A 49,425-nucleotide genomic window follows, 5' to 3' on the forward strand; every position below is an offset into this window, starting at 1 on the left:
CATCAGCGCGATTGATCGTGACTTCCGTGCAGCCACTGACCCCGTCCGGAGCAAGGTGCACCGAAGCCGTGCGACTGATCGAACCCGTACCGTTAGCGAAGGTTCCCCAGGCGGCATGCGTCAGGTCGTTGCTGCGCAACAGCGTATTGGTCGAAGCCGGCTCGATCAGCAGGCCCAGCCATTCCCCCGCGATCAGACTGTGATCATAGCGCGCGGAGTCGATCGCTGCTGTCTGAAGCAGACCGTCGTCGCCGATGAACGTGGCCGTGCTCGCGCGAGTGAAGGCGGAAAGCACGGGCTGGATGGCCGTCACCGGCCCGACCGCCGCACTCGTCGCGGTCCCGCCGATAGCAAGTCCGACTGAAACGCTTACCATCTTGTTCGCCTCGCTGTTGGTCAGGACATAGGTTGATGAAGTCGCGCCGCTGATCGGCGTGAAGGCGCTGGGATTGAGGGTGAAGAAGCCGAAGCCCGCGATGGCCGGTTCGGCCACCGCTGCCAGCGCGGCCATGCCCACGGTGTTGGGGTGGACGGCATCAAACCGCTTGGCCACGTCCATCTCGGTGCCGGTGCCGAGCAGCGCGGAATAGCCGTCGATCACGTTCCACCCGTCGCTGGTGACCTTGCCGGCCAGCCAGGTGTTCATCGTCGGCGCGTGGGCATTGTTCTGCGGCAGAGCGTTGACGAAGGCGAAGGGAACCCCCGCCGCATCGCACAGGCCCGCCAGCGTGATCAGGTTGGCCTGCATCGCTGCCGGCATCATCCCCGTGGCGAGGTCATTGGCCAGCACTTCGGGCAGGTTGTCGATCCACATGGCCGAAGTCGCGCTCGGTGCACCGCAGACCATCACACGGCTGGCGTGATCGGCGCGGATCAGTTGCGACCAGCCCTCGGTGTAATTGGTGGCCACGCGGCTCGCCGTGATCGACGTGCCGCAGACCGCGCCCCAGTTCTCGCCGGGGATGCCGACTGACACTTCCGCGCCGACCAGCTTGATATTGGCCTTCATGAATTCGATGATCGGCGTGGAGAACAGGCGCGGCAGTTCACGGTCGTCTTGAGGATTGGCGTGCAGCACCTTGGTCACCGTGCGGGTGCCGCTGGGATAGACCACGGTGGCGATCAGGTCTGCGCCAACGCGCTCGACCGACATCGTCACTTGCTGACCGGCGGAATAGGTGAAGCCGGTGTCGAAGCTGCTGTCGATGGTCGAATCGACGTTGATCACCTTGGCCAGCGACTGCGCCGCCGTGCCGCCATGCGCGGGAAGCTGGACGCCGTGGAAGTTGGGCGTGTCGGCAAGGAAGCCTGCCTGAACGCCCGGATCGCCCGCCGCCGCAAAGGTGCTGGCGGTGTATTCCCACGTTGTCTCGACCTTCCAGTTGCGCTCGAAGCACCCGGAATAGACCCCGCCCGCCTCGTCCTTGAGCTTCATCTTGAGCGCGACGACGCTGGCCGAATTGAACGCGACCTCGTCAGCGCTGGCGGTCAGCGAGGCATCAGCCGGGATGTCCCAGAAGTCGAGGAAGCTATCGCCGCGCGCGGTGCTGAACAGCACGCCGTCATGCGCTGGCAACACGACATCGCGCGACAGCCACTGGTAGCTTGTCCAGCCAGAGCCAGACACGCCCAGCGTCTCGCCCACGAGCAGGGTGCCGGTGATGTGCGGTAGGACAATCGGCCAACCCACGGATAGGACAATGGGCGTCCGCGTTTCAGTGACTTTGCCGGTTGAAATATCCAGCGTGTAGATGGCGGATGCGGCGTCACTATGCGGCACGGGTTGACCCCCCGCGCACGGTGAACTTGCCCCGGTAATAGACATGGCGCACACCGCCAGCCGGCGTGATGTGCAGATCCCACACAGCATCAAGATCGCCGTAAACCGGGCTTGCTGCCGGAACGGTATCCATCGTTGCCGCATCGATCACGACTTTGATCAGACTAGTGGGCACACCGCTGGTCGTGACCACTGATGCGACCGCGATACCCTCATCGCCCACGGTCGCAACGTCGGTAAGATCGATCAGGACAGCGCTGCCGTTCCATGCATCGCGCACCTGCAAATGCATTGCGGCCCCGGTCAGATCGATGCCCGCAATGGCAAGGTCATATTCGGCGGTGGCATAGCGTTCGGCGGTGATGTCTTGTTCACCGGCAAGGATCATGGGCATCGGATCAATACCCCGCAAAAATGCCGGTGGCAGTGCCGCCCGTGCGGATTTTCGATGCAACGATAGGGTGCCAGATACCGGCGGCGAGATGGATGCCGTCGCGGTCGGTGCCATTGTAAGTGGTGAGGTTGATCGTGCCTGCCGCCGTCACGAGGACGGCGCGGCATGGGCCATTGGCCAGCGCGGACGAGCCCGGCGTGATGGGGATATAGTCCTCAAGCGGCGAGGTATCGACGTTCAGATCGGGATTGATGTCTGGCATGAATATCGCCTCGGATCAGGGCAAAGCGCCTCTGATCCTTGGCTAACCCTCTGCCCCGCTTGCCGTTACCGCCGTCAACTCGGTGTCGCGCCGCAAAAACCGCTGATCGTGCGCGTCGTCGTGCCTGCCGCGTTCCGCATGTAGAGCCTGAACTTATAGGTGGACGACGGAGTGAGCCCGGTCACCGAGTGATAGCATGCACCATCGCCGACCTGACCGATATCAGGCTCGTTCGGCAGCGAATGGATTTCCTCGGTCCCCTGCGCGGTATATGTGCCGGCAACGTCCATATACCACTGGGCGTATTCGCCATAAGTGCCCGACAGCGGGACGACTGTGAACGAATAGGTGGCAGCGAGATCGACGATGCCGAGCGGGCCAGCATCGACGATCATTTCTGGGCCGACTGCAACCATGGACGTAGTCGTTGTCGTGCCACTGATTGTTCCATAGGCCGCGCCATTCGTGATGCCGACAACCTGCCCATTCAGATCGGCAACAGCACCGATGATCGGATTTAGCGCCGGATCGTAAGGCGTCGACGGAACCGCCTCAATCGGTGCCTCCAGCGTCGGTGCATCATAGATGTCCTCGCTTTCCTCGCGTAGCAGCAGCGGCACGGTGCCATCGACGCGTAGCTCCATCTCGGCCACGCGGAATAGCTTGTTCACGATTCCGGCCGGCGGGAAGGTGAGGCGGACAACGCTGTTCTTCTGCACCGCCCATGCCGTCGCCTGAAACTCGGCCTTGAACGTGCCCGCGCCGTATTGCTGGCGGCGCAGGCGCAGGCCGGCGAGGCGTTGTGCTTGGAATGGGCTTTCCACCATGGGCAAATCGAACGGGTTGATGCGGTCAATGCCGTCCGGGCTGGCGATGGCCACTTGGGGATAGTCGACCGGCTGATAAAGCGCATCGTTTGACGGGTCGGTATAGATGCCGCGCACGATGTTGAAGGTCTGATCAAGCGACGGGGTGCGCTGCCACTCGAACCCGCCAAGAACATCGTCGGCGGTGAATTCGGCGTCGATGCTGGCAAGGTCATTGTGAAAGATGGTGAGGCGCAGTTTGCCGTCCACGTCGTCAAGGTCGGCGTTCATGCAGGCCTTGAGCATGTCAATTACGGTTGTCGGTGCATCGCCCTCGCTCCACACGCCATCGCAGCGATAGCGCGGTTCGGACCCGGCATCGGTGGAGACGGTTTCGTCGCAGATGTTGGCGGCGATAGCGAAGCTTTCGAGATCGATGCGGTCGGCGGGGATGCCCTTGCCCACGGCTGGCAATCCGGCGATCTTGTAACCGAGCAGATAGAACAGCAGGGCCAGCGCCGGATTGCGGCAGGCATCATCATCCCAGATCCAAGTCGCCTGATCATCGGGACGATGCGAGCCAGAGCCGCCTACCACGGTGCTGTCCAGTCGCGGGTCATAAAGCGCCGCACCCTCGCCGCGAATGGTGATGCGCGTGGTGATGGACTGGGCAAACGGGCTGTCCGTTTTCGAGGTGTTGCCGGTCAGCTTGTATTTGATATGGACATAAGCGAGGCCGGTGTATCGCCGCGTCGCGCCCATGCGCGCGCTCAGGTTGATCGCATTGCCCGCCGACCCCTCAAGGATGGGTGTTATCCAGAGATAGCCGGAGAACTCGGAGGCAACCCCGCCGCCCACAGACCATGCCAGTTTGTCGTCAAACCAGATTTCATTGATCGCGTTGATCTTGTGACTGGCGACAACGATGAAGCGGTTGAAATAGGACTGGTCGCTGGTGAATTCCTCGTCGCGGATATCGGTGGCCAGCGCCGTGATGCCGACGACTGTTTTGCGCGGGGTGCGCGGATCAATGCTGGCGCGCAGCCGGTCAATGTTCTCCTGGCTGTTCTTCTGCGCTTTGGCCCCGGGCTTGAACAGCAGCGAGGAACCGACGCTGGCAGCGATGCCGATGATGCCAGCGACAAGCGTGGACGCGCCAAGTGCACCGGCGACTGCGGTAACGGCAAGGGCGATCAGTTGCGGCATCAGACCCTCCAACCGTGTGTGAATTCGGCGCGGGTCGCGCGCTCGAAACCGTCAAGGCCAAGGAATATGGCATCGCGGCCCATGCAGATGCCGACCGCCTGACGCACCATCACCATGTCGCCGCGCTGGGCAAATGCGGGGCGGACAGGCTCCCACAGCGCGTTCATGGTCTTGATCAGCGTTCCCTTGCCGAGATCACGAAGGGCGCGCGCAGAGCCTGCCCGCGTGGTATAGACGCCGCGAAAGTGGGCCACGCGATCCTCGCCGGTCATTGCCGCCGCGCCGCCGGTGGCGAACAGCGCGCAATCGCTCTCACCCCAGATGAAGCAATTACGGCCATCGTCGGCGAGATAGGCGCTCAGTCGGCGCTCCCAATCGGGCAGGCGGCTCATACCTGCGCCGTCCAGCTATCTTGCCAACTGCGCGCGCCGCCCAGAACAGCGCCGTTATAGGTGCTGCCCGATGGTGCGCCGGTGAAGTTTCCGTTGGCGATGGCGATTGCGGCCTTGGCAGACAGGTCGCCAGCATCGTAGCGGTCCTGATCCATGTAGGTGCGGTTGCTGGCTTCGCTGAAAACGGCGAGATAGCTTTCAATGGTGATGGACAGGACTTGGCCCTGATCGTCGCCCGAATGCAGCAGCGACACCATCTTGCCGGTGTAGAAGCCGTGATAGCCGCCTTGCTGCACATTGGCGGCATTGCGGATCACGCGCCACAGCCGCGCATCCCGCCCGCGCCAATTGGCCGCATCCTCGATCAGCGCGAGCGTGTCAGCGTCCACCTCGGCAATGCCGGATAGCTGCGCCGTGACGCTTTCCGAACCGCCTTGCGAATGCTTGACCGGCGTGATGTCAACGAAGTCGCCGCCAATGCCGATGAATTCGTGATCGTCGAGATCAGCGTCACCGGTGCCGGTCGGCGTGATGTTATGGCCGGAGGTGTTGCAACGGACTGGCCCGCCGTCGATGTCCAGCCAGACGAAAAAGACCGGCTTGATGACGCTGCCCGAAAGCGCGGCAATTGCGGTGATGTCGGGCAGGCTCATAGCGACTCCTCCACGTCGAAGGATGCCGTTGAAACGCCGCCGTCAAAGCCAAAGCCTTGCTCTGGATTGGTGAGGGCGAAGGCAATCCACGGTGCGCCGGTTTCAACTGTCGCGCCAAGCGTCGGGGCTTCGGGCAAGGCAGGCTCGAACGTGGCCACAGCCTCGCCGGTCCCGTCCGCCACAAGATCGGCCATCAGGCAGACCGCGCGATAGGTGCCGGATGGCATGGGCACGGTCATGAACTGGCCAGCGCGCAGGATTATGGCATTGGCCAGCATCCCGGCAAGCGGCACGGTGTAAGCGCCAGCCGTTGCCCCCGCTGCCACGGTCGGCATGGGGCCGATATGGCGATTGCAGGGGAGATACCAGCGGAACCAGTTGGCAGGGCCGCGCAGGCCGAACAGGAACGCGCGCCAAGGCCGTTCCTCTTGCTCGGTGGTAATGTCATCAAAGCGCAATTTGCCGCGCCACAGTTCGGTGCCGGCAAGGCCCACGACTTTGCGTCGCCCGGTCCAGATCGAGCGATTGACCTGCGCCGGGGCCAGCAAGGATAGCCCATCGATAATCAGGCCATCATAGTCGGGAACGGTGATCTCGCTCATAGTCGCGGCCTTCCTGCGCGGGCCATTGTCTCGCGCGCCGATGCATCGATCAGCGACGGCGCGGACGCGCGGACGACTTGCACGGCAACGGTGCTGGATCGCTGGTCAATGCGCGCGTCGATGTCGCCGGACAGTTCAAGCCGCACGGTCGTAACGCCGCCGCCCTGCGCTCCGCCCTGCGCCACGTTCATGCGGCCGAGCGGGATGATGGTGCCGGAGCCTTGGGGGATGAAGCCTTCCACCCGGCCCGGTGATGCGCCTTCGTTGACGCGATACATCTGACCGCCCCGAACTGGTCCGCCGGATGCGCGGCCTGACATGCCGAAAACTTGGCCGAGAAGGCTATTTCCCAAGCCTAGAAGCCCGCCCCCGATGCCACTGCTACTCCCGCCACCGCCCGACGACCCACCGCCGAACAACGCATCAGCCAGCGGTTCGATCAATGCCCGTTGAATGGCGATGCGGAGAAGGTCGGCGACGATCTGGTTGGCGACGTTCTTGAATACTTCGCCCAGCGATTTCGCGCCCATGATGGCATCGACGAGGCCGTCGTTTAGTGCGTTCAGGCCATCGATCTTGATTTGATCGATACTCTCGTTGACCGAATCCTTCGACTTCCTGAGTTCGCGCAGATAGCGTTCGGCAGGCGTCTCATTGCCACGCTTGGCCTGTTCACGGCGGTCGGCGGACGCCGCATTCAATCCGTCGATGGCAACCTGCGCGCGCTTCTTTTCCGCATCGGTCGCGGCCTCGCTGGCAAGGATCGCATCCAGCAATGACCGCTGATAGCGCTCCTCCAGATCGATCATCTCCAAGGCAATGCGCTTGCGCTCGGCCTGACTGTCGGCGAGTTCATATTGGCCTTGCAGGGCCTCGCTATCGACACGGTAACGCTCGCCTGACAGCGCCGCCGCCTCCTGCTCAAGCCGCGCCTTCTTTTCAAAATCGATGCGAGCGCGCTCATGGAAGGCGAGTTCTTCCACCTGAGCCGACAGGATTTTCTTTTGGCCGGCGTTGTAGTCTTTATCTGCCGCAATCCCCGCAATCGCGCTCCGACGCGACCATTCGACGTTGCGCAAGGCAAGTTCAGCCTGTTCCTCCGCCGATGTCGCAACTGATGCCTGCGCCGAGATCGTTTGCTGCGTCAGGCTGATCAATTCATCGTTGAACCGGCGCTCGATTTCTTTGGCAGATGGACCGGACGCGCCAGCCCCTGCGCCCTTCTTTTTCTTGGTGTCACTCGCCGCCCCAGAGCGTGACGACTGCCCGCCAGCAATCATCTTGTCGAGACGGGCAAGCTCCTGCTCAAAGCCTTTAACCGTCGCCTCTTGGGTAACGACGTTCTGTTCATCCTGCGCCGTATTTCCGGGCAAGATCAGGTTTTTCAGACCGCGCGTTGCCCGTCCGACAACGCCTTGGAATGAGCCGGATGGGGCGGCAGATGGGGCCTTGGCTTTGCGCTCTGCAACTTGGGCACGAGCGGCCACAAGCGCGGCTTTGGCCATCTCGTAATAGACGTTCGTGAGGGTGCGGACTGCGACTGTAGTTGCCACGGCTTCGGATCGGGCGCGTCCGGTAGCCGATGCGAGATTGTCAGTAGCATTAGCCGCCGACTCTTGAACCTTGCGCAATGTTTCCTGATTTTGAGCATATTCCTTGCTGGCACTCGCCGCATGGGCGCTTTCGGTTGCGGCATAGCCCAGCCCGAGAACAACAGCCGTAATCGCTAGCCCAACCGGCCCACCAAATGCGGATAGCAAGGCAGCGCCAGCCCCGCGCGCGGCAAGGGCGGTCCCGGCAAGGCTCGTGGTGGCAATCGACGCATAGGCGGACAGCGCGCGCAGTGACGCGCCGCCGACCAATGCGCCGGCTGCGAACCGCCCGAATGCGGCAACGGCGATCACGGAAAGCGCGGGGATGACCGTATCAAGGTTCTTGGCCAGAGCGCCCATTGCCTCGCCAAGCGCCGCCGACACGCCGTTAGCCTTGTCCGCCTCACCGAAATAGACCGTCAGCGCATTGGAGAGCGTGGTGAAGCCAGCAGAGAGGGTGAGCGCGGCCTTGGCAGCCTGCCCCTCCATCGTGCCCGCGCCCGCGAGGATGGCATTGAAAAACTCTTGGCTGGAAACCTTGCCGTCAACCACTGCCTGGCGAAGTTTGGCAATTGACCCGCCGAACCTTTCCGAGTTGGCAGCGGCCTGCAAAAGCGGCTGCAAACCGCCTTCCACAATCTGGTTGAATTCCTCAGCCTTGACCCTGCCAGATGCGAACGATTGGGTAAGGCCAAGCACCGCGCCAGCCGACTGCGCCGCCGATACGCCCGTGATCTTGAGTGCCGCCGCCGTCAGATCTGTGACGCGCAGAATTTGCTCCTGCGATGCCCCAAGTTCACGTTGAGACAGGATAGCCTTGCCGAACAGCCCGGATAGCCCCTCAAGTTCCACGCCATACTTCTGCGCCGACGCGAAAAGCCGGTCTTGAACCGCTTTCAGCTTGTCGCCTTCAAGGCCCGCCACCTTGAGGTTGTTCTGCAACCGCGTGAAGCTATCGAGCAGGCCGACCAATTCGCGGCCCGTGAATGCACCGGCCAGTGCAGCCCCTAGTCCGCGCAACTGGTTTTTGATTGCGCCGGACGACTGCGCCATCTGCTTTTCGAGCGACTTGGCGCGCTTTTCCTGCGCGCCCAGGAGTTTGTCCACGGTCGCCGTCGTTGAACGCAGATCGCTGACATACTTGCCAAGCTCTGCCTTCAATTGCAGGATTACGGGATCGATCTCGGCCAAGTCGGCGCTCCAATGGCAGGCTGCGTAAGGCTAGGGTTCGGGATGGATTGTCGTTACCGCCGTCAACTATCGTTGGCTTGGTGCGCGGCGATGAACCGCTTGAGCTGCGATGACGCCGCCGGGGTAGGCGACTTGGGCGCGTTCGGGTCGTTCATCTCGTTCGCGGCCTCTAGAGCTTCCAAGTAACCACTAAGGGACAGGCGTTCCCAGTTCAGGCCCATCGCGCCCGCGTTGGCGATCAACTGGCCTTTTCGGAAAGGTTCGGATCGCTCATCGGCGCGGCCTCGGCTTTTTTTTTGAGCCTGACGCCGAATATCGCGGATGACAGGATCAGCCATGCCAGCGCCGCGTTCTCGGCCAGCGGGCGGGCGGGGTAGCAATACATCTCGACAAGTTGCTTGGCGCGGATAGGGCCGATCTCGACTTCATCGCCATCGATCATGCCGCAGTTGCCGCCGATCAGGCCGAGCCGGATGGTTTCGCGGATTTCCTTGACCGATGCCGACCCGCCACCAATGAAAACGGTCTTGCCGTCATCATCCTGCCCGATGGAGATACGCAGCTTTTCCTCGATAGCGAGGATGGACGTATCGGCGCAGGAGCGCTCCAGCTCGAAAACCTGCGGCAACGGGAGCCAGAAACGATAGCTCCCATCGCCGAATTCAGTCGTTACGGCAGTGTCCACATGTCACCGTCAAGACGCAGCCGTCCAGGTCCATGAGCCGTCGCTTTCAAGCGTGATTTCGCCCGAGCTGTCGCCGTTGGGATCGAACGACATGTTGCTCGAAGTCATCATGTAAGCGCCGGCATAGGTGCCATAAAGCAGGCCAGTGTCGGTGCCGTCATACTTGTAAAGCTCGACCTTGTAATTCTTGACCAAGCCGAGCGCGGTATCGAACGAGGCGATATTGGCCTTGTCCACGCCGCCGCTGCCGGTGATCGTCTGGGTCTTGCCGGTGGCTTTGATCTTGCGAGTGCCGATCTTGCCGGGCTTGGCGCAGTCGCGGCGCGTCCGGTCGCTGGTCTGAACCGCATTGTTGATCGAGACGTTCTCGATGCCGCAGATGGCGGTGAAAACTTCGGTGCCGCCGCCATCGCCCATCTTGATCAGGGCAAAATCTGCTTCGTTAGGAGTGGACAATTTAGATCTCCAATCGCGTGAATTTGGAGTGACGCTAATCGCCTTAGTCTTGCATCGTTACCGCCGTCAGGCTATACGAAACGGGCCGAAACACTGCGTCAACAGTGCTCGGCCCTGACCACGAACGTGAGGTAACACGCTATGGCTGACCGATCCACTATCACGCCCGAACTGTGCCGCCAACTCCTGCGCTATGAGCCGGAGACTGGGCGGCTGTTTTGGTTACATCGCCCACGCGTGATGTTTAACAGTGACCGCATTTTCAACAGCTGGAATAGCAAGTGGGCTGGTGCCGAAGGCTTCACATCTATGCGCGGGTCTGGCGCTGACTACAAATGCTACATCGGCGGCATTCATGATATGAAATTCAAGGCGCACCGGGTTGCATGGGCCATCTATTACGGCGAATGGCCGAATGAGATCGATCATATCAATGGCAATCCGCTCGATAATCGAATTGCCAATCTACGAAGCGTATCGCACCGTGAAAATTCGAGAAACCGCCGGATGCCCACGAACAACAAATCGGGCCATATGGGCGTGAGGTGGGATGCTAAGTTCAGTAAATGGCTGGCCAGGATCAAGGTGGATAAGGGCTACAAGCACATTGGCCTTTTCGCCGACATCAATGATGCCATTGCCGCCCGGAAAGCCGCAGAGATTGAACTAGGTTACCACGATAACCACGGGCGGTGACTAACGTTCGCCGTCAGGCAAGACATGGATGGAAGCGCGCCGCATGGCGGGATCGTCGATCATGTCAGAGAGGATCACGCCCGCCAGCCCATCGGCCAGCGTCTCGTTGCCGCCTTCGATCAAGCGGCGCTGCATGTTGGCCACGTCGGCGCTATCCAGAGTGCCATTGCGATGAAGCTGCGCGATCAGGACCGCCAAGACGGGATCAATGCCCGTGCCTTCATCACTGTCCTGCATGGGCGAACCTTACGCGCGAACGGCTTAAGCGGCAAGCACCCGGAAATTGACCTGCGCGAAATAGTGCCACGCGCCGGGATCATCATCAGTCAAGAGCCGCATGTCGTCCACAGTGATACGCACCTCGCCGCCGCCTTCCAGCGCAAGCCTGTTGTCTGCCAGTGCCGCCTCGATAGCCCCGCCAATGCGGCCGGCATGATCCTCGCCGGTTTCGACCACGGATCCAGCCACTTCCCGGTCGCGCGCAAAGGCGTGAATGTCGAACGAGCCCACGCCGCCGTTAAGCCCGGTCGCCTTCAGCCGGCGCGTTACAGGCGCGTCGAGCCGAATGAACGGCCATGACGGTTCGCCCGCCGGATGGATCGATGCCGACGGAACGAGGGCGATCAGGCCGGCATCGCCCTTAAGCTTTGCGAGCAGCGCGCGGCGGACGAGGCGTTGAATTCCGGTCGCCATTGTCAGTCCCTTCGTCGGTTTCAGTCACGCCGGCATCGATCGCAGCGGTCTGCACAATGTCCGGCACTTCATGCGTCCCCGCGCCATAGTTGATCGTCACCATGGGGGTGCGATAGGTCCAAGCCTGCGCTAGTGTGATCGTGGCCATCAGTTGCCGCTCCTTTTGATCAGATTGCCGATTTCCTTGGCGAACAGCTTTTGAATGCGCGGCTCGGACTTGTCGCGCGATGGGCGCATGTAAGGCCGCGCACCCATCTTGCTTGTTCCGTATTCCAGCGCCCCAGCATAAGGCGCAGTGCTGGTCACACTGGCCTCAAGTGGGCCAGTCATGGCCGTGCGAATACCGTTCTTGAGCGTCCCGGTGTCGTTATTCGGGAACTGCCCCGGCTTGGACGCGACATGGCCCTTGCCTGAGACGCTGCCCGCCGTGATGCCGCGCTGCGCCTCGGCCTTGATCATGTCTGCGCCGACGAACAGGACGCGCCCAGCGGCCTTCACGACTTCCGGGCCGGATAGTCGCTTGAGACGCTGAACGTGCTTGTCCCTGCCTGTCATTGCCATAGTCAGGCCGCAACAGTCCGCCCGATGACGATGATGTCATAGGTGATGCCCGTGGTGCCGCCGCTATTGGCGATCTTGAGCAAGTCGCCGGTGGCAGCGGTCACTGCCCATCCCGATTGCGAAGTGGCCAGGAAGTATTCCCCCGGCTTCACGGCATAGACGCCGGTTGCGCCCATGGGTCCAACGAAGCCGTTGGACGAAGCATTGCCGACCACGACATTATTCGTGTTTGCCGCATCCGCCTTGACATAGATCGCCACGACTTCCGCCGCCGTGATCGTGGTGCCGAATGCATCGGTCAATGCGCCAGCAAGGTCGATGTTCTCAGTCGCCGATGCTGCGATGGTGCGCGTATCGGAGAACAGGACGTTGGCCTGCCCGACTGCCGCCGTGCCCTCGGTGAACTGGGTAAGGATAGAGATCGGCTCAATCCGCATCTTGGGCGAGCCAAGGTCATTCGTGCCCGTGATCGTGGCGGTGATGCCAAGGGCGATTTCAGCAGTAACTCCGGCCATTGTATTTCTCCTTAAATGCGCCGTCCCCGGCATTCCCAACCAATGCGCGCCGGGTCCAGGCTGGCGCTATGAAGCTCCCACGCGCCGATATTCGGCCCCGTGGTCACGATGATCTTGGCCCGCGTATCGAGCGGGGCGGTGATCGACGATGCCAGCACGATCAACCGCACATCCGTCTCAAGGAAACCGGCATCGGCTCGCATGGCCTGTGTCACGGCATCGAACTGCACCTTGCAGGCGAGCAACACCGGCGTTCCCGGCGTCGTGATCGAGCCGCCGGTGTCATATTCAGCATCGGACCCCGGCCACTTCGCCGTGGCGTCCTCATAGGGTCCGCCAAACACTGCGGAGAAGCTGGTAGCAAGATTGGCGAATACCGCGTCAAACATCGGTCGGAGCCGTCCACGCCATGATGGGGCCAGCAAAGGCAATCCGGCGCATGGCAAGGAACTCGCGGCCATAGGTAGTCGCGGCATAGCCGGTCATGCTCGCCAGTCCATCGGAGACGGTGGCCGAGAATGTGCCGGACTTGAACGATGTCAGGCCAGCCGGGATCGCGCCGCTGATTGCCCCATTGCTGGCCAGATTATGGGCCGTAAGCGTCAAGACGGCGCGCGGGCGGGTATCGTCAGCCCAGATCGCACAATCCGTCTCGGCCTCTTCCAGCCAATACTGCACCGTTGCATCGGCCACGGCATCGAACGCCGGATAGCGGCGCTTGAAGTCCTCTACGGTCTGCGCGGTATAGGCCATGGTGTCTTTTGTTCCTTGGGGATGATCGCCGTTACCGCCGTCACGGCGCGACGTAATACCCAGCCGTGACGCGCCAGATCGAACCCGTCGCAACAGGTGCAACCACGGTCACTGCTGTATTCTGTGCTGATGCGGCGAGCGGATAGGCGAAGTCCTCACGAATGAACTTGTCCTGTCCGATTGCCGCAGCATCAGCGCCGAACGTGAAGGCCAGTGCGCCTGGCAGGTTGGTAGTCGTCACAACCGTAGGCGTGGCGCTGGCGGTCAGCACCACCGTCGCGCTGCGAACCATGGCGATATAGGTGATATACTGGCGCAGACCGGCACCGGGGGCTGGCAGGGTGAGCGTTACAGCCGCACTAGCCGCGCCGGTATTGGTGACAACCAGCGGGGAGATAAGGCCTTGCAGCGTGTCGTCCAATGGGGCGTTGCCACCGACTAGAACGGTCGTTGCCGAACCAGACGTGTAAGCCGTGCAGCGGACGCGAACCGAGCGGAACGGCGCGCACTTGCCAACCCACGTTCCCGCCGTGGTGCCAGTGACAGCAGCGACATATTGCAAAGCCGCCTGATTGACCGGGCGCACCGGAATCAGCGTGTAATTCGTGCCGTCAACCGTGCCCGCGACTTCCAGCGTCATGGAGAACGTGCCGCGAATATCGAGCGCAACCGAAGCGCACCCGTCCACCGGGATGATCACTTCAGCATTGAGCGCGCCAATCGTGCCTGAGCCGATGATCGTTTCGCGCGGGTGAAGGACGGTAGAGCCGCCCGTAGGCGTTGCAAGATCGCGTGAGATTTTAGCCATTACATCGCACTCCAGTTCAGTTTGATCGCACCTTGCGCGGGAACGGCGAAGGCTATGGAAATTGTGATTTGATCGGTGCCGGGTGAGGCCGAGAGATTGACCACGGACAGCAATGCCGGGTCGTTTTCGTCGGCGTCCAACGCGGGCGCGAGACATGCCATGATGCGGCTTGCGGGGGTCACGCCGGTTGCGGTGACAGTCTCTTCCCATTCCAATTGCGCGGTCGGGATGGTGATCGTTGCGAGGCCACCAAGCCCAGAGCCGCCGCCACTGGGCAGCGCGGACACGGGTGCTTTGTAATGCGTCCCGCCCCGGTCAATTATCAGGTTGTCCGTCGCCAGAATGGCCATATCACGGGGCCGTGGTCAGGTTGGCGATGCTGAAGGTCAGAGCCTGCCCAGTCACAACGATGGGATTGGTCGAAGCCGAACCGCCCGTGGTCACCGCCGCATGGCTGGCCGATTCCATGGCATCAAGATCAACGCCCTGCGTCACTGCGATGAAGCCAAGCTTGCTGAACTGCGCCGGGACCATCAGGCCGGCATTCGTGCCGTCGGCAGCGGGCAGGGTTGCGTCGGTGCCATTCGAGCTGACGACGATGCCATTCGATGCGCCAGCGGTATAGGTCAGGTTGCATCCGCCGACGACAACGTCCAGCCCCTCCTCTTCGGCCACCTTCGTCCATGCAGCACCGCGCCAGACGTAGATTGCCCAGCCAGAAGACACAGTCGCATCGCCGGTGGCATCAACCACGAATACCCGGTCGCCGAGAGAAACGCCGGTCAGGGCGTTGCGCGCGGCAATGTTGGCCACCTCATATTCGCCCGTGCCGACATTGGCCTGAATGAGCGCGATGATGTCGGAGCCGGTGACCTTGTAAAGCGTCCCGGCGCGGCTGATCGGAAAATGATCGGAAGTCTGCAAACCCATGTTATCTCCCCTTCAAGGCAATGTTGGTAGTGATTCAATATCCAAGCGGAATTCGTGGCCAGTGCGGTTCAGCCCATCGCCAGCCGTTGCCGCCGCCATCGCAAATTCAGCCTGTAAATAGGCCAGCGCGGCCCCGGGCGAGGTGAACGGCGCATCGTCCATGCCCGCCAAGCGGTCAAACCTGTCCGCGACAATCGTTGTCTCACCGTCCGCCATGGCGATGGTGATCATGTCTGCCGCCGCAGTGGCGATGAGCGATTGCGCCGGGAAAACATTGCGCGTCCCCGTCACCGCGATCACGCCGCGCGCTTCGTCAAACCAGACCCGCTTCATTCCGGCACACTCATCGGCAGGTGCAGCAGCATCGGTGCCCATACCCATGCGTCCTGATCAGCCGTGGCAATCATCTGCGCCCCGTTGGCCAGAAAGGTATCGAGCGCATAGCCGGTGAACTTGAACGTCATCGCGCCGACCTCGCCAGCCGAATAGGGGAACTCATCCCAGTCGTGATCGATATTGCCGACCGCGCCGCCGATGTTCATCCGCACGATCAGCCGGTTGTTCATGACACTCGACTTGCCCTGCATCAGCAGGCGCAGCAGGAACGTCTCGCCCACGGCAAGGGACCGGAATTCCCCGCCCGATACCGCGTTCAGGCCCGCATAAGCCCCCTGATAATAGCTCGCCGGATCGCTGCCATCAGCAGCAAGCGGGATGGCCGTGGCCACGCCAGCGGGCAGCACGATGGGCGAAAGCTCGCTGTATGCCGCCGATGTGTAGCGACGGAAGCCCATGCCAGAGCGGCCAATGGGGCCAGTCGGACCTTGCGAGCCGGTGCGGGCAATGGTGACAAGCGAGGCAGGCCCGCCAGCCACGACAATGTTGCCGCCTTCAACGGTGACCGTGGAGCCATTGCCCTGCGTGATGGCAACGCTGCTCATCGCGGGGCCAGCCAGAACCATTCTTCGAGATAGGTATCGCCGCCAGACACCACGCGCTTGAACCGCACCCGCTCGCGCCGGGTGATCGCGGATGTAGTGTCAGTGTCAATCAGGACAGACACCGCGCCACCGATGGCATTGGTCACGGTGACAATGGCCGCAATCGCCGCGCCATCGCTCTTCAGCGAGACGGTCGAATTCGTCAGGTCAATCGCTGTGCCGTCGTCATTGGTGAACGTCGCGGTGAACCGTTCGGTCTGTCCCGGCGTGATCGGCAGTTCAGACAAGACCCTTCACTCCTATGAAAAGGGCCGCTCGCCGTTAAGCAAGCGGCCCGTAGTCCCCCAGTTGCGACCCTGCGGGTTATTCCTTGGCGTCGGCCTTCTCAGCTTTTGCCTTGGCCTTGGTCACCGTGACGCCGCCCAGCTCGCTGAACAGAACGGCTTCATCATCGGTTAGCTCGATGTCGGCGGTGGCCCCGGCGTCCACAAGGGGACCGCCGAGAACGCACCGTGCGCCGGCTGCGCTATTGGTGACCGTGTAGATCATCACGCAATGCCCGTGGTGATGGTGATGGCCTTGGGGATGCGGTTCTCATAGCCGCCGGTGGACATGATGCCCGGCGTTTCCCACGAGAACGGACCCTTCTGCCACATCGGGAAGAACTGATGCCCGCCGCCGGGAAGGTGGAAGCGGTGAACTTCCATCGTGTTGGCATAGGTCATCATCGTCGTGGTGAGGTGACGGGTCTTCTTGATCGTCAGGTTCGGCACAACCGAATTGGCCTGGATATAGGCCAGCATGGTCATGTTGGTATCGGTGACGCGGCGCGATGCCAGAGCATTGTAAACCGCAGTCGGCAGAACCAGCGTATCGGCCATGTAGGTTTCGCCGGTGTTGATCTCGACCGAAGTCAGCGCGGTGTTGATGATGGCGATTGCCGCATCCGGCGTCGAAGCCGCAAGCGTTGCACCGGCAGCGGCAGTGGTCGCCAGCGGATTGTTGAAAAAGCCAGTCGTGAACTTCACGCCATCGCCGAGCGTGGCAACCGTATGCAGGAAGCGTTCGGCAACCTTGGTAGCAGCGCCCGCCTTCTGCGAAAGCACGTCGATGCCAAGCTGCGAACCGCGCTCAAGATCGCCACGGTTCCACTTGTAACCGATGCCGGCCATGTGGTTTTCCTGCAGGAACTGCGTCCGGCTGAAATCGGCGTAGGGCATATCGTCTGCCGCCACATCGAACCATTCGGCCTTGCCTGCCACGTCGCCGCTGTAGAACAGCGAACCGGCAGTCCAGATCGATCCCTGCACGTCAACCGGCATGAATTCGGCGTAGTTGGCGGCAGGATACTTGGTCATATAGACCGCCTGCTCGACACGCAGAAGCTGCGGATTGAGGAACGAAAGGGTCTGCTGCGCGTCGTTCAGATCGACGCCGCGAATGGCATCGGCGAACCGCAGGCTGGGGTTTTCGGCATCAAGCGCGATACGTGCGCCTTCGATGCTGTCATAGAAATTGACCTTGCTCATTATCTTGCGCTCCCCTTAGCGACGAACGATGCGGCCAATGCCCGCAGCGGCCAGAGTGTCCTGAAATTCCCAGCCGGTGGCGAGGGTGTTGCTGGTCGAGACGTTGGTGATCACGCCGGCATTGGTCACGTAAACCAGATCGCCGTCGGCAACCGCGACCGAAACCGAAACCCAGATCGAGCCACGGTTCTTGATCGCAACATTGTCGCCGGTGATGAACGTGTCAGCCGCGCGGGTCGAAGTGACCGGCAGGCTTTTATCGGCCAGTGCGAAGCCCAGAAGGCGCGCGCTCGGCGTGGTGACAGCCTGATTGTCGGCGGTGCCAGCGTAAAGCGCCTTGCCGAATGCGACCGAAGCCGATTCGAGGGTGCGCGTGATGATGTTGGACAGTTCGCCGCTGGCGTCCATGCCCGCATAGCCCTTGTCGTAGGTTTCGCCGAAAGTGCTCTGAAGAACAGCCATTTGAATATCTCCCTGTTAGACCGAAGCGGCGCGATGTGCGCCAGCCTTGTCAGCCAGCCATGCGTCACGCGCCTTGGCCACGTCGCTACGAGCATCGACCACTGCGGCGGGCGCAATGTTCACCACAACGGCAGCCGGCTTGGCATCCTTGGCCAGAACGGCGAAGGCAGCGGCCATCTGGTCGGCGGTGAAGTCCTTGGCGGCATCGCCCAGCGAGGCCGTGACGATCTCGGCGCGAATGTCGGCATCGGCGCGGCCATCGGTGACGATATCGGCCTTGATGGCCTTGGCCTTGGTCACGAATGCAGCGCGGTCAGCAACGCGGGCTTCGATAGCCGCCGGCTCAAGAGCGAGCTTCGCATCGGCGAGCTGCTTTTCGAGCGTAGCCTTTTCGGCGGTCAGCGTGGCAACCTTGCCGTTCGCGTCGGTGAGGGCGGTGTCGCCAGTGGCGATCTTGTCCTGCAGCTTCGAGATCGCGGCGGCTACAGCATCCGCATCCCCGAGATCGACCTGCAGACCGTCGAGCACGATCTTTTTCACTACGTTTCCTTTCAGTGAGATTGGGGCGCGTTCATCGACCACGCGCAATTCCGGCCCGCCCCTAGCTGCCGGAACAAGTGCGATGTGGTTGATAGAAATTTCAGTCTGATAGGCATCGCATACCGTGCCATCGGGGTGTTTGCCGTCGGTTGGGAAGACCAACCGGGTGGCATAGCCCATGGAAAGCTGCTTATGTGTGGTTGTGGCGGCCTTCACGGCTGATGCATCGCGGATGATGATCGGAACGCGGACGCGCTCACCATCGCGGACAACATCACCGTGGATTTCGCCGACGCCAAGTTCGCGCCAGTTGTCGGCAGTTACCGCATCGGAAGGATGGTCAACCGTGATCGGTGCGCCGGCAAAGGTTGCGAGGCTGTCTGCCTTGAACACTTCGGACGCCGGACGATAAACGGAAAGCATAGTCTTGTCGGCAAGGTGCGCGGGGCGATCCGGCATTTCGAAGGATGCATAATCCTGCAAACCAGTCCGCGCGGCCAGCACTTCGGCCACAAGTGAACCGTCCGCGCAGATGCGGGCCGATTTGTCCAAGGTAAGGCGGTCAAAGAATTGCATTGACCGGGTGATATTTTGGAAAGCGGGATGCTGTTACCGCCGTCAAGAGCGATCAGAATTCGCTCTCAAGGTCCAGCACGGCGCGTTCGGTGCATCCGCAAAAAGGAAGCTCTCCGGGCCTATCCTCAGGCGGGGGAGCATTGTCAGCCGGATCATCGCTATACCGCTTACCATTGCGCGCCCTATGTTCTTCGCGCGGATGAAGCTTGCCAGAGTGAACCCACTCCCACGTATCCAGCCCAGCCTCGCGCCGCCGTTCCGCCGCAAGCGAGCTGTTCATCTTGGTCAATTGATCACTCGCAATCCCCAATGACCGCCGCCGCCCCATGGCCACCGCTGCCCGAATGTCCGCCGCAACATCCCGAGCCGCAGCCCGCTTGTTCAGTCCGGCGAATACCGCCTCACCAATGCGCTGCCTCGCCTGGTCGGAGACGGACTTGATCAGCCCGACGTTGCGTTCCACCACCATGGCAATGGGCTCCCGCATGTCACGCGGGCCAATCAGGTCGGAGATGTCGAGCCCGGTGGCAGTCTTGACCGCGCCGGCCCATCGCCCACGTTGCCAGCGTTCGATACGTGCAGCCCACGCCTCAAGCCGGATGCGAAGGGTGATCATCAGCCGCCCTGCCTCGTTCTCCACGGCGGACAGGATCACGCTGACTTGTGACGGGCTATCTGTCGTCATTTCGCGCAGGGATCGCTCATATTGCGCGATCAGGTCGGTCGCAGCTTGCTCCCATAGTTTGAGAATGGGGGCATAGGCTTGCGCGAACAGGTCGGATGCGTAGATCGCGGGCGGGGTGATCGTGCGGAAGGTGATGGACTTGCGGCGGGTGTTGCCCTTGCGGCGGACCATGGCCTTCAAATCGTAGCGCATCAGCTTTCTTCGATCTTGCCAGTCCAGTCCGCGTCAAGCTCTTCGAAGACCTCAGGCCCAAAGATCAGTTTGCCCCGGAAAGGCTCGACCTTGGACAAGTCCAGACCCTCGGGCGTTTTGTATGAAATGGTCACGTGCGGCTGATATTGATCGAAGTCATGGCTGGCCCCAGCGCGGATGATGTTCTCATGCCGCCACGAAAGCGTTGACGAGGTGAACAGCAGGACGACTGCGCCCTTGTCACCAAGAGGCTCGACAATGCGCGCGCCGCCCGGTGGAACGGTCAGGGTCCCATCCTCGCTATCCCAACCGCTCTCGACCTTCATCCAGTCGATGGCTTGGCGCGAATAGGCGATGGTGACGTGCAAATCGCCGGCATCAAGCGTCGTCTCGAAGCCCTGCGACTTGGCCCACGCGATGAATTCCTGCCCGTTGATCAGGTCACGCCGGACGTAGAGGCTGCGCGGGGCGGCGTCATTCGCGGCAACCTTGGCACGGATGGGCGGCGGTTCGGGGTCGCCGCCCATGCCGGTAGATGCTGGATCACCTCCCTCCTCAAGTTGCGGGTCGTTCGCAGGCTCAATGCCGAAACGCTCATCGTCTGGAATCTCTGCCAGCGCCGCCTCAAGTTCGGGCATATATCCTTCATCGATCAGCAGCGACTGAGCGCCCTTGGCGAGCGCGCGTTCCGGCATGATGCCCATGTTGGCGATCACGTTCAGCGCCTCAGCATGAAGCTTGAACCGTTCCGCCGTCTCTTTCTGATCGGGTGTGTCAAGCGGTGCCCAGTCAAACCACTGGCCATCCGGCGTCATGCCCAAGGCCGATGGCACAAGGTATTCGTCAAGGCGTTGAATGCATGGGCCGATGTCCAGTTCCTGCCTCGCGCGGACGAGCTTTTTCCAGTCCTTCTGCTGCGAGTCACCGCTCGAATTCATCCCCTCAGGCGCGCGGCCAAGCAGGCGGGTGGCGGGAATATCGCTGATCGCCGAGACGAACTCGGCATAGGCGTTGATCATGTCCTTGGCACCGGCGAACGAATAGGTGGCGTCGGTGATCGTCTCGCCGCCCTTGCCCGTCTCAGGGTCGCCAGCGTTGTAAATCGTCGCGTTATGGATCGACTCGGCAATCGCCACCGCCTGCATGCGCTTTTGCAGCGATGCCTCGCCGCCGGGGGTAGCAGCGATGCCCATCAGGTCTGGGATGCCGATGCGGGTCAGTCGGGCCTTGTGCAGCATGGCAGCAAAGGCGCTACGGGCCATGTCGCTGTCCTGCACCGCGTCAAGCACCTGCGCGACCGTGCTTTCGCCCCAGAAGGCGTCTGCGGGGCTTGTGGCAGGCATTGCGAGGCTGGCGCTGGTATCGGCGCGGAAGGGGATGACGCGCGACGGGTGGATTTTGACGGGGCCAGTGCCGGCCTGCATCGCCCACATGGCCGGCTCGCCATAGCCGGGCAGTCGCGCATCGTCCTGCAATGCGTCGAATGTCAGATGCCAGCGTGAGACGACATGGACGTAGGCGAGCGAGCCTTTGGCGGCAGCGGGGGCGGGCTGATCGGGATTGCCGGGCAGTCCAAGGATGAGCGCGCCGCCGCCAAGTCCGCGCAGCACTTCGGCCTGTCGCACCTTCTGGCGGATGGCAAGGCGCTTTTCCTCAGCTTCGATCAGGGTGATCTGGTCGGCTTCAAGCTTCCAGTCGCGCCACTCGCGCACCGCGTCCATGGCGGGGATCTGAATGATTTTCCGCATCAGGCCGGACCCGCGATAGGCCGCGTCGATCTGGTATTGCGTCAGGGCAACGGCTTGGTGCTGGTTATAGGACCGCGCATCCTTCGCCGTGCCGGTGCCGGACATGGCGTTGATAAGCCCGTCGAAGAGTTGCAGAACCTTGCCCATGGGGTGCTTGTCCTATTTGGCGGGGTCGTTCGTTACCGCCGTCAGAGGGCGTCGAGGGAGTAGCGGTAGGTCCGGCCAAGCGCCAACTCACTGAAAGCATCGGCGGCGGCGTCGACCTGGTCGTCATTTGCGCCAGCGGGGAACATACAAAGCTCGTCGAGGAACGGCTGCACCCATGCATCACGCGCCGGATCGCCGGTGACCAGTATCTTGATGTTGCCAGCCTCGGCCTGTGCGGCGAGCGGAGATGCGCGCGTAGCCTTGTCGCCGGTTGGTCTCTCGACCTTCACCGGATAACCCGCCAGCTTGCGGACAAGCATTTCAGCCTGCGCCTTTCCCGCTTGTCCGGGGTCTTGCGCGAGGCGGACAGTCACGCCTGTTCCGTCGATTGTCGTTTGCTGGATCAGTGATGTTTCGACTTCCATCGGCGATCCTTGGAAGCGGCGGCAACCGTGGATCAGGAACGTGCCATCGGTAAGTGCTGACATAATCACGCCAGCGGTCCAGTCGGGATTGTTACTCGTGCTTTTGGCAGTCGCGGCCAAATCCCATGCGCGGACAGTGCGCTTGATGTCGGATGGCATGGCAGCAACGGTGCAAAACCATGAAGACTTGAACAGGCCACCATCACGCGGGGCTGGACGCTGCTGAAGCTGGCCTGCGGTGGCATAAGCGCCCATGGTGCGCTCCAGTTCAGCCACCTGAGCATCCGGGAAGCGCTCAGGGAACATCAATTCACCATCGGTGGTGCGAGGGTCGCCTGCGCCTGTAACCCACTTGGAGCGCCCTTCCTCGTAGCGCATGGGTATGCACAGGTGATCATAACCGAGATCGATCGCAACCGCCGACACATCTGCCTCGTTCAGCCGCTGCATGATGATGATGATCGCGCTTTCGTCGTTGTTCACGCGGCTTGGCAGGGCCTCCCGGAACGTCAGGATATCCCCGTATAGCTTCACCGGGCTATTGGCATCGTCCACCGAATGCGGATCATCGAGAACAACCCGGTCACCACGCGAGCCGGTCATGCTGGTGAAGGCCATTGCCTCACGAAAGCCGGTCGCGCTGTTTTCGAACTTGGTCTTGGCGTTCTGGTCGCTGGTCAGCGCAATCGGCCATCGGGTTTGATACCATTCGGACTGGATCAGCCTGCGGCACTTCATGTTGTCGCGGACGGCGAGGTCTTGCTTGTGTGCCGTGCCAAGGAACCGCAGTTCAGGCCGTTCGATCCACTCCCATGCTGGCAGGATCACGCCGGTCAGCAGCGACTTCATCGAACCCGGCGGCACGTTCATCAACATCCGCTTGGATTGGCCCGCGCTTACCGCCTCAAGGTGATCGCAGATGCTATCCAGCGCCCACCCCCATTTCAATTCGGCGGCAGGCTCAAGTGTTGGCCATGCCATGCGGGCGAAGTCGGCGAGATTGCGGCGGCCAAGCTCGCGTTCACAGGCGAGGATATCAGCATGGGTGAGGTTGATCGCGTTCACGACTTGGCTTGCAGCGCCTTGGTCACCTCGCGCAGCGCCTCGGTCGAAAGCTGGCGAGCGTCAATCGAGATCGCCGGCGGGAGGGGATGAGCCGGATCAGAGCCGATCAGGCGCTTCTCGACGAACTTGTCGGGCCGGTGTGCCTTCAGCAGGATTTCCAGCATCCGGTCGGATTTGTCGACCGTTGCGCGCCTCCATGCCTCAGCCTCAAGCTTGTCGGCAGCTTCCTGCTCAGCATCATCCCATGCCTTGGCAAATTCAGGATCATCCGCGCGCCAGTCATAGGCGGTTGATCGGCCAATGCCTGCAACCCGCGCGGCATCGCTCACATTGCAGTTCTCGGCAAGCTGCATGAGGAATGTTTCGCGCGCGCGAGGTGTCCGAATTGTGGGTCTGCCACCCCCTCGTTTCACCTTGCCCGTCACGTCGTCGATCCCTTCAAAGTCCGGCCCATCACATACCGCCTAGCCCTACTTTCGGCCCTGAGCTTGTCTGCGCCGGTTATTTCGACCCATTTGCGAATGAGGTCTGTCCGCGCGCCATACAGCCTCTCGACGCGCCGCCAACCGCCCTTTGCAAACTCGCTGGCGAACTCGGGCGGGGGAGCGGGGATGGTGCGGACGATCATACGTCGATCACTTCGAGATGGCTTTCGGCGATCATGTCGGCGAATTCCTGTCGGACGGTGACGGGTGCGCGGTTCCATGCCCGCGACAGGGATAGCAGCGCATCATGGGCCGGATCATCGTCGCGTGGCAGGTTCTGCCCGATGTCCAGTTTGCGGAGCATGGCTTCGACCCGCATTTGCCGTGCGGTCCAGTGGGCATCGTGCGCGGCCTTGATCAGCGGCAGGGCCTCTTGCCGGGGCATGTCGGCGACATGGGCGTGGTGATCGAATGACAGGCTGGCATCGCGCATATGGGATGGGAACGCCCTGACCGTGGCCTCGATGCGTTTGACGCGCTTCGGGTCCTCGCCAAGCTCTGCCAGCGCCATTTCGATTTGCTCGGGGTAGTGTGCCCGTCCGAATGCGAGCCAATCGCCGATCAGCCAATCGATATTGCGTTTCTGGTTGGCAAGGCTGCGTCCCGTGGCCAGCCATTGGGGATAGGGGCAATCGTCGGGCAGGATCAACGCGAGGCTATCTGCCTGCGTGGCTGGCATGATTTCAGTGATGGCGTTCAAGAGATGATCCCCTTTTCCGGGATCGTCGCGTCGTGATCTTGTTACCGCCGTCAGGGCGCTGGGGCAAGTGGGCTGGGGAGAATTGGCAGCTATGTGCTAAACTCAATTCACTTCATCATTCTTCAAGCATTCTTCAAGTCTCAAAAATGGCTGATTAATGCGGGTTTGAGGGGATAACTCAATAATTCAATATATATATAGATATATCCTAAACCTACTCCCTCCCCCCTATATATTAGGGAAACGCTTGAAGTATTGAACTATGCCAAAAAGCCGCAGTTTCCTGCGGCTTTCGGGGCTTGAAGAATGGCTTGAATTATCGCTTGAGTTTGAAGTGTGCCGCCTATGCGATGTCGAAATAGACGAACTTGTCCGGCCCGCCGGTAGTCGGCTTTGGCATTTTCATCGCTCGGATCATGCCGGCTTCGATCAGGCCTGCAATGATGTCCCCGCGCTTTCGGCGATCAATGAACTGGGTTTTGCGGCTGAGTGATGTTCCGTCGATGCCGGCGCTTCCTGCGTCTGCGATGACTTTCATGACGCGTTTGACCATGGTTTCATGTTCGCTGTCCGCGACGGTTTCCCGTGCTGCCTTGATTAGGCTCTCCACGGATTTTCGTGCGATTTCCATGCCCCATTCCAGATCCGCGACGGAGATGGTTGGGGATTGCGGATTTTCGGTAATGGCTTTTACCAATGCGACCTTGGCGGTATTTTCAGCGAGGCGGGCAATCACACCGGAAACGATATCGTTTTCGTTTCTGCGGTTCATATCAACCTGCTCATTCCGCATCTCGATCAGCAATGCTGCCGCTTCGGCGTTAGCATATGGCACTGTGTATGGCTTGGGGACGATGGCTGATCCCTGGCCCATCGGAAAAGGGTTATGGCCATCGGCACCATCTGAGATGGCTTTCACCACTTCAATGAGATTGTCGGGAATTGGTTTTGGAATGAGATTGTGTTGCAGGTCGGGATAGTCGTTATCAGTTTCAAAAATTAGCATTCTGGCGAGCGATCCATCTTCCATATTGGCACTTGATAATGCTCCCCAGAATACGCGGGGCGTGGTGACGCCAAATAGGCATAGATTAGGTTGCTCGATGACCTCGCGTGGCCGCTCTTTGTCATTGGCATAGGCAGTGCCGAGAAACCGCCCATTTGATCTTGGGTAGAATTCGGTCAGGATTTCCATGATCTCGACGATGTGCTTGGGTGCCTTGTTTTTGTTGGCTGCAGCGGCGATCAGGAAACCGATTTCATCGATCGGGAAATATATGGATGGGTTGCGGGTGACTGCCGTGATCAGGCCGGACCCTGATGCGATTTTAGAGCTGCCAACATGATTGGCGAGACCGGCGGCTATCATAAGATCGATACTTGCGCTGAGTGGCCTGTCTTTGCCCCCTCCGCTGCGCGCGATGCCGATGGAGTAGATGTTGGTACGCAGGTTGGTTGGCCCGGCGTAGCGGCGTCCGGCGGCGGCACCGAACATGGGAAGTGCTGCGCCTAGGGTAAGCCATGGCTGGGGCGACGGGGCTGTTGAAGTCACATGATCGATGAATTGTGCCATCGCTCCATCACCTAGGTCGCGCCGCCAAGCAGGAACGCCGATGCGCGGCGTGGCAATTATATCCTCATCCGGATCCGGCTCCCGCAACTGGGCCGGGACCATGGCCCGGTTGACCTTGGCCTTGCAGTTGGCGACGAAGCGATCCCAGTCCTCTTGTGACATGGCGGGGGCGTGGAGCGTCTCGCCTTCGCCCGGCCCATCGGCGCGGACGAGCTGGATAGCGCGCGATGCGGCGCGGAGCGGACTGCGCTGGGCAAGGAAGTGGGCGGCGACGGGGTTGGCGGGGTTGAGTAGCGCGCCGATGATTTGCGCGTCTGCGTGGCCGGCATTGGCCATGATGCGGGCAGCAGCCAGTCCGTCGCCGCTGCGATCATGGCCGGGAGGCTGTTCAATGGCGATGCGGATGGGGTCGAGTGCGGATAGTCCCAGATCATCGCAGGTGATCAGCGTGATATTGGCTGGCACGTTGACGGCGGCGAGGGTAGGCGCGTTTGCGGCGCTGGGCTTGGCGGGCGGAAATGATGCCGCCAGTTCTTCGGGCGCATAGACCGTGCCGTCATCCTCGCTGATGAAGGTGGCGAGGCGGGGAACGCGCCCGCGCATCTGCTTTTTCTTGTCTGGCCAGTTGACCGAGCCGGGGACGCGCATGAGCCTGTCGATATTCTGGCATGCATCGGCTTCGAAATAGTCGCGCACCTGCATGTTGATGCCCTCGATCGCGGCAAGGTTCTCGGCCAGGCCGTCGAGCCGCCAGAAGGCCTGCAGTCCGCCCCCGCTATCGATGATGAAGCTGGGCGGGGCGTCGATATCGAGCATGGCAGCGGCGATGGCGGGTTTGTCGAATGCGCCGCCGGACTTGGGCGGGTCGATATCGACATGAATGAAGCGCGCGGCGCGCATGTTGTGCTTGGCCGGCTTGGCGTGGAGATGCTGGGCCACGCGGTTGACGGTCCAGTAGATGTTATAGCCATCGGCATTGGCTTTGGCGCATGCGGCCAGTGCCTCCTCGCAATCGGTGCCGAAGTCGCGCCCGTGGACACCGATGCCGTTGGGGTGGATATAGACGAGGTGGATCTGGTCGAGTGATTTGAACAGCGTGGCCGCGATGGCGGGATCGAAGGCAAGGGGCGATGCCATTGGGGTTACCTTGGGATGAATGAGAGGATTGATTGCAGGGCGTCGGCCATGGCGGGGTTCGGAACGGGCGCGTCCTGCCATTTACGATCGGCGGGGTGCATGCCGATGACTGACAGGACGAGATCATGATAGATGCGCTCGCATCCATTGGCGGGTCTGTCGCCCTTCACCGAATTGCACTTGGCATGCATCAGGATCATGTTGCCCATATGATTGCCGCCGCCCTTTGATCGAGGATCGACGTGATCGATCGACGGAACCAGATGCAGCAATGCGAGATCACCAAGCGGCGGCATCTTCTTGCCACAACTGGCGCAAATGCCGCGCTGCGCGTCATAGAGTTGCCGGACCATGGGGCGCGGCTTTGACCGAACAAGCGCAACCATAGGTCAGAACGGGCATTCGTCTTTGACGATCGCGCTCACTTCGCCGGCGATGCAGTTGAAGGCGTGGCCAAGGAAGCCGAGCCATTCGGCCTCGGTCATGTCGGCAAGATCGGTCTTGCCCATCGTTTCGAGATATTCGCCCACGGCGGGGCTGGCATTGTATACGGCTTTGGTTTCGGTCGGATTGAGGCGCATGGGTTGTCCTTTCATGCGGAAAGAGGTGTCGAGACAAGCCATGGAGCAGCACGGCACGGCTGGCGGTTCATGGGCTTCGGGATCGATGAAATAGAAGCCGCGCGGGGATCGCCCGCAAAAGCATGCCAGCGGCGATAGGGTGCCGGGCTTGTCGCTGCGGCGGCTCATATGGCTTGGGCGCGGTGCAGCGCATCGACGAATGCGATGTTGGCGGCGGCGATCTCGGCATGGAAGCGGTGCGCCTGATCTGGCTCGCCATCACGGCACCGGAAGTCATTGCGGGCGCGCTGGCGCGGCCTTTGCGATGCGACTTCGATAACCGGCGTTTGCTTGGCCCGGATGGTGACGGGGATCATGATCTGCGCGGGGCGGAAGCCGCTGGCGTAGTATTCGCTCGCCATCCGGTATTGCTCGGCCATGTCGGGGTCGCGATCAATCATGATATCGAATAGCCGAACTGCATTGATGATGGTCGAATGATCGCGCCCGCCAATCCGCCGGCCGATTTGCGGGTAACTCAGGTTCCCTTGATCGCGCAGGATTTTGGAGATGATGGCACGGGCGGAAACCAGATGCCGGAATCGGGCCTTGCCCGTCACGTCGCTGGGGCTGATCTCGCAAAGCACGGCGACATAGGCGATCAGTTGCCGGGTCGATATTCTTGGCGCGATCTCTTCTGGCGTAATTTCTTCGTGTTCTTCGGTCATGCGACTTGCCTTTCTGGCTCGAATTTGAATGCGATGATTTCGTCATATTTGCCGTTGCGGCGGACGCGGATATGCGAAGGGGCGGTGACCTCGCCCGCGCGGGCAATCGCTTCTTCCACGGTGCGCGGGACGGGCGCGGGTGCGCGGCGCAGCCACCAGCTTTCAGCTTTCGTGCGCGCGTAGCCGGTATGGTTGAAGCAGACCCATTCGCGCTGATAGGTCATGCCGATGCGGTAGAGTGCGACCATGCTATCGGGCGATCCGGCCTTGGAGTGGGCGCGGTAGGAGACATCGGCCACGTCCAGCCATTCGGGTTCGACAGAGAGGATGGGCTTTTCGGCAGGGCGGATATCGACGACGCGCTCGGGCGGCGGAAATTCATAGCCGCATGATGGGCATTGCCGGGTCATTGTGCCGCAGGCGCACTCGCACTCTGGGCATTCCTTGAACGGTGCCGCCCCTTCGCCCTTGCCTCTCTTTTCCGGGATGAACGGATCATCGAAGGGGCCGTGGCGCGCGATGTTGCCGCCAAAGTCGAGAATAAGGCAGTCGGCCTTGTCCGTTTCTGGAGATAGGCGGGTGCCTCGGCCCACCATTTGAATGTATAATCCGGTGGATTTGGTCGGCCTGGCGAGCGCGATCATATCGACGTGGCGGGCATTGAAGCCGGTTGTCAGGACGCCTTGCGAGACAAGGAAGCGGAGCCGCCCCGCCTTGAAGTCGGCAATCGTCCTGTCGCGCGTCCCCTTGCCCTCACTTTGATCTGTGTCGCCGAATACGCCGCGCCCGGCATGGCCGCGCGCATTGAGTGCCTCGGCCAATGCCTCGCAGTGCTTCACCGTGCATCCGAAGATCAGCCATCCCTTGCGGTCGCGTCCTGCCTCGCAAATGCGGTTGGCGATGGCGTCGATAACGTCCGGCTCCATCGCATTGGCTTCGATCTGGGCCGCGATGAATTCGCCGCCGCGCGACCCGATGCCGGTCGTATCGATCTGGGCAGATTGGCGGAAGCTGACAGGCGGGCAGAGATAGCCATCATCGATCAGGTCGCGCACGTTGCTGTCATGGGCGATGCCGTCAAACATCGCGCCTTGACCTTCGTCGAGCCGGCCACTGTCGAGCCGGAAGGGCGTGGCGGTGAGGCCGATGATCTTTAGTGAGGGGTTGATGACTTTGAGGTCGGCAAGGAACTTGCCATACATGGTATCGGATGTGCGCGGGATCAGGTGCGCTTCGTCCACCAGCACCATATCGATCCGGCGCGGGATTTTGAACGCCTTTTTATGGATCGACTGGATAGATGCGAACATCAGTGGCGCGGTGATGTCCCGCCGGTTCAGGCCAGCGGAATAGATGCCCCAAGGCGCTTCCGGCCATAGCCCTGCAAGCTCGGCGGCGTTTTGCGCCACAAGCTCGCGGACGTGGGTAAGGACAAGGATGCCAGCGCCGGGGTCTGTCTCGAAAACGAATTTGCACCACTCGGCAATGACCAGTGACTTGCCTGCGCCGGTCGGCAGGACGGCCAGCGGGTTGCCGGTCTTGTCGCAAAACCATTGCCAAAGGTCGGCGAGGCATTGCTCCTGATAGGGGCGAAGCTGGATTGCCATCTCACGCTGCCTCGCCCGTGAACATGGCCTCGGCTTCGGCAGATGCCTTTTCCATATTGCGCTTGGCTTGGGCGAAGTAGCTGGGCTTGAGTTCGCAGCCGATGCCCTTGCGGCCCATCTTGACCGCGCAATAGACCTCGCTGCCGATGCCGAGAAACGGGGTCAGGACGCTATCGCCGGGGTTGCTCCATAGATCGATGCACCGCTCGATCACGTCGAGCTGGAGCGGCGAGATATGCTGTTCATCCTTGGCATCGCGTCCACCGCGATATTGCAGAGTGCGGGTCTGGTTGATGTCGGTCCAGACTGGCGAAGCGTATCGCTGCCAGACTTCGATCGAATACCAGTTGCGCCCATCGGTCGGCGTCGTGAACTTGGCGGGGTCCGGCCCATCGCCCTCGCCGTGCCATTCATCGAAGCAACCGGAGACGGGTTCCGGGTTCTCGCCGGGCTTGCGGAAGGTGACGATGTAATCAGCGAGGCCCTGCCCGCTGATTGTGCTGTCCTTGACAATTTGCTTATGCAGGAGCCGGATCGACTTCGTGCGCTGCTGGGCAACGACGGGGTCTTTCCATATGCAGACCTCGCTATGGAAGATCCATCCGGCATCCTCATAGGCGCGGATAACCTCGCCGCGAAAGTCGCGCATACCGATATGCCCGTGCCGGATTTTGGACATGGGCAGTTGCATGACGTGAACAGAGTGACACCGGCCCGGCATGGTGACGCGCAGCAATTCGGAGATCAGGAACGAATAATGCTCCCAGAAACCGGGGCCTTCATTGTTCGAGATGTCGCGGTCATAGTTGCTGAACTTGTAAAGCCCTTCGAAGGGCGGCGAGTGGACGCCAAAGCCGATGCTGTCGCCGGGGATGGCCCGGATGACATCGCAGCTATCGCCTTGGTAGATGGCATAGTCATCGGTGATGACCTGATCGACGCATTTCACGTCGGGGACGAATGAATTGGGCATTATGCGGCCTCCAGAAACGAGGGGAGTTGAACGGGGAGAGTGGGATTATATGCGGGCGTGTCGCGCACCATGCCGCGCACGGCCTGGCTGGAGAGATCGGCCATGTGCATGACCATCGATGCGGCCATGCGGTCGGCATCCGCTTCCTTGCGGCGGATATTGGCGACGGTTGCACCTTCGAGTTCCGACGCGATGATATGGCAGTTGACGGGCTTGGTCTGGCCAAAGCGCCAGAAACGGCGGACGGCCTGATAGAATTGCTCGAAGCTGTCGTTCAGACCGACGAAGCCGGTATCGGCGCAGTGCTGGAAGTTCAGACCAAAGCCGCAGATGCCCGGCTTGCTGACCAGCACCCTGATCTCACCGGACAGGAAGTCTGCGATGATCCGTTCCTTCTCGGCGTCCTTCAATCCGCCATGCAGATTGGCCGCTCCGGGGATGCCCTTGGCGAGCATCTCGGCCTCGCTGTTCAAGTTCGTCCACCACACGAAGGGGCGGTCGGCTGGCGTCACGCTGATTGCCATCGCGCACCTGTCGGCAACGGTTGAACGGCGTGCAGCAATGCGCTCCTGCAACGTCTCGGCCTGCATGGGGAAAAGCATGCCCGTCTCGAAGTCGGGGCCATCCTCGGCTTTTACCGTGTGCTGGATGTAGTTCAGCGGTGGAAGGTCATAGCCATCGTTGGGATAGCCGAGATCGGACGGCTTGCGGAGCATGACTGCCCACGATGCCATCCACTTCCAGAATTCGTTTTCGGCATGGCCCTTCAATCGCCACTTCTGCGTGTCGCCGCCGTCGTGCGTAAAGAACGTGGCGAGCATGTCGGTATATTTCATAATGCCAAGGAACTCGGCATGGTTGCCCAGCTCCATGAAGTCATTCGGCGCGGGGGTGGCCGTGGCCGCAAGGCGGAACGGGATCGTGTGGCAGGCTTCGATCAGGCGGGAGCGGTAATGCCCGTCGACGTTCTTGAGGATGCTGCTTTCGTCGAGAATGACCCCGCCGAAGCTGGCGACATCGAAGTGATCGAGCTTCTGATAGTTCGTGATGTTGATGCCGGGGCCGCACTCATCGCCAGTGGCAACGATGCGCGCGTCAATTCCGAATTTCAGCGCCTCGCGCGCCATTTGTTGCGAGACGGCGAGCGGGGCAAGATGCAGGATGCGCTTGCCGGTTTCGCGCACGATGGCATCTGCCCACGCCAGTTCCATGAGCGACTTGCCAAGGCCGGTGCCAGCAAAGAGCGCGGCGCGTCCACGGCGGAGCGCCCATGCCGTGATGTCGCTCTGATGCGGGAACATGGCGGCAGGAAGGTCCGGCACGTTGGCCAGCCCGGTCATGGGGTCGGTTACTGCCTTGCGGGCGAGGAATGTCTGATAGGCGTCCATGGTCATGCCGCCTTCACTGGCTTGTGAGCGCGCTTGATCTTGACCGCGCCGAACCGCTGGCGTTCCTTGGGTCCGCCGAAAAGCGTATTCGGATCGGCACCCGGCTGCGGCAGGATGATTGGCTTGGACAGTTCGTTGTCGATCAGCCGCGGCAACACGGCGACACGGGCGCGCATGATGGCGGTGGAGTGCAAGCCGCATGCGCGCATCAATTCGAGTTGCGCTCGGGCCGCTTCGATATCGCTGGCGAATACCGCCTTGAAAAGATCGAACATCATATCGGCTTCTCGTTCATGAAGTGGCATTGGATTTCCCCTTGGGTTCGCGCTCAAACGCGCATCGGCATGACAATGGCCATTGCGCCGTCATCGACGACGCGGCGGAACAGGAACGGCGCTTTGGGATCGGCCTGGTGCATCTCGATGCTATCCCCGCCGATGGCAGCGAGCAGCGCGGCCAGATATTGCCCATTGATGCCGCTCGGCTCGCCTTCGGCGCAATCAGCCGGCAGTTCCTCGCTCGACGCACCGGCCCCGCCATCGGTGGCCGAAAGGGTGATGCAATCCCGCGCCCGTTCGATCTTGACGCAGCGGCTCTTGTCGTCCGCGATCACGCGCACCCGGCGCAGCGCTTCGGCCACGCTATCGGGTTCGATCACAGCGGGGATGCCGGGTTCGGGAATGACGCGGCGATAGTCGACGAATTGCGATTCGATCAGCTTGCCCGTCAGGGTCATGTCGCCAATCTCGGCCCTGATCTTGCGATCATCCCATGCCAGCTTGACCGGCAGTTCCTCGCCATCGATCAGACCGGCAAGCAAACTGGCAAACTTCGATGCGAGCATGGCGTCAACCGCGCCCTTGGGCATGTCCCGGTCAATCGTGGCGATGGCCAGCGCATTTCCGTTTGCCGTGGCCATGCGGACCTTGCCATCGTTGGCATGCAGGAAGATGCCGGCAAGGTGCATCTGCGCCGAACCATCATAGATCGACCATTCGACCCGGCGGATGGCGGCGGCCAGTTCCGCACCCGGCACTTCGAGCGGCTTGCCCAGCTTGTCGATTGGCAGGGTTGGGAAGTCCTGCGCCGGCAGGGTTGGCAAGACCCAGCGCGACCGGCCAGCGGTAACGGTCACGCGCCCATCCTTGAGAGATAGGTTCAGGACGGCATCGGCACCGGCAGCGCTGGCGAGTTGCGAGAGGCGCTTGGCGTCCACCGTGATCTCGCCTTCGCCCTTGGTGGCGAGGGTCAGCTTCTGGCGGAATTCGGTTTCAAGATCGCAAGTCGTGATCTCCAGTTCGGTGCCGCTGGCGACAAGCCGGACGTTGGCGCAGATGGGCAGGATTGCCGTGCCTTGCACCACGGCAGCGGCGCTTTTCATGGCCTTGGCCAGCACCTTTGCTTCAATCGAGAATTTCATCGGGTAGGTTCCTTTTCGTCAGTCAGGGATTCAGTTGGTTTGGGAGGGGCCAGCATCGATCCACGTCGAGCCGTCGGTCATTCGATAGGTCACGCCGTGCGGTGCAGCGTCGATCTGCTCACCGGGGACGAGATCAGGCAGGAAGCGGTGCGAGGGGCATCCGGCATCCTGATCGGCGCGGGAGAGTTCATGGCCGAAACTGGCGCAGCGCCACGACGCATCACCCTCGCGCAGCGGCTCGCTATGCAGGCATGTCCGGCAGTTGCGGTCGACGCCCGCGCCTTCTTGGCAGATGGCAAACCAGTCGCACCACTTGCAGGCGAAGCTTTCTGGCCCGCCGATGCGGTTCGGCGCGTGATCGGTGAAAATGATGCGCTCGGCCTTGCCGCGCAGCACAAGGGCATGGACGGGGTCGGCATCGGTGCGAACGGCAGTCCACCGCCGCGCGCCGGGTGAGACGCAGACCAGATAGTGCCGGTCGATACCGGCGTAATCCATGTAGAGGACGCCCTGCGCGTAATAGGTCGCATTCCACTCGGCCAGCGCATGCTTTTCGCCGACCTTGCGCCGTGCCTTGTCCAGGTCCTGCCACTTTTCGGAGGCCTTGATCTCGACAACGTGCCACGTCTTTGGCGCTTGGATCAGGCCAAGTGCGACCCCGTCCATATGGCCGGAGAAATGCCCACCGAGATCCTTGAAGCCGAATTGCTCGCCATCTTCGTCAAGATCGTGAAGATCGATGCCCGGGACGCCGCGCAGCCGGTCGATTGCGACTGCCTCGCTGGCATGGCCATCGGCGAAGCGCTTGAGCGTGGCGGCATCGAATGCGGGCTGTCCGGCCCAGCGGAAGCCATACCACAGCGCGCGCTCGCATGCCCCGCCGATGGCAGACATGCCGAGATAGGCACGCCGGCGGCGCTCCTGCCCATCCGCAAGCGCACGGTCAGCGGCATCTAGCGTTGGGCAACAGAAGTCTGGTAGCAGGGCCATGCCTACTCCTTTGATTCGTCAGTCAGGGAAGGTGGAGCGGCGGAAGGGTCCAACTGACCGCCGCTCCTTTACCTTGCGAGGTTGGGGCCTAGGCGGCTTGCCGCTTCCACGGGCTCGCCTTGCCCGCCGCCGGGGCATCCGCCGCAGGTGCCGGGTTGGACGCAGCGCCAGGCTTGAAACCGCCGCCCGTAGCCACCGCGCCATTGCCCAGTGCCTTATAGGTCTTGATGCCGTTCGATGGCCCATAGTCCTTGCCGTTGTGCGTCCGGCCCGGTTCAACCTTCACCACGGCGATCATCGGCAGCATGTGCAATTCCACGCTGTCAGCGACCGAGAGCTTGCCCACGGCGTGACAGATGGCCGAGAGGGTGCGCTGCGCGATCTCGACTGCCTTGTCGTTCGGGTTGTCGAGGTTCAGCCGGTCATAGACCTTGCGCCCGGCGCTTTCGCCTTCGATGATTTCCAGTTCCAGCTTGAGCATGGATCCGGTCTTGGCGCTGTTATCGACCATCTCCGAAGAGGTGATCTGCACCTTGTATTCGCCGGGTGCGATGGGCGTGAAGTCGCCCTGCGGCTCGACTGCGGTTGCGTCGAAAGTGCCTCCGAGAAATGCCATATCAAAAATCCTTTATGTCAGTCAGGGGTTATGCCGCTGCCTTGATGGCTTCGGCGCTTGCGCTGGTCACGGCATCGGAAAGTGCCTGCCATGACAGCGGAAGTTCGGGCGGGAGATTGTGCCGGTTCTTGGCAAGGAACGCGGGGCGCTCCTCGGTGTAGAGGGCGCGGGTGCCGGCCCCGACGCCGCGCGCCACCTTCTTCATGCCCACGTCCGTCTTGGTGACGCTGGTCTTGAAGTTGGCGAAAAGCACCATGTCGGCATGCTCCTGGATCAGGGCAGACGCGCGCTTGTCGAGCTTGATCTGGTAACGATCAAACGGCTCGGTTTCCGGGCTATCGAACCGCTTGACCTCGGCATGGGCGGTCTGAATGATCGCCATGCCCTTGTCATTGCGGAGCGCGTTGATCGCTTCGAGATAGTCGCGCCAGACATCGAGCGTGGCGACATAGCCCTTGCCGTAACCGGCATCTTCGATCGACTGCCACGGCTTCGAGGGGTTGGCCTCGTTATTACGGCGGATGGTTTCCGCCCAGACGAGCGGTTCAAGCCAATCGAGGCTGTCGATGATCAGCGTCTCGAAGTCGTGATCTTCGCTGTAGAGCGCTTCCATGGCGTCCATAATGTCCTTGAAGATCTCGGCCTTGGGGAAGGCATCGATCACCATGCCGGACGGGTGGCCATCCTCGATATTGATCAGCACGGGATTGGGCGCTGAACCGGCAAAGGTATTCTTGCCGATGCCATGCGGGCCATAGATCACGATGCGCGGGGGCTTGGGGGCGGACAGCCGGTTGAGGCTGGCGAGTGAGATTGCCATTATGCCGCCTCCCGCTTTTCGTCGCGCAGGGCGATTTCGATCTTCGGCTTGCCGGCCTTGACCGTGCGCGCCGGGGCGAACAGATCGCGGATGGGCGCGGGCCATGCGTCGAACTTGCGTTCCATGATGGACAGTTTCGTCTCGACATATTCCGCCGGATCGCCTTCCCATTCGTCGCGAATGGTGGCGATTGCGCTGGCAAGGCGCGGCTGATCCCATGAGACAGTCTTGGGGACCGTCACCTTGATATCGAAGTCGCCATCGGTGCGGTGATGGGTTCCGGTGTCGTTCAGGCCGGCGGCATAGCGCCGGACGAGAACGCCGTGCAGGATGGCCTGCATCTGCTGCGCGCTCGCCAGATGGCGGTCGGCTTCGTTCTGCAGGTTGGCAAGCACAGCAATGGGCAGCTTGTCGAGAACGCCGGGAGAGGCGTCGGCCAGTTCGTCAATAGTCATTTCAGAATCCTTTCGTCAGTCAGGGTTTCAGCTTTTCGTCAAAGGGAAGTCAGGGGGAGAGATGTTGACGCGGCGATCTGAATTCCGTGCGGCCCTCGCGGGTGACGCCATCTCTCCTGATCTCGTTATCCGGGCTCCCAGTCAGGAATTTCCCGGCGAACATCGAATTGGATTTCTTCGTAATCTCGTTTTTCGATCACGATCAGACGATGCTCTGGATAATATTTCCGAAAGCGGCTGATGGTTGTCCGACTTCGCTGATCCATCCATCCCTTCACTTCATGGAAGGTTGTTTCGCCGTCCATTTCTGTGACGCGAAAATCGGGAAGGTAGCTGCGGACACCTCGTTTGATGGCTTCAAACCAGAATGTTTGCGGCTCATGTTCCCAATCTTCGATCAGGCCCTTGTCCTTCACGAGCTGAAGGTATCGAGCGTAATTGGCTTCCCATCGGGACCGAAAAAAGCAGCGCCGTCCGCCTACTTCTCGCCATCCTGCCTTCCATGATCCGCGTGTGCGGACAGGTGCCAGGGTGCCGTATTTTTCGACCTTGGTTTTCATGCCGCTCATGGTGAGTGCGGACCTTTCATCGGCAGTCATGCCGGCCCACATCGCGCGGGATTTTTGGGAGATCGTAGCTTTCGTCTCGTCCGAATGACGCAGCCCGAGCGCGCCGCGATTATGGCCGCGAGTTGCAATGCGTTCCCGCATTCGAATTGAGCTGCTTTCAGAGAAATAGGGGCGCTTACGCGATTGATCTGTTAGGCCGAGACGCCTTGCAGCGCTGCATAGCGTTGTCTTGTGCCGCCCCATCAACTCGGCAAATTCGTCCAACTTTCCGATATCGGCATAACCGCAATATTCATCTCGAATTTGATTGAGTTCAGCATCGGTGAAAATCGGATTGGACTTGTTCAGCCCCAATTTCACCAATCGCCTATGGACAGTCGAATGTGCCACACCGACAATAATCGCCGCCTTGTGGACGTTGCCGGTCTGCTCATAGGCAGCGATAATGGATTCGTTTGACGCGCTCACGCGGCGATCCTCTCGGCACGGGCGATCAGAGCGTTGATCGCCGCGCTTGCCGTGCGAAGGTCCGGCAACATTTCGAGCAACTCGCTATGGTGCAAAGCAATGCCGCCGGTGCTTGATGGCGATTGCGCCACAGCGAGGCGGTGAACCGCACCGGACAGACTTGGCAGCGCATCGATATCGACTGTCTCAAGTGGCGAGTTGCGCGCACCATAAAGCGCCGCATAGGGGTTCAGATGGTCAAGACCGAACCGCGCGCCGATGCGGGCAATGGTGACGGCATTGAGATCGGTTTTCTTGTTTCGCGCATTGCGGACAGTGCCGACCGATATTCCCAGAGCATCGGCCATGGCCTCATCGCAGAGATCGCGGTCAAGCTGAATTGCGCGGATGATGTTGGCCACCGCATCGCGCAAAGCCTTTTGCGTCGGCATAGCCATAGGCAGCAAGACATTGATGGGGCGATCAGTCATTTTGGCCACCATGGAAAACACAGTCACAGGAGGCGGAAATGGAACCACCATAGCGAAGCGGCAGGGTCATCATGCCGCTCGGCCTTCATCGCGGTCAGCAACCGGCACCCAAGGCTCGACGCTTTCGAACACTTCGATCTGCGCGTCGGTCAGGTCGGCAATGATTTCATGCCGCCAGCCGGTCGTGCGGAATATGTGGATTGCCAGCGGACGCGGCGGCGTCCGCGAGCCTCCCAAGATCATGCTGGCATAGGAAGGGCTGATGTTAGCCTTAGATGCCACTTCGGATGCTTTGATTGGGTGTTCCATGCTTTGTAAGTCACAGATTGTGATATTACAGTCAAGCAGAAAACATCACAATCTGTGCGTCGAAGATGTTTCCGCATTGTCGCATACTGTGACTATGGCTGGAGACGACAAAAACGGTGGGCCGAACCATCTTAAGGCGTGGCGGGAATTCCGCGATTTGACGCAGGCCGATCTCGCGGATGCGGTCAACACCAACTCAAACATGATCGGCTATCTGGAAAGCGGAGAGCGCAGCTTATCGCTGAAATGGCTTCGCAGACTTGCGCCAGCGTTAGACACCAATGTCGGCATGCTCGCCCAATATGATCCGCGCGACCTTGACCGCGATTTGATCGAGATATGGGCTACAGTCAGTAACCGCGACAAAGCGAAGATTGTTGAGATCGCCAAGCTCCTGGCGGAACGTGATGGCACGACTGGATGACATCACCGAGTGATGCCGTCCGTCGCGACCTCGCCAATATGGCCGCTCTCGACCTTTGGGCGGAATTTCACGCCTCTAATATGGCGGCAGGCCCATGTCCTCGCGCCGCTGCCATAGATGGCCAGCGATTCAATGCCGCATTCGCGCCCGTTCCGCCGTTTCCAGAATGTCCCCATCCGGACCAATGCTCCTGCATGTATCAAGCCCGACTGGATAAAGATGGGGAATTTTAGAGATGGCTCATTTGTCCGCTCACGAAGTTGAGAACGACATCGCTGGGCGATTGGTAGCTATTCAGGATGTTCTGTCGTTTCTTCTGGCGCATCACCTAGCTGGCCTGCGTGAGGATGATGCCGATGCCGTTGTTGCCAGCTTTTTGGGTCAACAACGGTCCTTGAAGCAAGGCGTCATCGACGCGGAAGATTTGCAATCGATCGCCCAATCTGCCGAAAATACGCTCGCCATGATGCTGGGCTCGGCGCAGCATATGGCATCTGAATACCGCCGCCTAAGGGCCGGATAACACCATCGCCTATAAAGCCTTCGATTTTTGATGTCCGCCCTGCATCCGGGCGGTCAGTGATGCTGACTTGATCCATTTTTAGTTTCCTACACGATCCGGGCGCGCCAAACTGTGACGTGTCGATTCGTTCTCTTATCATATCAAATCACAAACTGTGATAAAAACCGCTTGACGTTCTATCACAGATTGTGAATACCTAGCTCCAGACAAACGATCTGGAGCCTGCAATGTCCACTCCCAAATCCTGCGCCACTTGCTCGCACTATCTGACCCCTGATCGGCTCTCCGGCCCTTGCGCGATGGGCGGCATTCCTGCCCTGCGCGGCCTCAAGAACCTCACCTATACCACGCCGAACGAGATCGTTTATTCGCGCAATAGCTGCGGCGACTGGGCATCGGCTCCGGCTTTGCAGGTGGCAGCATGAGCGCGCTCGACACCTCGCTCAACAACATCATTCAGGCCCACGCCCTGTGTGATGTTCGCGTATCGATGCATCAGGGAACGGGCTATGAAGTCCTCCTGCAATGGCATGACGATGAAGTGTGGCACGGCCCCGGCTATGCCTTTGGGGCAGGCCCGACGACTAAGGCCGCTATCCGCCTCGCCATCAACAATATGGGCAAAAAGCGGACTCCGGAAATCGCGGGAGAACTCGCATGAGCAGCGCCGCCCGCACCGAGGCCGCTTGCTTCAAAAACATTGCCGCCCATCCGTTCGATTGGGCCGCGCACAATCGCGCCATGGATGAACGCATGGCGGCGGTTAACCAGTCGATTGCCCACGATGCCGAGATTGGCCGGAAGATCGTCGCTGCAACGCATGACATGGTGAACGATGTTCGCGCGATGATCGGCGGTGCGAAGTGAAGGCCCGTTGGCTTATCGTCCCGCTGTTCGCCGTGGCCCTCTACATGGGCGATCGCGTCATGGCTGGCATCGTCCAGTGCGAGGCCGCGCAAACCTGCCCGAATTCGGGAGGTGCGAAGTGACCGCGCCGGCAATCATCCTGATCGCATGGCTGGCCATCAATGCCGCCTTCGTCGGCCTCATGATCCGCCGCGCCAATCTGCGCGAGCGTGAAATCCACAACAGGGAGGCCGGGGAACCTAACAAGACCCCGGCCGCAAACTCATGACCCACCAATCCGCCTACACGCAGCCGCTCGCCCCACCAGACACCGAGTTCATGCGGTTCCTGCACAAGCGCCGGGATGAGCAGTACATGGCCGGGGTTAGGGAGAAGTGGCGCAGGGTTAGGGAGGGGGGGAAGTGATGAAGCCCTACTCACCCGAGACGCTGGCAGACCGTTGGGGTTGCAGCTCCGAGAAGGTCCGGCTTATGTACCGCGCCGGCGAACTTGCAGGCTTTCGGCTTGGCAAACTGATTCGCATCCCAGCGGCAGAGGTTGAACGGTACGAGTGCCAGAATACACCCTCACCTTGCACCGAGGAAAACTCGCCCTCACCTTCCGAGACAATGGAAGGCCGCGCCGAATTTCGACTGGCACGGCAGATAGGGGGCGGGCCGAAGCTATCGCCCGTGAACTATGGCAACGGCTGACCAAGCCTGCCACGGAGCGCGTAGGGGACTTGTGGCCCCTGTACGTCAAGGACCGGCAGCGGGACGGCGTAGGGACCGAGTACAAGACGCACGAACTGGCGCTGAAGGATCATTTCTGGCACCGGCTTGGCACGGCGATAACCCGCGAGGATTGCAGGGCGTACAACACCGCCCGCAAGGCCCTTGGCTACTCACCCAGCACGATCAGGACGGACCTAGCCTTGCTGCGCGCATGTCTGCGTTGGCGGTACAAGGACGAAGCGCCCGCGATATGGCTCCCCCCGGCATCAGCGCCGCGCGAACGATGGCTGACCAAGCCCGAAGCGAACAAGCTGGTCGATGCCGCCAAGTCGCCGCACATCAAGCTGTTCCTGATCTTGGGGCTTGCGACCGGCGCGCGGGCCGCTGCGATTCTGGACCTGACATGGGACCGCGTGGACTTCCATCATGGCACGGTCAATTTCATGCCAGCAGGACGCGCACAGACGAACAAGCGCCGCGTGGTGGTGCCGATGAACAATCGCGCCAGAGCCGCCCTGGAGGAAGCCAAGGAAGGCGCTTTGTCGGATCATGTGATCGAGTACGGCGGGAAGCCGGTGGCATCGGTCAAGAAAGCAATCGAGCGGCTATCCAAGGCAACGGGCATTGCAGTCAGTCCGCACGTTCTGCGTCACACTTGCGCGGTATGGATGGCGCAGGCCGATGTGCCGATGCAGAAAATATCGCAGTATCTTGGACACACTTCGCTGGCCATGACCGCATCGGTCTATGCGAGGTATTCCCCCTCATTCATGCAGGACGCAGGGGTTGCCGTGGAGTTTTGATGTACACTGGTACATCGAGCCGTAGCGGCCAAGGTACGGAAAATGGCGGAAAAGGTGGTGCCGCTTACAGGATTCGAACCTGTGACCCCATCATTACGAATGATGTGCTCTACCGACTGAGCTAAAGCGGCATGTCACAATTCGGCCGAAACCGCTGCGGACAGGTGAGGCCCCTTAGCGGTCGTTTTCGGGTGTTGCAATCGGGATTGTGATGAAGCGGTGCTGCCGGGATGGCTGGGCAGTGGTGAGCGTGGCATAGGGGGGCGATGGATTGTTCAGCTGACCCGACGATAGCTGGCGCATTGGCGATGACCGCTTGCCGCAGCACCTATGACGGCGCCCTGGTGGCGGAGAAGCGGGCGATTCCGATTGAGACGCCGGTAGCGATCGAGGTGAACGGCGTGGCCTATGCGGTGATGATGACCAGCCCCTGCGATCTCGACGATTTCGTCACCGGATTCCTGCTGGCCGAGGGACTCGCCGAGGCGAGCGAGATAGAGGAGATCGTGCTGCACTCTGCGGACGGCGGCGCGGGTATTGTCGCGCGGACCAACCTGCCGGCGCATAGGATCGCGCCGGTCATGGAGCGCGCGCGGCGACGGCTGGGGGACAGTTCCTGCGGAATTTGCGGGCTGGAGAGCATCGACATGGCGCTGCGACCGCTAACGCCGCTTGAACCCAGCACCCTGCCCGAACCTCAGGCCATAGCGCAGGCGCTGCAATCGGTGCGCGATGCTCAGTTGCTCGGCCAAGCGACCGGTGCGACACACGCGGCGGCGTTCTGCGCGCGCAATGGCGCGCTGCTGGTGCTGCGCGAGGATGTTGGCCGGCACAACGCGCTCGACAAGGTGATCGGTGCCTTGGCGCGCAGTGGGCAGTCTGCCGCAGACGGGTTCCTCGTGGTCACCTCGCGTGCGTCCTATGAGCTGGTCGAGAAGGCGGTGCGGGCGCGCTGCCCGCTGCTGGTGGTGATTTCCGCGCCGACCTCGCTCGCGGTCGAGCGGGCGCGCGCGGCGGGGCTGGCGCTGGCGGTGATCGCACGCGACGATTCGATGCTGTGGGTCAGCGGGCCGGCGCTGCCACCTGAACAGAACAGCCTCTAATCCGGCAGGGCTTCGAAGCGGAAGTCGCGGAACACGGTCTCGCCCGGCCCGGCAGAATAGAGCCCCGGCCGCAACATCAGGAAACCGCCGCGCACGTTGTGGTGATAGCCTGACACTTCCATACCGCGATCGAACCTCACCCAGGTTTGGCCGCCGTCGCCGCTGGTATGGTAGGAGACGATGTGCTGGCGGTTGGTCACGCGAAGGCGCATTCGCCGCCCATGCGGATTGGCCGGGCGGCCGCGCTCGATGCCGTACTGGTGCGTGACGAAGCGCTTTTCGTCAAAGCCGAGGCCGGCGTAGAGCTTGTCGTCGTAGAACAGCACCAGCCCCGCCGTGCCGCCCGGCGCGATCTCGATATCGCATTCGAAGCGGTAGGAGGTGTCGCCAGCGATCAGCAGCAGGGGTGATCCGCTGGAGGGTGCGGTGCCCTTCCCCGCGAAGTGCAGCGCGCCGCCATCGACGCGCAGGCGCTTGGCTTCATCGGGAGCGGGGCGGAAGAACGACCATTTCGAGCCGAGCGCCAGCGGGGCGGAAAAATCGTCCGACAGTGGCATGCCGGGGCGCAGCGCGGTGCCGCCGCGCGGTTTGCGGATCGGGCGTGAGAGATCGCCGCCGGTCATGCGGAACCAGCCGTCCTTCGTCCATTCGACCGGATCGAGCAGACACTGGCGGCCCAGCGTCCAGTAACCGTTCTCGAACCCGTGGTAGAGCGACCACCATGAACCGTCTGGCGCCTCGACCAGGCTGGCATGGCCGCGCGACCACCACGCCTCGCCGATGCTTTTGGTGCGCACCAGGGGATTGCCGGGATGCTGCTGCCAAGGCCCGTGGATCGAGCGCGAGCGTGCGGCGATGACCATGTGGCCGGTGGGCGGGCCCGCCGTGCCGCCGACCGCGGTAATCATGTAAAACCAGTCGCCGCGGCGATGGATCTTGGGGCCTTCGGGGCTGAAGCCCTCGACGTCCCAGGTATCGGGATAGCGCCAGGGATCGTAGACATGCTCGGGGCTGCCGGCGAGGCTGAGGCCATCGTCCGACAGGCGCACCCGGTCTCCACCCGATAGGAACAGCCAGCGCGAACCGTCTTCACCCACGGCGTGACAGGGGTCGATGTGGGCGTGCAGGCCCAGCGGCACGGGATCGCTCCACGGGCCGTCGATGTGATCAGCCCAGATGACGAAGATGTCGTTCGGGCTGGCCTTGACCGGAATGTACAGGAAGTAGCGGCCCTTGTGCTTTTCCAGGCTGACTGCCCAGACCGAGCCGATGTTGCGGGTGAGCGCGGCCTTACGCGGCTGCCAGTTCACCAGATCGCGGCTGTGCCAGATCGTCAGCCCCGGATAGGAATCGAAGCTGGAAAAGGTCAGGTAATAGTCCGCACCGTCCTTCAGCACGGCTGGATCGGGGCGGTCGCCGGCGATCACCGGATTGCGGAAGGTGCCGTTGCCGAGATCGGGAATACGCTGGTTTTCGTAGCCCCGGCCCCACTTGTCGCGCGGGGCGGCGGCGATCGCAGCGGGGGCATTCAGGGCAAGGGCGCCAAGCCCGCCCAGCTTGAGGGCATCGCGTCTTTCCATCGTCATCCCAGCACCGTCGTTCGCGCCCAGGCGCGCCAAAGGTCGGGCCAGGCCTCGACCGGTTTGCCGATGGCCTTGCGCAGGCCAAAGCCGTGGCCGCCATGTGTGAACAGGTGCATTTCCACCGGCACCTTGCGCTCGCGCAGCGCGGCGTGGAAGCGCAGCGTGTTTTCCACCGGGACGGCGTCGTCATCCTCGGCGTGGAGCAGGAAGTGCGGCGGGGCATCGGCAGGGACGGTCTGGTCGGGCGACCATGCCATTTCCTGCCCCGGCGAAGGCTTTGACCCCAGCAGCAGCGCGCGTGATCCGGCGTGGGCAATGGCAGGGTCCATCGAGATCACCGGGTAGAGCGGCGCGGCGCAGGCGGGCCTCGCGGAGAGCTTGTCCGCTGCGTCAACCGGCGAATAGACCGGCACGGCAAAACGCGTCGACAGGCTGGCGCAGACGTGGCCGCCGGCGGAAAAGCCCATGGCGGCAACGCGTTCGGGATCGATGGCAAAGTCCTTCGCGCGGTGGCGGATCAGTCGCGTGGCGCGCTGGGCATCGATCAGAGGGGTATCGGGGCCGCTCGCCCAACCTTCGCCCGGCAGGCGATAAAACAACACGAAAGCGGTAAAGCCGCGCGCGGCCAGCCAGCGCGCCATTTCATAGCCTTCCTTGTCGACCACAACCCATTTGTACCCTCCGCCCGGCATGAGCAGGACCGCCGCGCCATTGGGCCGGTCGGGCCGGAACACCGCCATGCGCGGCCGGCTGATGCCAAAGACGGCCCGGTCAGTGACGAGAGCGTCGGTCGACCGTTCATTGACCGTTTCGACGAGCGGAACACGCGGTGCATCTGGCGCCCCTTTGGGCCAGAGGTCGATGGTTTCCACCGGCTGCGGCAGGCCGGATGCTTGCGGCTTGCCGGTCGTCGGTGGGGCCGTTTGGGCACGGGCAAGCGCCGGTAGCGCACTGACGGCAAGCCCCGCGCCCAGCAGATTGCGGCGATTGAGCCTCAGCGTTTCGTCAGGTCCGGCCATCCGCCCACCTCTTCCTGGCTGTCGATAATCCTGCCGCTGCGAGCCCGAACCGAGGCCACCACCCGCGCGTCCACAGTATCGCGCGGTCCCGCGCCCGCCCCCTTTAGCACGGCCTCGCACCCCTTTGGAGCGGGATCGGCGCGTACCGGGGCAATGTCAGGCGCGGCGGCGAGCGGGTTCCACAGGCCCAGTGTCAGGCTCTTCTGGTCGGCGGGGACCACGCCATCGAGGCTGTTGCCGGCGAACCAGCTGCGCGCCGCCGGGTTCTCCTCGCGGAACACCGCCTTGCCTTTGCTGTCCGGCCCACTGACGTAGCAATTGTCAATGAAGGCGTAGGTCGCGGCGCTGCCCTTGTCGGCATTGTAGCCCGATGCACTGCCGCCCCAGTTGTAGAACAGGTTGGAGCGGAATTCGATGAAGGCGCCCTTGGGATCGACATCGGCGGGGGTGTAATTTCCGGGGCGCGGCATCCGCTGGACATGATGCGCCCAGAGGTTGTGATGGAACGAAAAGCGCGAACCCTTGCCGCCGCGGATCAGGCTGCCATAGCCGTGATCGCCCTTGTCATGCCCGGCCTTGCGCAGCGATTCCGCGATGATCGACCATTGCACCGTCAAGTCGAAAATGCCCGGCTCGCGCTGGTAATTCGCCGAGGCAGACAGCGTTTCATCGACCGACCAGCTGGCCGACACGTGATCGAGGATGATGCGGTTACCGCTCGACACGGAGATCGCATCGCCCTGCCCGCCGCCAAGATTGCCCAGACGCGAACGGATTTGGCGGATGATCACGTCATCGGCTTTCACTACCAGTCCATGATCGGCGATGGCCACGCCGCCCGCTGGCGCGTTCGAACCGTCAAGCGTGATGCGCGGCTGCCGGATGACCAGATCGCTTTGCAGGCGGATCGTCCCCGCAACCTTGAAGCGCACGATGCGCGGACCGGCCGCGTCAATCGCGGCGCGCAGGCTGCCGGGTCCGGAATCGGCCAGCGTGGTGACCTCGATCACCTTGCCGCCGCGCCCACCGGCGGAAAAGCGGCCCGCGCCCTCCGCGCCGGGAAAGGCCAATTGCGGTTTGGCCAGCAAGGGGGCCGGCAGGGCGATCAACGTCAGGAAAATGGTCGCCCGTCTCATCCGTCCTCCACCACCGGCATTCTTGACGAAATGTGGCGGCTTGGTCGCACTCTCGTCAATTTTGGTAACCGGTGTCATTTTTCTATTGCCCCGCGCAACCGCCTCTGTCAAGAAAGCGTGGAAGGAAGTCTGGGGGCAGGAGCGCGCCGTGAAAGGCGCAACCGGTAAAAGCCGGCTGACCAGGTTTCCCGTGTATTGACACCGGTGTCTGCAAGGCACCGGAGCGAAACGGGAGGATCTTGATGCGCAACTCGAATTCGACTCGCAGGTTCCTGATGGGATCTTCGGCCACGGCCATCCTGTGGACCACGCTGGCCGTGCCTGCGATGGCCCAGCAAGCCAGTGCTCCGGCAGAAGCTGCTGCTCCCGCCGCTGAGGAAGACGTTCCGGGTGACGTGATTGTCGTCACCGGCTTCCGCGCCGTGCTGCGCAACGCGATCAATGAAAAGCGCGAAGCGGTTACCCAGATCGACGCTATCACGGCTGAGGACATCGCCGACTTCCCGGACAGCAACCTGGCAGAATCGCTCCAGCGTCTGCCGGGTGTCTCGATTGACCGCGATAACGGCGACGGGCGCGGCATCACGGTGCGCGGCCTTGGCGGCGATTTCAACCGCACGCGGCTTAACGGCCTTGAAGCACTGGCAACCGCCGGGTCGAACGATTCCGGCTCCACCCCGAACCGCAGCCGCTCGTTCGACTACAATACCTTTGCCTCCGAACTGTTCAGCTCGCTGAAGGTGCAGAAGACGCCGTCCGCCTCGACCGACGAAGGTTCGCTCGGCGCGACGATCGACCTGCAGACGGGCCGCCCGTTCGACTACAAGGGCCGCGCTCTCGCGCTCTCGGCAGAAGGCTCTTACGGCGAGAATTCCAAGAAATGGAACCCGCGCCTTGCCGGGCTTGTATCGACCCGCTTCCTTGATGACCGGATGGGTATCCTCGTTTCGGCAGCCTGGTCGACGACCGACAATTCGATCGACCAGTACCGCCGTCAGGCCGGCCAGTCGGACTACCTCTATCGCTCGTCGGACTTCACCGGGAATGAAAACCCGCAGCGCGGCGGTTTTGCCGCGCCGACCGGCACCACGTTCGGGAGCGCCATCACCAATCCGGAAGTGATCAGCCTGCTGACCGGTTCGGACCCGGCAGCCTATGCCAAGCTCTATCCGGGCGCGCCTTACAACACGCCGGGCCGCTTCGATAACTCCCTGGTCCGCATTCCCGCGCTCGCCAATATCGAACAGCAGGACATCCACACCGAGCGCCTCGGCATCACCGCCAGCTACCAGTGGCAGATCAGCGACCGCACCCGGCTGAGCATCGACGGTGTCTATTCGAAGTTCGAAAACGAAAGCGCCTACAACCAGTTGCAGACGGTGGGCCTCAACCGCAACAACACCAACGCCACGCTGAACACCGCATCGAATACGCTGGCCATTACTGCAGCACGCGCGCTCTATCCAGGCCTGTGCACGCCCAACGCCGGATCGGACATCATCCCGCCACAGGATTGCGGCCAGTCGCTTTACGGAACGACGCCGGCCTTTGCCACGGCGCTCAGTTCGGCGAATGCATCGACCGCTTCGGTCCTTGGCGCCGCTGCCGTGGTGCCGGGTGGCACGACGCCGACCAACGCCAACATCTTCTCAAGCAATCCGAACAACCTTGACCCCTACGATTACTACAACAACCCCAGCTCGGTCGGCTATGTGCCCAGCGCCAACCACCTTGCCTTCCGCGGCGCGCTGATCGGACGTCCGGCAGTCGAAGTGGTGGACGCCAATGTCACCAACGGCTTGGCCGACTATCTCAAGCTGCGCGGCGTCGACTGGCGCTCGGCAGTCGACTATTCGTCCTATGTCACAAAGTTCAAGCAGGCCTCGGGCCAGCTTGACCACGAATTCAGCGATAACCTGAAGATGACGATCATCGGCGGCCTTTCGGAATCGCGGAACGATTCGGTGGGCAAGCTGGTCGAATTCAACCGCATGGATACGCCCGAAGTCTTCACTTACGACGAGCGCGGCGACGGCGACATGCCGGTCTACAACCTTGGCTTCGATGCGACAGATCCGACCAAGTGGGAAGTCGTGAAGGGCTTTTCCGGCATCCGTTATTTCAAGCGCAACGTCACCAACAAGTACCGCCAGGTGAAGGGCGACATGAGCTGGAAGGTCAACGACCAGTTCACGCTGAACTTTGGCGGCAACTGGAAGAAATTCTCGTTCGCCACCAGCTTCTTCGAGCGCAACAACGATCTGCTGAACCCGACGCTGAAGGAACTGGGCGTCACCACAGCCTCGGTCGCGAAGACGATCCAGTTTGGCCAGGGCATCAACGTGCCGGCGGGCGGAACCACTTCGTTCATCGTGCCTGACCTGCAGAAGTTCGAAACGCTTTACGGCTTCACCTGCAACTGCATCAACAAGTACGGCGACTGGCGGATTACCGACAAGCGCAACGGCGGCGCGCAGAATTATTCTGTCGATGAAGAGGATCTGGGGCTCTACTTCCAGGCCGACTTCACCTTCGACCTGCTGGGCCGCCCGGTGCGCGGCAACATCGGCGAACGCTATGTCGAAACTTCGGTCACCTCGATCGGCAACTCTACGGCGGGCCGTCCGCTGTTCGGCAGCAACAAGTATTCCGACTGGCTGCCGTCGATGAACCTGACCTACGAACCGATGGATGGCCTGAT

At 61.6% G+C, this 49,425-nt stretch carries 65 protein-coding genes and 1 tRNA gene; 13 read left to right on the plus strand and 53 right to left on the minus strand.

All coding sequences use genetic code 11. The features are described from left to right. The 11 genes from RMO89_RS11065 to RMO89_RS11115 form a co-directional block, all read right to left on the minus strand. Window positions 1-1,780: SGNH/GDSL hydrolase family protein (locus tag RMO89_RS11065; RefSeq protein ID WP_310533113.1), on the minus strand; the 1,780-nt coding region annotated here is incomplete at its 3' end. Next, the gene (locus RMO89_RS11070; protein ID WP_310533114.1) at window positions 1,770-2,174 is read right to left on the minus strand and encodes a hypothetical protein; all 405 of its coding nucleotides are present in this window, start codon (window positions 2,172-2,174) and stop codon (window positions 1,770-1,772) included. The genes RMO89_RS11070 and RMO89_RS11065, both read right to left, overlap by 11 nt. A 4-nt stretch (window positions 2,175-2,178) precedes the next feature. Continuing rightward, a complete protein-coding gene (locus RMO89_RS11075; RefSeq protein ID WP_310533115.1) occupies window positions 2,179-2,436 on the minus strand; it encodes a hypothetical protein in 258 nt (85 codons plus the stop codon). 74 nt (window positions 2,437-2,510) lie between these two features. Beyond that, a complete protein-coding gene (locus RMO89_RS11080; protein ID WP_310533117.1) occupies window positions 2,511-4,448 on the minus strand; it encodes a phage tail protein in 1,938 nt (645 codons plus the stop codon). Continuing rightward, complete coding sequence (locus RMO89_RS11085) at window positions 4,448-4,840, minus strand: DUF6950 family protein (RefSeq protein WP_310533118.1); 393 nt, start codon at window positions 4,838-4,840, stop codon at window positions 4,448-4,450. The genes RMO89_RS11080 and RMO89_RS11085 overlap by 1 nt, the downstream gene beginning before the upstream one ends. Continuing rightward, the gene (locus RMO89_RS11090) at window positions 4,837-5,493 is read right to left on the minus strand and encodes a hypothetical protein (RefSeq protein ID WP_310533120.1); all 657 of its coding nucleotides are present in this window, start codon (window positions 5,491-5,493) and stop codon (window positions 4,837-4,839) included. The genes RMO89_RS11085 and RMO89_RS11090 overlap by 4 nt, the downstream gene beginning before the upstream one ends. After that, entirely contained in the window at window positions 5,490-6,095 is a 606-nt protein-coding gene (locus RMO89_RS11095; RefSeq protein ID WP_310533121.1) for a hypothetical protein, read from the minus strand. Before RMO89_RS11095 ends, RMO89_RS11090 begins: the two co-directional genes overlap by 4 nt. After that, window positions 6,092-8,878 carry a tape measure protein gene (locus RMO89_RS11100; protein WP_310533122.1) on the minus strand — a complete coding sequence of 929 codons (2,787 nt, stop codon included), beginning with the start codon at window positions 8,876-8,878 and terminating at the stop codon, window positions 6,092-6,094. Before RMO89_RS11100 ends, RMO89_RS11095 begins: the two co-directional genes overlap by 4 nt. Before the next feature lie 62 nt (window positions 8,879-8,940). Next, window positions 8,941-9,120: a hypothetical protein gene (locus tag RMO89_RS11105; protein WP_310533123.1), complete on the minus strand. Its 180-nt coding sequence runs from the start codon at window positions 9,118-9,120 to the stop codon at window positions 8,941-8,943. Then, a complete protein-coding gene (locus RMO89_RS11110) occupies window positions 9,117-9,563 on the minus strand; it encodes a GTA-gp10 family protein (protein ID WP_310533124.1) in 447 nt (148 codons plus the stop codon). The genes RMO89_RS11105 and RMO89_RS11110 overlap by 4 nt, the downstream gene beginning before the upstream one ends. Before the next feature lie 9 nt (window positions 9,564-9,572). Beyond that, window positions 9,573-10,019 carry a hypothetical protein gene (locus RMO89_RS11115; protein WP_310533125.1) on the minus strand — a complete coding sequence of 149 codons (447 nt, stop codon included), beginning with the start codon at window positions 10,017-10,019 and terminating at the stop codon, window positions 9,573-9,575. A gap of 141 nt (window positions 10,020-10,160) precedes the next feature. Here RMO89_RS11115 and RMO89_RS11120 point away from each other — a divergent pair, with 141 nt between their 5' ends. Continuing rightward, window positions 10,161-10,715: an HNH endonuclease signature motif containing protein gene (locus tag RMO89_RS11120; protein ID WP_310533126.1), complete on the plus strand. Its 555-nt coding sequence runs from the start codon at window positions 10,161-10,163 to the stop codon at window positions 10,713-10,715. On the opposite strand, the gene RMO89_RS11125 is transcribed toward RMO89_RS11120, so the two are convergent. The 23 genes from RMO89_RS11125 to RMO89_RS11235 all read right to left on the minus strand — a co-directional run bounded on the left by RMO89_RS11125 (window position 10,716) and on the right by RMO89_RS11235 (window position 26,943). Further along, window positions 10,716-10,952 (minus strand): hypothetical protein, encoded by a 237-nt coding sequence (locus tag RMO89_RS11125; protein ID WP_310533127.1) that lies wholly within the window; start codon window positions 10,950-10,952, stop codon window positions 10,716-10,718. It lies immediately after the preceding gene. Between the two features lie 24 nt (window positions 10,953-10,976). Then, window positions 10,977-11,408, minus strand: coding sequence for a DUF3168 domain-containing protein (locus tag RMO89_RS11130; protein ID WP_310533128.1), 432 nt, complete (start codon window positions 11,406-11,408; stop codon window positions 10,977-10,979). Next, window positions 11,356-11,556 carry a hypothetical protein gene (locus RMO89_RS11135; protein WP_310533129.1) on the minus strand — a complete coding sequence of 67 codons (201 nt, stop codon included), beginning with the start codon at window positions 11,554-11,556 and terminating at the stop codon, window positions 11,356-11,358. Before RMO89_RS11135 ends, RMO89_RS11130 begins: the two co-directional genes overlap by 53 nt. Further along, the gene (locus tag RMO89_RS11140) at window positions 11,556-11,963 is read right to left on the minus strand and encodes an HK97-gp10 family putative phage morphogenesis protein (RefSeq protein WP_310533131.1); all 408 of its coding nucleotides are present in this window, start codon (window positions 11,961-11,963) and stop codon (window positions 11,556-11,558) included. The genes RMO89_RS11135 and RMO89_RS11140 overlap by 1 nt, the downstream gene beginning before the upstream one ends. Before the next feature lie 8 nt (window positions 11,964-11,971). After that, window positions 11,972-12,484: a hypothetical protein gene (locus RMO89_RS11145; RefSeq protein ID WP_310533132.1), complete on the minus strand. Its 513-nt coding sequence runs from the start codon at window positions 12,482-12,484 to the stop codon at window positions 11,972-11,974. A gap of 11 nt (window positions 12,485-12,495) precedes the next feature. Continuing rightward, window positions 12,496-12,873 (minus strand): hypothetical protein, encoded by a 378-nt coding sequence (locus tag RMO89_RS11150; protein WP_310533133.1) that lies wholly within the window; start codon window positions 12,871-12,873, stop codon window positions 12,496-12,498. Next, complete coding sequence (locus RMO89_RS11155; protein WP_310533134.1) at window positions 12,866-13,237, minus strand: DUF4054 domain-containing protein; 372 nt, start codon at window positions 13,235-13,237, stop codon at window positions 12,866-12,868. Before RMO89_RS11155 ends, RMO89_RS11150 begins: the two co-directional genes overlap by 8 nt. A gap of 40 nt (window positions 13,238-13,277) precedes the next feature. Next, window positions 13,278-14,045: a hypothetical protein gene (locus tag RMO89_RS11160; protein WP_310533136.1), complete on the minus strand. Its 768-nt coding sequence runs from the start codon at window positions 14,043-14,045 to the stop codon at window positions 13,278-13,280. Next, the gene (locus RMO89_RS11165) at window positions 14,045-14,395 is read right to left on the minus strand and encodes a hypothetical protein (RefSeq protein ID WP_310533137.1); all 351 of its coding nucleotides are present in this window, start codon (window positions 14,393-14,395) and stop codon (window positions 14,045-14,047) included. The genes RMO89_RS11160 and RMO89_RS11165 overlap by 1 nt, the downstream gene beginning before the upstream one ends. A gap of 1 nt (window position 14,396) precedes the next feature. After that, window positions 14,397-14,975 (minus strand): hypothetical protein, encoded by a 579-nt coding sequence (locus tag RMO89_RS11170; RefSeq protein WP_310533138.1) that lies wholly within the window; start codon window positions 14,973-14,975, stop codon window positions 14,397-14,399. 12 nt (window positions 14,976-14,987) lie between these two features. After that, a complete protein-coding gene (locus tag RMO89_RS11175) occupies window positions 14,988-15,356 on the minus strand; it encodes a hypothetical protein (RefSeq protein ID WP_310533139.1) in 369 nt (122 codons plus the stop codon). Next, window positions 15,305-15,916 (minus strand): hypothetical protein, encoded by a 612-nt coding sequence (locus RMO89_RS11180; RefSeq protein WP_310533140.1) that lies wholly within the window; start codon window positions 15,914-15,916, stop codon window positions 15,305-15,307. The genes RMO89_RS11175 and RMO89_RS11180 overlap by 52 nt, the downstream gene beginning before the upstream one ends. Next, a complete protein-coding gene (locus RMO89_RS11185; RefSeq protein WP_310533141.1) occupies window positions 15,913-16,203 on the minus strand; it encodes a hypothetical protein in 291 nt (96 codons plus the stop codon). Before RMO89_RS11185 ends, RMO89_RS11180 begins: the two co-directional genes overlap by 4 nt. A gap of 76 nt (window positions 16,204-16,279) precedes the next feature. Then, window positions 16,280-16,465 (minus strand): hypothetical protein, encoded by a 186-nt coding sequence (locus RMO89_RS11190; protein WP_310533142.1) that lies wholly within the window; start codon window positions 16,463-16,465, stop codon window positions 16,280-16,282. Then, on the minus strand, window positions 16,465-17,445 hold the full coding sequence (locus RMO89_RS11195; RefSeq protein ID WP_310533143.1) for a major capsid family protein: 981 nt from the start codon (window positions 17,443-17,445) through the stop codon (window positions 16,465-16,467). The genes RMO89_RS11190 and RMO89_RS11195 overlap by 1 nt, the downstream gene beginning before the upstream one ends. Window positions 17,446-17,460: 15 nt before the next feature. Continuing rightward, window positions 17,461-17,907, minus strand: a complete 447-nt coding sequence (locus tag RMO89_RS11200) for a hypothetical protein (protein WP_310533144.1) — start codon at window positions 17,905-17,907, stop codon at window positions 17,461-17,463. A gap of 15 nt (window positions 17,908-17,922) precedes the next feature. Continuing rightward, on the minus strand, window positions 17,923-19,023 hold the full coding sequence (locus RMO89_RS11205; protein WP_310533146.1) for a DUF2213 domain-containing protein: 1,101 nt from the start codon (window positions 19,021-19,023) through the stop codon (window positions 17,923-17,925). Window positions 19,024-19,075: 52 nt separating this feature from the next. Beyond that, window positions 19,076-19,900: a phage minor head protein gene (locus RMO89_RS11210; RefSeq protein WP_310533148.1), complete on the minus strand. Its 825-nt coding sequence runs from the start codon at window positions 19,898-19,900 to the stop codon at window positions 19,076-19,078. Beyond that, window positions 19,900-21,795 carry an anti-CBASS protein Acb1 family protein gene (locus RMO89_RS11215; protein ID WP_310533149.1) on the minus strand — a complete coding sequence of 632 codons (1,896 nt, stop codon included), beginning with the start codon at window positions 21,793-21,795 and terminating at the stop codon, window positions 19,900-19,902. Before RMO89_RS11215 ends, RMO89_RS11210 begins: the two co-directional genes overlap by 1 nt. 41 nt (window positions 21,796-21,836) lie before the next feature. Next, window positions 21,837-23,285 carry a phage terminase large subunit gene (gene terL / locus RMO89_RS11220; protein ID WP_310533151.1) on the minus strand — a complete coding sequence of 483 codons (1,449 nt, stop codon included), beginning with the start codon at window positions 23,283-23,285 and terminating at the stop codon, window positions 21,837-21,839. Further along, on the minus strand, window positions 23,282-23,614 hold the full coding sequence (locus RMO89_RS11225; RefSeq protein WP_310533152.1) for a hypothetical protein: 333 nt from the start codon (window positions 23,612-23,614) through the stop codon (window positions 23,282-23,284). Before RMO89_RS11225 ends, terL begins: the two co-directional genes overlap by 4 nt. A gap of 295 nt (window positions 23,615-23,909) precedes the next feature. Continuing rightward, on the minus strand, window positions 23,910-24,470 hold the full coding sequence (locus RMO89_RS11230; protein ID WP_310533154.1) for a hypothetical protein: 561 nt from the start codon (window positions 24,468-24,470) through the stop codon (window positions 23,910-23,912). A gap of 343 nt (window positions 24,471-24,813) precedes the next feature. Further along, complete coding sequence (locus RMO89_RS11235; protein WP_310533156.1) at window positions 24,814-26,943, minus strand: DUF3987 domain-containing protein; 2,130 nt, start codon at window positions 26,941-26,943, stop codon at window positions 24,814-24,816. On the opposite strand from RMO89_RS11235, the gene RMO89_RS11240 reads away from it, so the two are divergent. Next, window positions 26,920-27,129 (plus strand): hypothetical protein, encoded by a 210-nt coding sequence (locus tag RMO89_RS11240; protein WP_310533157.1) that lies wholly within the window; start codon window positions 26,920-26,922, stop codon window positions 27,127-27,129. The two genes, RMO89_RS11235 and RMO89_RS11240, sit on opposite strands and share 24 nt — an antisense overlap. Before the next feature lie 56 nt (window positions 27,130-27,185). Here RMO89_RS11240 and RMO89_RS11245 read toward each other — a convergent pair whose 3' ends face one another. The 15 genes from RMO89_RS11245 to RMO89_RS11315 form a co-directional block, all read right to left on the minus strand. Then, entirely contained in the window at window positions 27,186-27,533 is a 348-nt protein-coding gene (locus RMO89_RS11245; RefSeq protein ID WP_310533158.1) for an HNH endonuclease signature motif containing protein, read from the minus strand. Between the two features lie 36 nt (window positions 27,534-27,569). After that, window positions 27,570-27,929, minus strand: coding sequence for a DUF6511 domain-containing protein (locus RMO89_RS11250; RefSeq protein WP_310533160.1), 360 nt, complete (start codon window positions 27,927-27,929; stop codon window positions 27,570-27,572). Then, window positions 27,926-28,468, minus strand: coding sequence for a helix-turn-helix domain-containing protein (locus tag RMO89_RS11255; RefSeq protein ID WP_310533162.1), 543 nt, complete (start codon window positions 28,466-28,468; stop codon window positions 27,926-27,928). Before RMO89_RS11255 ends, RMO89_RS11250 begins: the two co-directional genes overlap by 4 nt. Next, window positions 28,465-30,075 carry a DEAD/DEAH box helicase family protein gene (locus RMO89_RS11260; RefSeq protein WP_310533163.1) on the minus strand — a complete coding sequence of 537 codons (1,611 nt, stop codon included), beginning with the start codon at window positions 30,073-30,075 and terminating at the stop codon, window positions 28,465-28,467. Before RMO89_RS11260 ends, RMO89_RS11255 begins: the two co-directional genes overlap by 4 nt. A 1-nt stretch (window position 30,076) precedes the next feature. Next, entirely contained in the window at window positions 30,077-31,048 is a 972-nt protein-coding gene (locus RMO89_RS11265; protein WP_310533164.1) for a DNA methyltransferase, read from the minus strand. Continuing rightward, window positions 31,048-32,436, minus strand: a complete 1,389-nt coding sequence (locus RMO89_RS11270) for a DEAD/DEAH box helicase (protein ID WP_310533165.1) — start codon at window positions 32,434-32,436, stop codon at window positions 31,048-31,050. Before RMO89_RS11270 ends, RMO89_RS11265 begins: the two co-directional genes overlap by 1 nt. A 2-nt stretch (window positions 32,437-32,438) precedes the next feature. After that, window positions 32,439-32,768: a hypothetical protein gene (locus RMO89_RS11275; protein ID WP_310533166.1), complete on the minus strand. Its 330-nt coding sequence runs from the start codon at window positions 32,766-32,768 to the stop codon at window positions 32,439-32,441. Further along, a complete protein-coding gene (dnaN, locus tag RMO89_RS11280; RefSeq protein ID WP_310533167.1) occupies window positions 32,765-33,856 on the minus strand; it encodes a DNA polymerase III subunit beta in 1,092 nt (363 codons plus the stop codon). The genes RMO89_RS11275 and dnaN overlap by 4 nt, the downstream gene beginning before the upstream one ends. A 30-nt stretch (window positions 33,857-33,886) precedes the next feature. Continuing rightward, complete coding sequence (locus tag RMO89_RS11285) at window positions 33,887-34,846, minus strand: hypothetical protein (RefSeq protein ID WP_310533168.1); 960 nt, start codon at window positions 34,844-34,846, stop codon at window positions 33,887-33,889. A gap of 88 nt (window positions 34,847-34,934) precedes the next feature. Beyond that, complete coding sequence (locus tag RMO89_RS11290; protein ID WP_310533169.1) at window positions 34,935-35,462, minus strand: DUF669 domain-containing protein; 528 nt, start codon at window positions 35,460-35,462, stop codon at window positions 34,935-34,937. 28 nt (window positions 35,463-35,490) lie between these two features. Further along, window positions 35,491-36,282, minus strand: coding sequence for an ATP-binding protein (locus tag RMO89_RS11295; protein ID WP_310533170.1), 792 nt, complete (start codon window positions 36,280-36,282; stop codon window positions 35,491-35,493). Beyond that, on the minus strand, window positions 36,282-36,737 hold the full coding sequence (locus tag RMO89_RS11300) for a hypothetical protein (protein WP_310533171.1): 456 nt from the start codon (window positions 36,735-36,737) through the stop codon (window positions 36,282-36,284). Before RMO89_RS11300 ends, RMO89_RS11295 begins: the two co-directional genes overlap by 1 nt. 125 nt (window positions 36,738-36,862) lie before the next feature. After that, window positions 36,863-37,774 (minus strand): DUF1064 domain-containing protein, encoded by a 912-nt coding sequence (locus tag RMO89_RS11305; RefSeq protein WP_310533172.1) that lies wholly within the window; start codon window positions 37,772-37,774, stop codon window positions 36,863-36,865. Then, entirely contained in the window at window positions 37,771-38,244 is a 474-nt protein-coding gene (locus RMO89_RS11310; RefSeq protein WP_310533173.1) for an XRE family transcriptional regulator, read from the minus strand. The genes RMO89_RS11305 and RMO89_RS11310 overlap by 4 nt, the downstream gene beginning before the upstream one ends. 69 nt (window positions 38,245-38,313) lie before the next feature. Further along, window positions 38,314-38,553 (minus strand): hypothetical protein, encoded by a 240-nt coding sequence (locus RMO89_RS11315; protein ID WP_310533175.1) that lies wholly within the window; start codon window positions 38,551-38,553, stop codon window positions 38,314-38,316. Window positions 38,554-38,647: 94 nt separating this feature from the next. Here RMO89_RS11315 and RMO89_RS11320 point away from each other — a divergent pair, with 94 nt between their 5' ends. The 9 genes from RMO89_RS11320 (at window position 38,648) to RMO89_RS11355 (ending at window position 41,883) form a co-directional block, all read left to right on the plus strand. Continuing rightward, window positions 38,648-38,977 (plus strand): helix-turn-helix transcriptional regulator, encoded by a 330-nt coding sequence (locus RMO89_RS11320; RefSeq protein WP_310533176.1) that lies wholly within the window; start codon window positions 38,648-38,650, stop codon window positions 38,975-38,977. A gap of 235 nt (window positions 38,978-39,212) precedes the next feature. After that, window positions 39,213-39,500, plus strand: coding sequence for a hypothetical protein (locus RMO89_RS11325; protein ID WP_310533178.1), 288 nt, complete (start codon window positions 39,213-39,215; stop codon window positions 39,498-39,500). Between the two features lie 227 nt (window positions 39,501-39,727). Next, window positions 39,728-39,925: a hypothetical protein gene (locus tag RMO89_RS11330; RefSeq protein WP_310533180.1), complete on the plus strand. Its 198-nt coding sequence runs from the start codon at window positions 39,728-39,730 to the stop codon at window positions 39,923-39,925. Continuing rightward, complete coding sequence (locus RMO89_RS11335) at window positions 39,922-40,161, plus strand: hypothetical protein (RefSeq protein WP_310533182.1); 240 nt, start codon at window positions 39,922-39,924, stop codon at window positions 40,159-40,161. Before RMO89_RS11330 ends, RMO89_RS11335 begins: the two co-directional genes overlap by 4 nt. After that, entirely contained in the window at window positions 40,158-40,367 is a 210-nt protein-coding gene (locus tag RMO89_RS11340; protein ID WP_310533183.1) for a hypothetical protein, read from the plus strand. Before RMO89_RS11335 ends, RMO89_RS11340 begins: the two co-directional genes overlap by 4 nt. Continuing rightward, window positions 40,364-40,489, plus strand: coding sequence for a hypothetical protein (locus tag RMO89_RS11345; protein ID WP_310533184.1), 126 nt, complete (start codon window positions 40,364-40,366; stop codon window positions 40,487-40,489). The genes RMO89_RS11340 and RMO89_RS11345 overlap by 4 nt, the downstream gene beginning before the upstream one ends. After that, window positions 40,486-40,635 carry a hypothetical protein gene (locus RMO89_RS11350; protein ID WP_310533185.1) on the plus strand — a complete coding sequence of 50 codons (150 nt, stop codon included), beginning with the start codon at window positions 40,486-40,488 and terminating at the stop codon, window positions 40,633-40,635. The genes RMO89_RS11345 and RMO89_RS11350 overlap by 4 nt, the downstream gene beginning before the upstream one ends. Before the next feature lie 136 nt (window positions 40,636-40,771). Next, window positions 40,772-41,059, plus strand: coding sequence for an excisionase family DNA-binding protein (locus RMO89_RS20485; RefSeq protein ID WP_409035543.1), 288 nt, complete (start codon window positions 40,772-40,774; stop codon window positions 41,057-41,059). A gap of 29 nt (window positions 41,060-41,088) precedes the next feature. Then, window positions 41,089-41,883, plus strand: a complete 795-nt coding sequence (locus RMO89_RS11355) for a site-specific integrase (RefSeq protein ID WP_310533186.1) — start codon at window positions 41,089-41,091, stop codon at window positions 41,881-41,883. Window positions 41,884-41,938: 55 nt separating this feature from the next. Here the strand turns inward: RMO89_RS11355 and RMO89_RS11360 are convergent. Further along, window positions 41,939-42,014, minus strand: a tRNA-Thr gene (locus RMO89_RS11360). A gap of 177 nt (window positions 42,015-42,191) precedes the next feature. Between RMO89_RS11360 and fdhD the strand changes: the two genes are divergently transcribed. Beyond that, on the plus strand, window positions 42,192-42,986 hold the full coding sequence (gene fdhD / locus RMO89_RS11365) for a formate dehydrogenase accessory sulfurtransferase FdhD (RefSeq protein ID WP_310533187.1): 795 nt from the start codon (window positions 42,192-42,194) through the stop codon (window positions 42,984-42,986). Here fdhD and RMO89_RS11370 read toward each other — a convergent pair. The 3 genes from RMO89_RS11370 to RMO89_RS11380 are packed head-to-tail and all read right to left on the minus strand — an operon-like array spanning window position 42,983 to window position 46,802. Further along, window positions 42,983-44,572, minus strand: a complete 1,590-nt coding sequence (locus tag RMO89_RS11370) for a family 43 glycosylhydrolase (RefSeq protein WP_310533188.1) — start codon at window positions 44,570-44,572, stop codon at window positions 42,983-42,985. The genes fdhD and RMO89_RS11370 overlap by 4 nt on opposite strands. After that, window positions 44,569-45,588, minus strand: a complete 1,020-nt coding sequence (locus RMO89_RS11375) for an alpha/beta hydrolase (protein WP_310533189.1) — start codon at window positions 45,586-45,588, stop codon at window positions 44,569-44,571. Before RMO89_RS11375 ends, RMO89_RS11370 begins: the two co-directional genes overlap by 4 nt. Next, window positions 45,564-46,802 (minus strand): pectate lyase, encoded by a 1,239-nt coding sequence (locus RMO89_RS11380; protein ID WP_310533190.1) that lies wholly within the window; start codon window positions 46,800-46,802, stop codon window positions 45,564-45,566. The genes RMO89_RS11375 and RMO89_RS11380 overlap by 25 nt, the downstream gene beginning before the upstream one ends. Window positions 46,803-46,999: 197 nt before the next feature. Between RMO89_RS11380 and RMO89_RS11385 the strand changes: the two genes are divergently transcribed. Next, on the plus strand, window positions 47,000-49,425 hold a 2,426-nt coding region (locus RMO89_RS11385; RefSeq protein WP_310533191.1), incomplete at its 3' end, for a TonB-dependent receptor plug domain-containing protein.

It is taken from the genome of Novosphingobium sp., from assembly GCF_031424035.1.
Lineage (GTDB): Bacteria > Pseudomonadota > Alphaproteobacteria > Sphingomonadales > Sphingomonadaceae > Novosphingobium.

What these genes read in the sequence shown, in the direction of transcription:
- RMO89_RS11070 (WP_310533114.1), bottom strand. Translation starts at nt 2,174, where the DNA reads ATGCCCATGATCCTTGCCGGTGAACAAGACATCACCGCCGAACGCTAT.
- RMO89_RS11075 (WP_310533115.1), bottom strand. Translation starts at nt 2,436, where the DNA reads ATGCCAGACATCAATCCCGATCTGAACGTCGATACCTCGCCGCTTGAG.
- RMO89_RS11080 (WP_310533117.1), bottom strand. Translation starts at nt 4,448, where the DNA reads ATGCCGCAACTGATCGCCCTTGCCGTTACCGCAGTCGCCGGTGCACTT.
- RMO89_RS11085 (WP_310533118.1), bottom strand. Translation starts at nt 4,840, where the DNA reads ATGAGCCGCCTGCCCGATTGGGAGCGCCGACTGAGCGCCTATCTCGCC.
- RMO89_RS11090 (WP_310533120.1), bottom strand. Translation starts at nt 5,493, where the DNA reads ATGAGCCTGCCCGACATCACCGCAATTGCCGCGCTTTCGGGCAGCGTC.
- RMO89_RS11095 (WP_310533121.1), bottom strand. Translation starts at nt 6,095, where the DNA reads ATGAGCGAGATCACCGTTCCCGACTATGATGGCCTGATTATCGATGGG.
- RMO89_RS11120 (WP_310533126.1), top strand. Translation starts at nt 10,161, where the DNA reads ATGGCTGACCGATCCACTATCACGCCCGAACTGTGCCGCCAACTCCTG.
- RMO89_RS11125 (WP_310533127.1), bottom strand. Translation starts at nt 10,952, where the DNA reads ATGCAGGACAGTGATGAAGGCACGGGCATTGATCCCGTCTTGGCGGTC.
- RMO89_RS11130 (WP_310533128.1), bottom strand. Translation starts at nt 11,408, where the DNA reads ATGGCGACCGGAATTCAACGCCTCGTCCGCCGCGCGCTGCTCGCAAAG.
- RMO89_RS11135 (WP_310533129.1), bottom strand. Translation starts at nt 11,556, where the DNA reads ATGGCCACGATCACACTAGCGCAGGCTTGGACCTATCGCACCCCCATG.
- RMO89_RS11140 (WP_310533131.1), bottom strand. Translation starts at nt 11,963, where the DNA reads ATGACAGGCAGGGACAAGCACGTTCAGCGTCTCAAGCGACTATCCGGC.
- RMO89_RS11145 (WP_310533132.1), bottom strand. Translation starts at nt 12,484, where the DNA reads ATGGCCGGAGTTACTGCTGAAATCGCCCTTGGCATCACCGCCACGATC.
- RMO89_RS11150 (WP_310533133.1), bottom strand. Translation starts at nt 12,873, where the DNA reads ATGTTTGACGCGGTATTCGCCAATCTTGCTACCAGCTTCTCCGCAGTG.
- RMO89_RS11155 (WP_310533134.1), bottom strand. Translation starts at nt 13,237, where the DNA reads ATGGCCTATACCGCGCAGACCGTAGAGGACTTCAAGCGCCGCTATCCG.
- RMO89_RS11160 (WP_310533136.1), bottom strand. Translation starts at nt 14,045, where the DNA reads ATGGCTAAAATCTCACGCGATCTTGCAACGCCTACGGGCGGCTCTACC.
- RMO89_RS11165 (WP_310533137.1), bottom strand. Translation starts at nt 14,395, where the DNA reads ATGGCCATTCTGGCGACGGACAACCTGATAATTGACCGGGGCGGGACG.
- RMO89_RS11170 (WP_310533138.1), bottom strand. Translation starts at nt 14,975, where the DNA reads ATGGGTTTGCAGACTTCCGATCATTTTCCGATCAGCCGCGCCGGGACG.
- RMO89_RS11175 (WP_310533139.1), bottom strand. Translation starts at nt 15,356, where the DNA reads ATGGGTATGGGCACCGATGCTGCTGCACCTGCCGATGAGTGTGCCGGA.
- RMO89_RS11180 (WP_310533140.1), bottom strand. Translation starts at nt 15,916, where the DNA reads ATGAGCAGCGTTGCCATCACGCAGGGCAATGGCTCCACGGTCACCGTT.
- RMO89_RS11190 (WP_310533142.1), bottom strand. Translation starts at nt 16,465, where the DNA reads ATGATCTACACGGTCACCAATAGCGCAGCCGGCGCACGGTGCGTTCTC.
- RMO89_RS11195 (WP_310533143.1), bottom strand. Translation starts at nt 17,445, where the DNA reads ATGAGCAAGGTCAATTTCTATGACAGCATCGAAGGCGCACGTATCGCG.
- RMO89_RS11200 (WP_310533144.1), bottom strand. Translation starts at nt 17,907, where the DNA reads ATGGCTGTTCTTCAGAGCACTTTCGGCGAAACCTACGACAAGGGCTAT.
- RMO89_RS11205 (WP_310533146.1), bottom strand. Translation starts at nt 19,023, where the DNA reads ATGCAATTCTTTGACCGCCTTACCTTGGACAAATCGGCCCGCATCTGC.
- RMO89_RS11210 (WP_310533148.1), bottom strand. Translation starts at nt 19,900, where the DNA reads ATGCGCTACGATTTGAAGGCCATGGTCCGCCGCAAGGGCAACACCCGC.
- RMO89_RS11215 (WP_310533149.1), bottom strand. Translation starts at nt 21,795, where the DNA reads ATGGGCAAGGTTCTGCAACTCTTCGACGGGCTTATCAACGCCATGTCC.
- RMO89_RS11240 (WP_310533157.1), top strand. Translation starts at nt 26,920, where the DNA reads ATGAATGAAGCGCGCGGCGCGCATGTTGTGCTTGGCCGGCTTGGCGTG.
- RMO89_RS11235 (WP_310533156.1), bottom strand. Translation starts at nt 26,943, where the DNA reads ATGCGCGCCGCGCGCTTCATTCATGTCGATATCGACCCGCCCAAGTCC.
- RMO89_RS11245 (WP_310533158.1), bottom strand. Translation starts at nt 27,533, where the DNA reads ATGGTCCGGCAACTCTATGACGCGCAGCGCGGCATTTGCGCCAGTTGT.
- RMO89_RS11250 (WP_310533160.1), bottom strand. Translation starts at nt 27,929, where the DNA reads ATGAGCCGCCGCAGCGACAAGCCCGGCACCCTATCGCCGCTGGCATGC.
- RMO89_RS11255 (WP_310533162.1), bottom strand. Translation starts at nt 28,468, where the DNA reads ATGACCGAAGAACACGAAGAAATTACGCCAGAAGAGATCGCGCCAAGA.
- RMO89_RS11260 (WP_310533163.1), bottom strand. Translation starts at nt 30,075, where the DNA reads ATGGCAATCCAGCTTCGCCCCTATCAGGAGCAATGCCTCGCCGACCTT.
- RMO89_RS11265 (WP_310533164.1), bottom strand. Translation starts at nt 31,048, where the DNA reads ATGCCCAATTCATTCGTCCCCGACGTGAAATGCGTCGATCAGGTCATC.
- RMO89_RS11270 (WP_310533165.1), bottom strand. Translation starts at nt 32,436, where the DNA reads ATGGACGCCTATCAGACATTCCTCGCCCGCAAGGCAGTAACCGACCCC.
- dnaN (WP_310533167.1), bottom strand. Translation starts at nt 33,856, where the DNA reads ATGAAATTCTCGATTGAAGCAAAGGTGCTGGCCAAGGCCATGAAAAGC.
- RMO89_RS11285 (WP_310533168.1), bottom strand. Translation starts at nt 34,846, where the DNA reads ATGGCCCTGCTACCAGACTTCTGTTGCCCAACGCTAGATGCCGCTGAC.
- RMO89_RS11290 (WP_310533169.1), bottom strand. Translation starts at nt 35,462, where the DNA reads ATGGCATTTCTCGGAGGCACTTTCGACGCAACCGCAGTCGAGCCGCAG.
- RMO89_RS11295 (WP_310533170.1), bottom strand. Translation starts at nt 36,282, where the DNA reads ATGGCAATCTCACTCGCCAGCCTCAACCGGCTGTCCGCCCCCAAGCCC.
- RMO89_RS11300 (WP_310533171.1), bottom strand. Translation starts at nt 36,737, where the DNA reads ATGACTATTGACGAACTGGCCGACGCCTCTCCCGGCGTTCTCGACAAG.
- RMO89_RS11310 (WP_310533173.1), bottom strand. Translation starts at nt 38,244, where the DNA reads ATGACTGATCGCCCCATCAATGTCTTGCTGCCTATGGCTATGCCGACG.
- RMO89_RS11315 (WP_310533175.1), bottom strand. Translation starts at nt 38,553, where the DNA reads ATGGAACACCCAATCAAAGCATCCGAAGTGGCATCTAAGGCTAACATC.
- RMO89_RS11320 (WP_310533176.1), top strand. Translation starts at nt 38,648, where the DNA reads ATGGCTGGAGACGACAAAAACGGTGGGCCGAACCATCTTAAGGCGTGG.
- RMO89_RS11325 (WP_310533178.1), top strand. Translation starts at nt 39,213, where the DNA reads ATGGCTCATTTGTCCGCTCACGAAGTTGAGAACGACATCGCTGGGCGA.
- RMO89_RS11330 (WP_310533180.1), top strand. Translation starts at nt 39,728, where the DNA reads ATGTCCACTCCCAAATCCTGCGCCACTTGCTCGCACTATCTGACCCCT.
- RMO89_RS11335 (WP_310533182.1), top strand. Translation starts at nt 39,922, where the DNA reads ATGAGCGCGCTCGACACCTCGCTCAACAACATCATTCAGGCCCACGCC.
- RMO89_RS11340 (WP_310533183.1), top strand. Translation starts at nt 40,158, where the DNA reads ATGAGCAGCGCCGCCCGCACCGAGGCCGCTTGCTTCAAAAACATTGCC.
- RMO89_RS20485 (WP_409035543.1), top strand. Translation starts at nt 40,772, where the DNA reads ATGAAGCCCTACTCACCCGAGACGCTGGCAGACCGTTGGGGTTGCAGC.
- fdhD (WP_310533187.1), top strand. Translation starts at nt 42,192, where the DNA reads ATGACCGCTTGCCGCAGCACCTATGACGGCGCCCTGGTGGCGGAGAAG.
- RMO89_RS11370 (WP_310533188.1), bottom strand. Translation starts at nt 44,572, where the DNA reads ATGACGATGGAAAGACGCGATGCCCTCAAGCTGGGCGGGCTTGGCGCC.
- RMO89_RS11375 (WP_310533189.1), bottom strand. Translation starts at nt 45,588, where the DNA reads ATGGCCGGACCTGACGAAACGCTGAGGCTCAATCGCCGCAATCTGCTG.
- RMO89_RS11380 (WP_310533190.1), bottom strand. Translation starts at nt 46,802, where the DNA reads ATGACACCGGTTACCAAAATTGACGAGAGTGCGACCAAGCCGCCACAT.